Here is a 56,539-nt window from a genome sequence, read left to right as displayed (position 1 = left end):
GGTGTCGATGATAATTTCTTCCAAATGTTTCGACCGACTCCCGAAAGCCGGGATGCTCCAGAAAAAACGCCTTCAAAAGCGAATAAAAATTTTCATACTCAGTGCTGCCTTGAATGTCGGAACAGGTCAAATAGTGGAAGTCTGTACAGTGACGATAAGCATCGAGAATGATCTGGCTTTCCTCCATAAACTCACTACCTAACTTCAAGGCCTCGGAGCGAGCCGTCTCTGCGGACATGTTTCGGGTGGACTGAAGAGTGAGACGGTGGATATGATCTCCTATTAAGATTCCGCATTTTTCAAATCGTCGTGCCGCCCACTCCACCATGGATTGAAAACGGGTCGGCGTGAAGTTTCTATTTTCCAGACTTACCCCGATAAAACACTGCGATTCTTGCTCGAAACTATTGCGCCTGGCGTGTGGTGAAACAAAAGCAATCTTGGCCTTGTAACGTTCGCCCGATAGAAATTTTAGTGAGCCGATATCTTCCGATAATAAATCCACTTGCAAGTTCATACGCCAATCCCGGAAATTGAAATTTTCACATGAAAATTATTTTCTTCGATAAATTCGTAATGACCGCCGAGTCCGACCAAGGCATCACCCGAACCGTAAGAGACTTAGATATCACAATGAAATCATTCTTTCCTTCATTAATAGCTGGGACTTACGAGCTTAGCGCCGCTCCTTTACGTGTCAAATTTTTAATAAAAGAAATCGTCATTCCAACTCGGACTCTTATATTACACACCAATAGATTCAGCCATTTACGCGAAGGGGAATTAATACTAATTATATAGCATTCATAAACTTCCCCCTTCAGGAGTCTTTCGTGTCCCTGCAACAGACTGTCGCACCGACCGAATGAACGAAAAACCGCTGCCCTGCTGCATACAGACGGTGTAGCACGCCAGATTTCAGGCAAAGAAAAGCCCGCGATGGGGGGGAGCGGGCTTAAAGGTTCTTTCAGGAGCAGTTATGACATTACCTGCACCGATGTAAAAAAACTGTGAAGGCGCCTGATGGATATCAGGCGCCGACCTGCGCCATCAGAACGTGACGCTGGCAGTCACCCGCGCTGTACGTAGCGCCCCCTCCTCCACCTGCAGCGCGCTGCTGCCGGTTGTGGACGGGTAGTATTCCTTGTTGAACAGGTTGTCGATGTTCAACTGCAAGCTGGTTTTATAGTCATGGGTCGGCAGATCCCAACGCACAAATGCATCGGCCACGGTGTAGCTGTCCATCCAGAAGCTATTGGCATCATCACCCGGACGCTCCCCTACATATCGGGCACCTGCACCGACATGCCATTTGCCGGTTTCAGCCGGTAGCGCGAGATGATGGGTGAGGTACAGGCTGGCGGTGTGCATAGGCGCATTCGGCAGGCGATTACCCTCTTGCTCTGGCGACTCCTCGTTCTTCAGCACCTCGGTACGGTTGTAGGCATAAGTACCGATCATGCTCCAGTTCTCGGACAACTCACCGGTAATATCCAGCTCGACGCCGCGCGAGCGCGCTTTGCCCACGGCCTCGTCGAGGCTGTCGCCATTGCTCTGCAAGACGCTGTTGACCAGGTTCTTCTTGACGATGTCGTACACCGCCAGATTCACGTTGAGTGCCTGGACAGGGGTGTATTTGATCCCCACTTCGTAGCTGCGACCTTCAGTGGGCTTGAAGCTGTTCCCGGCATCGTCAGCATCGTTGGGCACAAACGAGCGGCTGTAGTTGGCGTAGAGTGCGACCGTCTCGGTCGGCTGATAGACGATCCCGCCAAAAGGAATGAATTTATCGCCATTTGAATCGGCTCCAGGCGCATAGGAACTGCCCAGGCCCTGGTCACTGTATTGATCCCAGTGTTCCTGACGACCACCGAGGACCAGAATCCAGCGGTCATTGAGGTGCCAGTTATCCTTGAAATACACCGAGGTAGTGACGAGGTTGTTTTCTGCGTTGCTCTGCGTCGAACTGATGGTCGCAGGCTCCGCCAGGTTGCCATACACCGGGTTCTGTATGTTGAGGTTGCCGGCGGCAGTGTTGGCATTGCGGTAGGTTTTGCCACGGTATTTATCCAGCGATTCGTTGTCCACGCCGACCGTGATCTCGTGTCGCTGACCGAACAGCTGCTGGTCACCCATCAGATCCAGAGCAGTGTAACGGCTCTCGTAATCATAGTGCCCGCCATTGGCGATCCGGCGCAGGTTATTGCCGGTCAGAGCATTTGGCTGGGCTATCGCCAGACTGTAGCGATCCTCGGTCCAGCCATAAGTCAGGCGGCTACGCCATGCATCATTGAGCTGGTACTCGAATTTCGCGGTAGTGCTCTCGCTGATGCCAACTGTCTTCGCCCAGCGCTCATCCAGACGATCGCGATAACTGATGTCGGCGGGGCGACCATTGACGAATACCGTGCCGCGATCGAACGGGCTGGAATAATCATTGTAGGTATACGCCAGCGAGAAACTCGCCCGCTCGCCGACCCAGGCAATCGACGGCGCGATGAGCGTGTGCTCGTCAACGCCATAGTTACGCCAGTAATCCTCGTGGCTGCGCTCAGCGATCAAGCGGTAAGCCAGACCGGTATCTCCCAGCGGGCCGGTGGTGTCGATGCCGAACGAACCACCGCCCTCGCTGAAACCGGAGCCAGTCAGAGTAGTGCTGCGGCTGAACTGCGGCTGCTTGCTGATGACATTGATAAGCCCACCGGGCTCCAGTGCGCCGTACATCAACGACGCCGGCCCTTTGAGTACTTCCACATGATCGGTAGTTGCGCCCAGGTTACGGCCAATTGCCGAGCGAATCCCGTCTCGCAAAATCGAGTTGTCATCGTTGCTGCCAAACCCGCGCTTGATCAACGCATCCTTGGTGCCCCCCAAGGTGTTGGTCTGGGTGACGCCACTGACAAAACGCATCGCATCGTTCAGGTCCTTGACCTGATAGTCATCAAGGGTCTGCGCGGCAACCGTATTGACTGTTTGCGCCTCGTCCCGAATCTGCGTGGACCCCTTGCTCGCCGTGGATGTTTCAGTACGGGTGTAACTGTCAGCGTCGGAGGTAGACTGAATGACACTGGCAGGCAGCTCAGTGGCAGGCTCGGCAGCCACCGCAAGACAAGGCAGCGCACAACAGAGAAGAACAGAAGCGTTCAGGCGAGAAAGCGTATTGGCCACGTAAATGACTCCGGCATAGTAAAAGGAATAATTCCCATTTACTTACACGGATGGCAGACGTGGTTACCTCACATTTTTCTGAAAATATTTTTCAGGGCCGTGCTGCATGAGTGACGGGCTGGACTTTTTCCCTCGCGAATTTTACGTCCGCTAACCAAAAAACCGCCTCCTACAACCCATTCCGACACCCTTTTCCCTTTCATCTGCATGAAGTTTCCGAGAAAATCCCGAGCCCTTGCGCGGGGTGATTTCGGGCTCTAGGCTGCGGTCGTCGCTGAATATCAGTGATCGGGTTTAGCAGCCTGTGGGTGACATACAACGCGCAAGTACCGCTTATGGCGGCTTTGCGTGGGGCACTTTCGAGTGCGCCGGATTTGTAGGTTGCCCCGGTCTGCTAACCCGCGTCAAAGTCGCCACCCATTGTTTGTTTAGCAGCGAATGGCAGGTGGCCTTACCTCACAGGCAACCTTCATGATCAAAGTAACCCCCGATCCACCGCATAAAAACCTCGAAGAATCCCTTCTGCACGTTAGCGCCCTGCTGCGTTGCGCAGCAGCCACCGCCTACGAAACCGGCGACAGCCTCAACGGCCCGAAACGCGACCTGGCGTTTTCGGTGGTGCATTTGATTGGCATGGCCAAGGCTGAGCTGGAGCGGTCGTTGGCCCAGGTGGAGGTGCGTTAGGGGCTTTTTCGCGAATAAGCGGAGCGCCGCCCGATTCGCTCCCACGCAGCCCGCGTAGGAGCGAATTTATTCGCGAAGAGCAACTTGCCTGTTCAATTAAACTGAACATGTCTCGCGATTATTGTTGGATAGACACCACCAGCGCGGTGCTCAAACAATGACTCCCCCTATTACCGTAGTGATGGAGTACCTACAACAATGAGCACACCTATGCCGAGCAACCGCCACTCCATAGAACAGTACATCCTGGCCAAGGATGGCAATCGACCTGATCTTCTGCGCCAGGCATTCAGCCCCGAAGCCACGGTTGAAATGCTCGTGCATACCGACGCCATTTCATTTCCGTCCACGCTGGAAGGGTTGAGTGCCATTGCGCAAACATTGGTGCGCGGCTTTGGCCAGACCTATGAAAACGTTTACACCTTCTGCCTCGGTGAACCACCGGTGAGCGATGCCTCGGCGTACACCTGCAAATGGCTGGTAGGGATGACCGTCAAGGAAACAGGAGCAGTACGTGTCGGCTGCGGTCAGTATGACTGGCGCTTTGACTCTCAGTCCGGGCTCGTCGTGCATCTGACCATTACCATTGATCACATGCAGGTCAGCCCGGCCGCAGACCTGATACCGGTGATGAACTGGCTGCAAGGCCTCGGTTACCCCTGGTGCCAGGCAGACGACGTTATTGCCAAGGCCCCGCCATTGAGCAGCATTGCGCCGGTTATTGGTTATCTGCAGGACTAGGGGTTGTTGAGACTCGTCGTGAGTTAATGGCCGTTGCGGCAAGATTGATCACGGCGCTGGCCCGGCAATAAGACAAAACGTACCAGGTTACCCAAGATATCTGTCAGCACCAGAGTTTTACTCGTCATACCGCACCTGGACTTGCCTATGACCTGACTTGGAATCCCCCTTTTGCGTCTTCCATAACGATAAACTTTCACGACCGTAGTGTCGGCCATTGCATATCCCATGTCTGGATCATTGCTCACGGCGTCGAACAAACGCTGGAAAACATCGGCTTTTACCCAATCCCGGACAGTAAATACACAAGCATCAACCACCATTACCAGAACCTCCACCAAGGCCGATTTTTCCTCACATCAGCCGTGCCATCTACTGGCTTATAGAGTGCAGTCGCGACCTTATGGGTTTGCTCGGCCAACTCATCCAGCCACTCTTGCGGGCCGATCCAGTGGTCGTGGACCGACTCCAGGAACTCCCGAGCCATCGGTAACCCTGAGGCATCCCCCAGCAAGGTGCCGAATGCCTCACATTTGGGGCACCATGCCGTTGAGCCCGTCCAGCGAGTTACCTCATGCGCAGGAAAAGCTGCGTAACAGCCAAAGCATGCACACTCGCTACTGAGCAGAATTTCTGCCTGATTATTATTGGCATGATCGTGGGCGCTGTAGGTGTCAGTCATCTAGCACTCCGTCGCATCGGACAAAGGTTGAGTGTGCAGCCATGGCCTGCAAAACCGGAGACAGCCTCAACGACCCAAAACGCGACCTGGCATTTTCAGTGGCGCATTTGATTGGCATGGCCAAGGCTGAGCTGGAGCGCTCGTTGGCCTAGGTGGAGGTGCGTTAAGGCCTTTTCGCGAATGAGCAGAGCGCCGCCCGATTTGCTCCCACACAGTACGCGCAGGAGCGAATTCATTCGCGAAGCCCTCTGAAGGCCAGAAACGAAAAAGCCCTGAATAATCAGGGCTTTGACGTCTCGAATATGGCGGAAGCATAGAGATTCGAACTCTAGGACCTGTTACAGTCGGCAGTTTTCAAGACTGCTGCCTTAAACCACTCGGCCATACTTCCACTTGCGTTGCGGGCGCCATAATACCGGAATGAAACAAGCTGTCAAACTCTCTGGGTGGCCAGTTGCAGCGCCTCTGTTATGATCTTTGCAACTCAACATTTCAACAGGAAGGAGTTTCGCAATGCGCGAACAGGATTACGCCCTTAAAACCGGCATGCAGGCCGACCAGCTAGAGGTTAGTCGTGTCCTGCGCAACACTTACGGTCTTCTCGCCCTGACCCTGGCTTTCAGCGGCGTCATGGCCTTTGTAGCCCAGCAGATGCGCGTCGGCTACCCGAACATTTTCGTGGTGCTGATCGGCTTCTATGGTCTGTTCTTCCTCACCAACAAGCTGCGTGATTCGGTGTGGGGTCTGGTTTCGACGTTCGCCCTGACCGGCTTCATGGGTTTCCTGCTGGGCCCGATCCTCAACCGTTACCTGGGCATGTCGGGCGGCGCTGAAGTTGTCAGCTCGGCGTTCGCAATGACGGCTCTGGTGTTCGGCGGTCTGTCGGCCTATGTGCTGATGACCCGCAAGGACATGAGCTTCCTGGGTGGCTTCATCACTGCTGGCTTCTTCGTTCTGATGGGTGCCGTACTGGCCAGCCTGTTCTTCGAGATCAGCGGGCTGCAACTGACGATCAGCGCAGGTTTCGTGCTGTTCTCCTCGGTCTGCATCCTGTTCCAGACCAGTGCCATCATCCATGGCGGCGAGCGTAACTACATCATGGCGACTGTCAGCCTGTATGTATCGATCTACAACCTGTTCGTCAGCCTGTTGCAGATCTTCGGCATCATGAGCCGCGACGACTGATAGCTGTCCGGTTTCAACAAAAAGCCCGCCTTCGCGGGCTTTTTGCTGTCCAGCCTCCGTGAATTCTTTATCATTGCGCATGTTCCGCTGACAGAGCCGACAATGAAATTCGCCATATCCCTTTTTTCCGCGGCCCATGCGCCCTCTTCCCGACGCGCCCTGCTGTTTGCAGAGGCAGTGTTGGCAGGCGGCCATGAGATTGTGCGTTTGTTTTTTTATCAGGATGGCGTTCACAGCGCTTCGGCCAATGTCGTGTCGCCACAGGATGAGCAGGACCTGTCACAGCAATGGCGCGACTTCATCGTGAAGCACCAGCTTGATGGCGTGGTCTGCATCGCAGCCGCCTTGCGTCGTGGCGTGCTGAATGCAGAAGAAGCCGAGCGCTATCAGCGCCCGTCCGCCAATCTCCTTGAACCCTGGGAATTGTCCGGGCTGGGCCAGTTGCACGACGCCGTGCAATCGGCGGATCGACTGATCTGTTTCGGAGGGCCTTGAAATGGCCAAGTCACTGTTGATCATCAGCCGCCAGGCACCCTGGGCAGGCACGAGTGCCCGTGAAGCGCTGGATATCGTGCTGGCGGGCGGCGCCTATGACCTGCCGGTGGGGATGCTGTTCATGGATGATGGAGTGTTTCAGTTGCTGCCACAGCAGAATGCCTCGGCGCTGCAACAAAAAGACCTCACCGCCAATCTGAAAGCGCTGGCGATGTTTGGCGTGGAAGAGGTCTATGCCTGCGGCCAAAGCCTGGCAGCACGTGGCATGCCCCATGCCGAGCTGGATGCCGAAATCCATCATCTGTCCGCAAGAGCCGAGTTATCGGCCCTTATTGACCGCTACGACCAAGTGATAACGATCTGATGGCTACCTTGCATGTTCTTTCTCACTCGCCCTTCGCCGACACGCGGCTGGATAGCTGCCTGAGCCTGCTGGGGCCAAATGACGGCCTGCTGCTGTGCGGCGATGCGACTTACGCCTTGATGCCCTCCAGCGCTCCCTTGCAAGCACTGGAAAAACAGTTGCCCGCGCTCAAGCTGTTCGCGCTGGATGAAGATATGAAAGCCCGCAACCTGCAGTTGCCTGAAGGTGCAACTGGCGTCGATTATCCGGGCTTCGTCGAGCTGTCGATCCGTTTCGACAAGGTCAATACCTGGTTATGAAACAGTTGATCGTTGCCGAACGCAGCATTGCCCTGGATAAAGATGGTTTCCTTCGGGACCTGCACGACTGGTCGCTGGAAGTGGCCCATGCGCTGGCTGCAGAGGAAGGTATTGCCCTGAGCGCCGAGCATGTGGAAATCCTGGAGCTGCTACGCGATTTCCATGCAGAATTTCAGCTCTCGCCCGCCACTCGCCCATTGATCAAGTACACCGCACTCAAACTGGGGCCGGAAAAAGGCAACAGCATGCATCTCAACCGCCTGTTCAATGGCACTCCCGCCAAACTGGCCGCCAAGCTGGCGGGCCTGCCGAAGCCGACCAATTGCATATGAACGATTACGCTCCCCTCGTCACAGAAACACCTGCCGAGCATCCCTTTGCCCAGTTCGTCCGTGTTCTGGGCAAAGGCAAACGCGGTGCCCGCAACCTGACCCGCGAAGAAGCCCGGGAAGCCATGGGCATGCTGCTCGATGAGAAGGTCGAAGACACGCAACTCGGCGCCTTCCTGATGCTATTGCGCCACAAGGAAGAAAGCCCGGAAGAACTGGCCGGGTTCACCGAAGCGGTTCGCGAGCGCCTCACGGCCCCGCCCATACAGGTCGATATCGACTGGCCAACCTACGCCGGCAAGAAGCGCCACCTGCCCTGGTATCTGCTGGCCGCCAAGTGCCTGGCGCAGAACGGTATCAAGGTGCTGCTGCATGGCGGCGGCGCGCATACCGCCGGGCGGCTCTATACGGAACAATTGCTCGGCCTGCTGAATATCCCGCTATGCCGTAACTGGCAAACGGTGGAAAGCGCACTGGAGCAACACAATCTGGCATTTATCCCGCTGGGTGACTGGGCTCCGCAGTTGCAGCGCATGATCGATCTGCGCAACACACTGGGCCTGCGCTCACCGATTCACTCGCTGGCCAGGGTTCTCAATCCGCTGAATGCCCGTTGCGGCCTGCAGAGCATCTTTCACCCTGGCTACCAAAGCGTGCATCGCGAGGCCAGCACCCTGCTGGGCGACAATGCCATTGTGGTCAAGGGCGATGGCGGCGAAATCGAGATCAACCCCGACACCATCAGCCACTTGTATGGCACCAGCAACGGGCAAGCCTGGGATGAGGAATGGCCTGCGCTCTCGCCAAGACGCCACGTCAAACCCGCAACGCTGGAACCACAGCAACTGGTGGCCTTGTGGCGCGGTGAAATAGAAGACAGCTATCCGCAACTCGCCCTGATTTCCACCATTGCCCTGGCCTTGCGCGGGCTCGGTATCCAGCGCGAGGAAGCCTTCGAGCAAGCCCAAAGCTTCTGGGATCGCCGAGACAAGGCCCTTTAATCTATCGATTTATTCGATCATGAGAGGCGATTCTTTGCGCTTTTATGTCGAACCAACTCGATTAGACTGACTCACAACCTATATTCATTTACAGATTGGAGTCAGACATGGGCCTTCTCATCGAAGGACGCTGGCATGACCAGTGGTACGAAAGCAGCAAGGATGGGGCATTCCAACGGGAAAACGCCCAGCGTCGTAACTGGGTCACGGCCAGCGGCAAACCCGGTCCTACCGGTGAAGGCGGCTTTGCAGCCCAGGCGGGTCGCTACCATCTGTACGTATCGCTGGCCTGCCCGTGGGCTCACCGCACCCTCATCCTGCGCAAACTCAAAGGCCTGGAAGATCTGATCGATGTTTCGGTGGTCAGCTGGCTGATGCTGGAAAACGGCTGGACCTTCAACCCGCAGACAGGCTCGACGGGCGATAAGCTCGACAACCTGCAGTTTCTCCATCAACGCTACACCGCAGATGATGCGCGCTATACCGGCCGCGTCACCGTGCCGGTGCTGTGGGACAAACAGCAGCAGCGCATCGTCAGCAACGAATCGGCGGAAATCATCCGCATGTTCAACTCGGCATTCAATGGCCTGACAGACAATCATCTGGACCTGTATCCGAGCGCCCTGCAATCAAGAATCGACCTGCTAAACGAGCAGATTTACCCCACCGTCAATAACGGTGTGTACCGGGCAGGTTTTGCCACCTCGCAAGGCGCGTACGAAGAAGCATTCGATGCCTTGTTCACCGAGCTGGATGTGCTGGAAAAGCTGCTGGGGGAAAATCGCTATCTGGCGGGTGAATACCTGACCGAAGCCGATGTTCGGCTCTTCACCACCATCGTGCGTTTCGATGCGGTCTATTACAGCCACTTCAAGTGCAACCTGCGACGCATCGCCGACTATCCCAACCTGAGCAACTGGCTGCGAGAGCTGTATCAATGGCCGGGGATTGCCGAAACCGTAGACCTTGAACACATCAAAGGCCATTACTACGCTAGCCATCGCACCATCAATCCGACCGGGATAGTCCCCAAAGGCCCGGCATTGAGCCTGGAAGCCATCCATGACCGCGAGCGTTTGCCGGGCAAGGGAATCTACGAAGCAATGCCGATCAGTTAAGGCGCAAAGAAACTTGCAGGAGGCAGCTTGCTGGCGAAAAAGGCCTCAAAACCGGCAGATATTCTGCGTCCTTACGCTGAAGTCGCCAGCAAGCTGCCTCCCACATGGGCTATCACAAGAATCAGACGCTGGATTGTGCGCCTTCGAACCAGGCCAGTTTTTCGCGTAACACGACTACTTCCCCCACGATCACCAGTGTCGGAGCATGAACTTCATGCTCTGCCACCAACTGAGGCAGGTTGGCCAGGGTGCCAGTGAAAACACGCTGGCTGGAAGTCGTGCCCTGCTGAATCAATGCAGCAGGCGTGTCCGCCGATCGACCATGCTTGATCAATTGCTCACAGATGATCGGCAGCCCGATCAAGCCCATGTAGAACACCAGAGTCTGCGCGGGCGAAACCAGATCATCCCAGGGCAGATTGCTGGTGCCGTCTTTCAGATGCCCGGTGATGAATCGCACCGACTGGGCATAGTCCCGATGGGTCAGCGGAATCCCGGCATAAGCCGCGCAGCCACTGGCTGCCGTGATGCCCGGCACGACCTGAAACGGGATGCCATGGGAAGCCAGCTCTTCAATCTCTTCGCCACCACGGCCGAAGATGAATGGATCACCGCCCTTCAGACGTACAACGCGCTTGCCCTCTTTGGCCAGGGCAACCAGTTGCTGGTTGATCTGATCCTGAGGCAACGCATGATCGGCCCGACGCTTGCCCACATAGACACGCTCGGCATCACGACGGCAAAGATCGAGAATCGCTGGAGCCACAAGGCGGTCATACAACACGACATCGGCTTGCTGCATCAGACGCAAGGCGCGGAAGGTCAACAGGTCCGGGTCACCGGGACCAGCGCCCACCAGATAAACCTCACCCTGAGCCTTGGGCGCATCGCCTGCGATCTTGGCAATCAGCAGCTTCTCGGCTTCACCACCCTGCCCGGCCAGTTGCCTGTCGGCGATAGGCCCCTGGAAAACATCTTCCCAGAACGCCCGCCGTTGCTGAACATCCGGAAACAGCCCTTTGACCTGATTGCGAAAACGCGCCGCAAGCCCGGCCAACTGGCCGTAGGTAGAAGGTATCCAGGTTTCCAGCTTGGCGCGGATCAAACGCGCCAGTACCGGAGCATCGCCGCCACTGGAAACCGCAATCACCAAGGGTGAACGGTCGACAATGGCCGGGAAGATGACCGTACACAGGGCCGGCGCATCCACCACATTGACGGGAACACAACGCTGCCTGGCATCCTGGGACACCTGGGCATTGAGCGGCTCATCGTCGGTGGCGGCAATGACCAATACACAGCCGTCCAGATCGCCTTCGCTGTAACCGCGAAGGATCAATTCGCCACCGCTGCGCTCTACCAGCTCGCGCAGTTGCTCTTCGATGTCGGGAGCGACCACCCGCAACAGCGCACCGGCTTCGGCCAGCAGGCGAGACTTGCGCAAGGCAATCTCGCCACCACCGACGACCAGCACCCAACTGCCACGCAGATTGTGGAACAGCGGCAGGAATTCCATTTAGCCGATGACCTCAAGGCCGCCCATATAGGGCTTGAGCACTTCAGGCACACGGATCGAGCCGTCAGCCTGCTGGTAGTTTTCCAGCACCGCGACCAGGGTACGGCCAACCGCCAGGCCCGAACCGTTCAGGGTATGAACCAGTTCCGGCTTGCCGGTTTCCGGGTTGCGCCAGCGGGCCTGCATGCGACGCGCCTGGAAATCTCCGCAGTTGGAGCACGAAGAAATCTCGCGGAACTTGTCCTGGCTCGGAATCCAGACTTCAAGGTCGTAGGTCTTGACGGCGCTGAAGCCCATATCGCCGGTGCAAAGCGCCAGAACGCGGTAAGGCAGCTCCAGCAATTGCAGGACGCGCTCGGCGTTGGCGGTCAGGCCTTCCAGTGCTTCCATGGACTGATCCGGCGCAACGATCTGTACCATCTCGACCTTGTCGAACTGGTGCTGACGGATCATGCCGCGGGTATCGCGCCCCGAAGCACCGGCTTCACTACGGAAGCATGGTGTGTGCGCAACGAACTTCAGCGGCAGTTGCTTGGGATCGAGAATCTCGCCGGAGACGATGTTGGTCAGCGACACTTCGGCGGTCGGGATCAGATACAGATCGGCTTCGCCATCACGGGAGATCTTGAACAGGTCTTCCTCGAACTTCGGCAACTGACCGGTGCCTTGCAAGGCAGGCGCCTGTACCAGATAAGGCGTGTAGGCCTCTTCATAGCCGTGTTCGTTGATGTGCAGGTTGATCATGAACTGCGCCAGAGCGCGATGCAGACGGGCGATTGGCCCGCGCAGCAGGGCAAAGCGTGCGCCGGAGAGCTTGGCTGCAGTCTCGAAGTCCAGCCAGCCGTATTTCTCGCCCAGGGCAACGTGGTCCTGAACGGCGAAATCGAAGGCAGCAGGCGTGCCCCAGGTACGCACTTCGACGTTTCCATCCTCGTCAGCACCTACCGGCACGGACTCGTGAGGCAGGTTCGGCATACTCAGCAGCATGGCGTCCAGCTCGGACTGAATGCCGTCCAGCTCTTTCTTGCCGTTGCTGAGTTCTTCAGCCATACGGTCGATATCCGCCATCAACGGCGCGATGTCTTCGCCGCGCTGCTTGGCCTGACCGATGGATTTTGAACGGGCATTACGCTCGGCCTGCAACTGTTCGGTGCGGGTCTGTACCGTCTTGCGCTGGTTTTCCAGCGATTCGATGCGCGCTACGTCCAGTGTGAAACCACGGGAAGCCAGGCGATCCGCTACGTCCTGAAGTTGGGTACGTAACAGTTTGGAATCGAGCATATCGTTCTCTCGTCTATCAAAGTCTGGTCAGGGACAGGCCAACCCAGGTTGCGAGCAGCCCGCCGAACACGCTGATACCCGCATAGCCCAGAGCCATCGGTACTTGCCCGCTTTCCAGCAGGCGCAGCGTATCCAGTGAAAAGGATGAAAAGGTCGTCAGACCGCCTACAAAGCCGACAATCAAGCCGGCACGAACCTCGATGGGCACTTCCGGGCGAATCAGAAACAGGCCGTAAAGCACGCCGATTATCAGGCACCCGACGATATTCACCGCCAGAGTTGCCGTATAGAAATGCCGCGGCCAGTTAGCGCTTACCCAGGTTCCTGCAGCAAAGCGCAATAATGTACCAGCGATACCGGCTACGGACACCGCAAGAATCGTCTGAATCACTACTTTCTCCGCTGACGAGGGCTGGCGGCGTCCAATGAAGCCAGATGTTTGAGCTTTTCGCCGATTTTAAGCTCCAGGCCACGGGGCACCGGCTTGTAATACTCGCGTGGTTCCAGCTCTTCGGGGAAGTAGTCTTCACCAGCCGCGTAGGCATCGGGCTCATCGTGGGCATAACGGTATTCTTCGCCATAACCCAGTTGCTTCATGAGTTTGGTCGGCGCATTGCGCAAATGCAGCGGGACTTCAAGCGAACCGTGCTCGGTCGCCTCTCGCATCGCCGCCTTGAAGCCCATGTAAACCGCATTGCTTTTGGGCGCGCAGGCCAGATAAACGATGGCCTGGGCCACTGCAAGCTCACCTTCCGGGCTGCCGAGACGCTCCTGCACATCCCAGGCGGACATGCACAGCGGCAAGGCACGCGGATCGGCATTGCCGATATCTTCGCTGGCCATGCGAACCACACGACGCGCCAGATACAGCGGATCGCAGCCACCATCGATCATCCGTGCAAACCAGTACAAGGCCGCATCGGGATTGGAGCCACGAATGGACTTGTGCAGCGCGGATATCTGGTCGTAGAACGCTTCACCACCCTTGTCGAAACGGCGGCGACTGTCGCCAAGCAGGCTTTGCAGCAGATCGACACTGATCTGCGAGCCATCTTCGGCCAGGTCGGAGGCGTTTTCCAGCAGGTTGAGCATGCGCCGACCGTCACCATCAGCCGCCGACATCAGCATCTCGAAGCCTTCATCGCTCAGGCTCAGGTGATGCTTGCCCAGGCCACGTTCTTCGTTCAGCGCCCGATGCACCAGCTTGCGCAAGGCAGCTTCGTCGAGGCTCTTGAGCACATAGACCCGCGCTCGCGAAAGCAAGGCGTTGTTCAGCTCGAATGAAGGGTTTTCAGTGGTGGCGCCGATAAAGATCAGGGTGCCGTCTTCGACGTACGGCAGAAAGGCGTCCTGCTGCGACTTGTTGAAGCGGTGGACCTCATCGACAAACAGGATGGTGCGGCGCCCGTATTGCCCGGCCTGCTGCCTGGCAACCTCGACGGCCTGACGGATTTCCTTGACCCCGGCAAGCACTGCCGAAACGGTTTCAAAATGCGCATCGGAAACCTTGGCCAGCAGCTTGGCCAGTGTGGTTTTACCCACACCCGGCGGCCCCCAGAAAATCATGGAGTGTAAAGCACCCTGCTCCAGCGCCTCACGCAGAGGCTTGCCGTGAGCCAGCAGGTGCTCCTGACCGACATACTCGTCCAGATTGGTCGCACGCAAACGTGCAGCCAGTGGCTGAGCTATCGGTTCGCTACGAAACAGGTCCATGGTCTGAGGTTAAGCCTCTTTATTCCTGGATGACATCGGCACCCTTGGGAATGTCGAACTTGAACTTGCTGGCCGCAATCGGCTCGTTCGCCTTGACGCCCGTGAACAGGATATTGGTGCGCTGGCCGACGCTGTCGATCAACTGCATGTCGTTGATGATGCCATTGCGAAAGGACAGACGCAGGTTGTCGAACAGGGTGTCCTTGGTCTTGGGCTTGAGCACGAAGTCGATCACGCCACCCGCTTCCTTGGCAGTGATATCGAAGCTTTCGCTGATCTTCGACACATCACCGGACAGCAGCAGGGCCGGCGTCTGGGTCAGGCGCTGATCCAGAGTCTTGATGGTGACTTGTTGCAGATCCGGGTCCCAGAGCGAAACCTTCTTGCCGTCGGACACCATCAACTGCTCTTGCGGCGCATCGGTGTGCCAGTTGAACAGGCCTGGACGCTGCAAAGCCATTTCACCCGAAGTTTCCTGCAATTGCGTGCCGCTGCCATCGAGCGTCAGCTGGGAAAAGCGGGCAGTCAGGGTCTGGGATTTTTCCAGCAACTGGGTCAGGCGCGCCACGTCCTTGCTGTCGGCATGAGCCGGGATCGCGGAGAACGTCAGTGCAGTTGCCAACAACATGCGGATAAGACGCATGGGATTCCTCATTGGATTCATGAAACGCCGACAGCGTGCCCGGCACGCTGTCGGCGCTATGGGATTAAATCAGTCGCGCATCGGGCCTGGTGCAATGACTTCACGTGAGCCATTGGTGTTCATGGACGTCACGACACCTGCCATTTCCATCGCCTCGATCATCCGCGCAGCACGGTTGTAGCCAATCTTGAGTTTACGCTGCACGGCTGAAATCGATGCACGACGGCTTTCAAGAACGAACTTCACCGCCTCGTCATACAAGGCATCGCTCTCGCTGTCTTCACCGCCTTCGCCGCTGCCGCCATCGAAGCCGCTACCGGCCTCTTCGACGCCAGCCAGAATATCGTCGTTGTAGTTTGGCGTGCCACGCATTTTCCAGGCTTCCACGACACGGTGGACTTCCTCGTCGGAAACGAAGGCGCCATGCACGCGAATCGGCAGGCTTGTACCGGGCGGCATGTACAGCATGTCACCATGACCCAGCAGTTGCTCGGCGCCACCCTGATCGATAATGGTCCGCGAGTCGATCTTGCTCGACACCTGGAAGGCCATGCGCGTCGGGATGTTGGCCTTGATAAGACCGGTGATGACGTCCACCGACGGGCGCTGGGTTGCCAGGATCAGGTGAATACCGGCTGCCCGCGCCTTTTGCGCAATACGGGCAATGAGCTCTTCGACCTTCTTGCCGACAATCATCATCATGTCGGCGAACTCATCGACCACCACCACGATGGTCGGCAAGGTGGTGAGCAACGGTGCTTCGTCATGGATGCTTTCACGACGATACATCGGGTCGGAAATCGGGTTGCCCTCTTCCTCGGCGTCCTTGATCTTGCGGTTGAAGCCGGCAAGGTTACGCACGCCCATGGCCGCCATCAGCTTGTAACGACGCTCCATCTCGGCAACGCTCCAACGCAAGGCGTTGGCCGCATCCTTCATGTCGGTCACGACCGGGCACAGCAGGTGTGGAATGCCTTCGTAGATCGACAATTCAAGCATTTTCGGGTCGATCATGATCAGCTTGGCGTCTTCCGGGCCAGACTTGAACAGGATCGACAGGATCATGGCGTTCACACCCACGGACTTACCGGAACCGGTCGTACCGGCCACCAGCAGGTGAGGCATCTTCGCCAGATCGGTAATGACCGGACGACCACCGATGTCATGCCCGAGCGCCAGGGTAACCGGCGACTTGGCATTGTCGTACTCGGGCGAGGACAACACTTCGGAGAACCGCACGATCTGCCGGTCTTCGTTGGGGATTTCGATACCGACCGTCGTCTTGCCCGGAATCACCTCGACCACCCGCACGCTGGTCACGGCCAGGGAGCGGGCAAGGTCCTTGGCAAGGTTGGCGATACGGCTGACCTTGACCCCGGCGGCAGGCTGGATTTCGTAGCGTGTAATGACCGGCCCGGGATGGATGGAGTCCACCGAAACCTCGACGCCGAACTCCTTGAGCTTGATTTCCAGCAGGTGCCCCACCGCCGCCAGCGATTCGGGCGAATAGTTGAGCTGCTTCTTTTCGGCCGGATCGAGAATCGAGATAGGCGGCAAGGTGCCTTCGATGGCACTGTCGACAAACAACGGCACCTGTTTCTCTTTCTGGACACGCTTGCTCGGCTCGGGCGCCTTCGCAGGCGCAGGAGCAATGACCGCTGGCACGTGTTTTTCGCGCTCGGTCATGTGCTTGCTCAGGGATTCCTCGCGCTCGATCAGACGCTCCCGGGCCTTGACCTGCTCACGACGGTCGCTGACGACAGGCGCTACGACCTCGTCGACCCGCATATCGACTTCACGCAACTGCGCAACCATCTGCTTGCGCTCGGTACGGGCGATCCACCAGCGGTTGGCGGCACTCTGGATAAGCTCGAAAAGATCGAGGGTGATCTTGCCGGTCACATCCATGACCTTGAACCAGGACAGGTCGGTAAACACCGTCAGACCGAACAGGAACAAGGCAATGAACAGCAATGTGCTGCCCTGGATATTGAGGGCTTTCTTGGCCAGATCGCCAAGCACTTCCCCCAGCACTCCGCCCGCAGAGCCAGGAAAGCCCGCCGCGAAATGGAAATGGATATGCGCCAGCGCCGCACCCGCCAGCACCAGGAATACCAGGCCGATCAGGCGCCAGGAGAACAGCCAGCCGCTCCACTGCCACGGTTCATGGCGCTGACTGAAGACCTGCCAGGCCTTGATGGCCAGCAACAACGGAAAGATGTAGGCGAAATAGCCCAGAACCATGAACAGGATATCGGCACAAAAGGCACCCGCACGGCCTGCGGCGTTCTGGACCTGCGCGGAGCTGCTGGTATGGCTCCAGCCCGGATCGTTCTGATCGTAGGTCAACAGAGCCATCATCAGGTACAGGCACAAGGCACCAAAGGCGATCAGTGCACCTTCCTTGAGCCGATAATGCAGTTGCTGCCGCCAGAGCGGCACAGAGCTGGGTGCTGTGGTGGATTTTTTCAAAACGCTTTATTTCCTGCGCTCAAGCGCGAACATCTCGTTGATTGACTATGCACGGCTGTTGAATAGTATCGACTGACTCCAGCCGAAAACGGGATCGCGAACCTCTGAAACACCCGCAGAACAGATGACCTGAATGATAACGCGCAAAGCTGGCATTGTACGGCTTTGTAAGTCCCGAGGTCTGTAGGAAAACTCGCCACATCGGCTTTTAACGCCCCATGATCGACGTTTTCAGCCAAAGATCGGAGCCTACAGGCCAAAGCCTTTTTCATGATGCTCAATTTGAGCATGCATTCTCTTTTGTGACAAAGGCTTATGACGTGATTCTATCAGCGAGACAGAGCATGAGAGGCTATCCGCCTGCCATCTTTTACCCGCACTACCGAAACATTGTGACACGCACCATAATGGCGATCGTTTGTGACCGCATTTATCGTACAGAGTTGCACGTCACACACCTGCGTGCCCTCCCCTACCGCGAAGTTCTGATGCCATGCTGACCTGGTTGCAACGCAACAGCCTTGTTTTCCCACCACTGGAAAAAGCCCTGCGCGAACCCAACGGCCTGCTGGCCGCGGGCGGCGACTTGTCCGCCGACAGGCTGATACAGGCTTACCGGCATGGCTGCTTTCCGTGGTTTCAGGACGGGCAACCCATTCTCTGGTGGTCACCCGACCCACGTACCGTATTGCCGCCGAGCGAGATACATGTGTCGCGCAGCCTGGGCAAACTCATGCGCCAGGGGCGTTACAAGGTGACGTTCGACCAGGACTTCGCAGCGGTCATCCAGGCCTGCGCCGAACCTCGCAGCTACGCCAACGAAACCTGGATCACCCGCTCGATGCAGGAGGCCTACATGGAACTGCATCAGCGTGGACACGCACACAGCGTCGAGGTCTGGGAGCAGGACAAGCTGGTTGGCGGGCTTTACGGCCTGGCCATGGGGCAGCTGTTTTTTGGCGAATCCATGTTCAGCCGTGCCGATAACGCATCGAAGGTCGGCTTCGCCACGCTGGTGGAACGCCTGCATGCCTGGGGGTTTGTGTTGATCGACTGCCAGATGCCCACACAGCACCTGCACAGCTTCGGTGCCCGCTCGATCCCGCGCCAGACATTTGCCGACTACCTGCAACAACACCTGGATCAACCCAATAACGCCGACTGGTTGCCTAGTCGAGTTTGAAAGGCTGGCATACACTCTTATTCATGGATTCTGATAACGGGGGCGATCATGACAGAGCTGGCGCGGCTTAAGTTTTATGCCACTCAACCCCATACCTGCAGTTACCTGCCTGAAGAGCAGGCGACCACGCTGTTCCTCGACCCCAGCCAGCCAATGGACGTTCAGGTCTATGCCGACCTGTCTGACATGGGCTTTCGCCGCAGCGGCGACCACCTCTATCGTCCACACTGCCAGAACTGCAGTGCCTGCGTACCGGCACGCATCCCGGTGAGCATTTTCGTTCCGGACAGACAGCAGAAGCGCATCCTGAAACGCAACGCCGACATTGAGGTACGCCGGGCAAAGCCGGTTTTCACCGAGGAGTACTTCGACCTCTACCAGCGTTATATCGAACAGCGGCATGCCGATGGAGACATGTTCCCGCCCAGTCGCGACCAGTTCTCCACTTTTCTGGTCCGTGACCTGCCCTTCTCGCGATTTTATGAGTTCCGGGCAGACCAGCGCCTGCTGGCGGTCGCCGTGACCGACCTGCTGCCCAATGGTCTTTCTGCGGTCTACACCTTCTACGAACCGGATGAAGAGCGGCGCAGCCTGGGACGTTATGCCATTTTGTGGCAGATCGCCGAAGCAGCCAGACTCCAGTTGCATGCCGTGTATCTGGGATACTGGATCAAGAACTGCAAAAAGATGAATTACAAGACTCAATATCGCCCTATCGAGCTGCTAACCAATCAAAGATGGGTCACTCTGTATTGAAGCCCTTGGCTTAAAGTGGTTTTTTCGGGCACAATGCACGCCGCTTTTGCCTGGCGCCACTTGCACCGGGCCACTCATTTGTATACCGAGGGCTTTACTGCATGTCGAAAGAAGACAGCTTCGAAATGGAAGGCACTGTCGTCGACACCCTGCCCAACACCATGTTTCGTGTGGAGTTGGAAAACGGGCACGTCGTAACCGCGCATATCTCCGGCAAGATGCGCAAGAACTACATCCGTATTCTTACCGGTGACAAGGTCCGCGTCGAACTGACGCCTTATGACCTGAGCAAAGGGCGTATCACCTACCGCGCCCGCTAAGCTAGTACTGACAAAAACGCCCGGCATATGCCGGGCGTTTTTGTTTGTTCGTTTGCCTGACACCCATTGCTGAGTGTCAGGGCAAGACTACCGTCAAGCCATCTCGGCAGTTGTCTCGAAATCAAAGGTGATCTCACCATCCTTGATATCGACATGCACAACGCCACCGTGCTCCGACAACTCACCGAACAGGATCTCCTCAGCCAGGGGACGCTTGATCTTGTCCTGGATAAGGCGAGCCATTGGTCGAGCGCCCATCGCGGCATCGTAGCCACCTTGCGCCAGCCAGCTTCTGGCAGCGTCGGAGACTTCGAGCAGCACACGCTTGTCTTCCAGTTGCGCCTGAAGCTCGGTAAGGAACTTGTCGACCACGCTCTTGATGACTTCGTGGCTGAGACGGCCAAACTGGATGATGGTGTCCAGACGGTTGCGGAACTCCGGCGTGAAACTCTTCTTGATCACTTCCATTGCATCGGACGAGTGGTCCTGATGCGTGAAACCGATCGAAGCCCGCGCTGCCGACTCGGCACCTGCGTTGGTGGTCATGATGACGATCACATTGCGGAAATCCGCCTTGCGCCCGTTGTTATCGGTGAGCGTACCGTGGTCCATGACCTGCAAGAGCAGGTTGAAGACTTCAGGATGCGCCTTTTCGATTTCATCGAGCAGCAATACGCAATGCGGCTGACGAGTGATGGCCTCGGTAAGAAGACCGCCCTGATCGAAACCGACATAGCCCGGAGGCGCACCGATCAGACGCGAAACGGTATGACGCTCCATGTATTCGGACATGTCGAAGCGAATCAGCTCGACGCCCAGAGCCTTGGCCAACTGACGCGCCGCTTCCGTCTTGCCGACGCCGGTAGGCCCGGCAAACAGGAAGGAACCCACGGGTTTGTCAGGTGACTTCAGCCCGGCACGAGACAGCTTGATTGCCGTGGACAGCGAGTCGATAGCTGCATCCTGGCCAAAGACGGTGAGCTTGAGATCGCGCTCCAGATTACGCAGCAGCTCCTTGTCGGAACTGTTGACGTGTTTCGGGGGAATACGCGCGATTTTCGCGACGATATCTTCGACCTGCGGCACATCGATGCACTTGACCCGACGCTCGGCCGGTTGCAGGCGCTGGAAGGCACCGGCTTCGTCGATGACGTCAATCGCCTTGTCCGGCATATGCCGATCATTGATGTAGCGAGAGGCCAGCTCGGCAGCGGCGCGCAACGCTTCGTCGCTGTACTCGATGCTGTGATGCTGCTCGAAGCGCCCCTTGAGCCCTCTGAGGATACCAATGGTGTCCTCGACCGACGGCTCGGAGACATCGACTTTCTGGAAGCGACGCGCCAGGGCGCGATCCTTCTCGAAAATCCCGCGGAACTCCTGGAAGGTGGTAGAGCCGATGCAACGAATATCGCCGGAAGACAGCAGCGGCTTGAGCAGGTTGGAAGCATCCATCACCCCGCCAGAAGCTGCACCCGCACCGATGATGGTATGAATCTCATCGATGAACAGGATGGCATGAGGCCGCTTGCGCAGTTCATTGAGCAGCGCCTTGAAACGCTTCTCGAAATCACCGCGATATTTGGTACCCGCCAGCAATGCTCCCAGATCAAGGGAGTAGACGACGCTGCTGGCCAACAGATCCGGCACCTGATTGTCGACGATACGCTTGGCCAGCCCTTCGGCGATGGCCGTCTTGCCAACACCCGCCTCACCCACCAGCAGAGGGTTGTTCTTGCGACGACGGGCGAGAATCTGAGCAACGCGCTCGACCTCACTCTCACGCCCGACCAGAGGGTCGATTCGCCCCTGGCGCGCCAGTTCGTTCAGGTTGCTTGCATAGGCATCCAGAGGATTGCCTGAGGAAGAAGCCTCGCCACCCTCGTCGTCCTGCATATCCTGCTCACCTTCAGAAGAGTGTTCGCCATGCCCTGGAACCTTGGAGATACCATGGGCGATGTAATTGACGACATCAATCCGGGCCACGCTCTGCTGCTTGAGCAAGAAGACGGCCTGGCTTTCCTGCTCACTGAAAATCGCAACCAGCACATTGGCACCGGTAACTTCACGCTTGCCGGAACTCTGTACATGGAAGACTGCACGTTGCAACACGCGCTGGAACCCTAGCGTCGGCTGGGTTTCACGATCCTCATCATGGACGGGGATCAGTGGAGTTGTGGAGTCGATGAACTCCTGCAGATCATGCTTGAGCTTATCGAGGTTTGCGCCGCAGGCACGCAAGACAGTGGCTGCAGCCTCATTATCCAATAGAGCCAGCAGGAGGTGCTCGACCGTCATGAATTCATGACGTTTTGAGCGAGCTTCCTTGAAGGCAAGATTGAGGGTGACTTCGAGCTCACGGTTTAACATAGCTTCACCTCATACCCAAGTGGCCGGCGTTTAACCGTCCTTCTCGATCTCACAGAGTAGTGGATGCTGGCTTTCCCGGGCGTATTGATTGACCTGCATTGCCTTGGTTTCGGCTATGTCGCGGGTAAACAATCCGCATACTGCCCGCCCCTCTGTATGGACGGCCAGCATGACCTTGGTGGCCAGCTCACGATTCAGGTTGAAAAACACCTCAAGAACTTCGACGACGAAATCCATAGGGGTGTAATCATCGTTAAACAAAACCACCTTGTACATTGGTGGCGCCTGCAGGGTGGGCTTGGCGTCCTGCAACGCAATGCCAGCTGAGTCGTCCTCGTGTGACTGTGGACCGTCCTGATTGAATGTTAGTCGAATCTTGCTGATTGCATGCATGGTAAAGAAAGGTTCGTATAAAGAGCGGGTTGAATAATTTAGTCGCAGCATGACCGGTTTTCACATCGACCGCCGCATGACCTTGACTATCAGCTAATCGGTGTTACAAACAATAGAGCCCACATTGGGTAAAAAGGGTCCGCGCAGTCAACCAAAATTTTTTTTAGGCCAGGCGGATTGAGGTGGATGATACTCCAGACGGAGTCCTTTGCAGAGGGATATGGCTATGCTCAGTGGTAAAGTCAAGTGGTTCAATAATGCAAAAGGCTATGGATTTATTCTTGCCGATGGCAGAGATGAAGATCTGTTTGCTCATTATTCAGCCATACAAATGGATGGCTACAAAACGCTCAAGGCAGGCCAACCGGTCCAATTTGAGATCATTCAAGGGCCAAAGGGATTACATGCCGTGAATATCTCGTCTGCGTCCACAGCTACTGTTCCAACATCCGCAGATGCTTCAAGCGCAGCACAAAAGCCAGCTAATGTGTCGGCCTGAAGCAGACCACCACAGACGCCAGCCATGAAAGAAACAGCCAGTTCAGGATGACTGAACTGGCTGCTGCACGGCAGCGGTTGCTCACATGTGCGCAATCAGGGCATCGCCGAACGCCGATGACGAGAGCAGCGTCGCGCCCTCCATCAAACGCTCGAAATCATAAGTAACAGTTTTAGCGGCAATCGCGCCATTGGTGCCCTTTATAACCAGATCGGCAGCCTCGACCCACCCCATGTGCCGCAGCATCATTTCGGCAGACAGAATCAAGGATCCCGGATTGACCTGATCCTTACCGGCATATTTTGGCGCCGTACCATGCGTCGCCTCGAACATCGCCACGGTATCCGAGAGATTGGCACCTGGCGCAATCCCGATGCCTCCAACCTCGGCAGCCAGCGCGTCGGAAAGGTAATCCCCATTGAGATTAAGCGTTGCAATGACATCGTATTCGACCGGACGCAGCAGGATCTGCTGAAGCATCGCATCGGCGATGGCATCCTTGACGATCACATCCTTGCCGGTACGAGTATTGGTGAACTGCATCCAGGGGCCACCATCGAGCAGGGTCGCACCAAATTCCTCGGCGGCAACCTCATAAGCCCACTCCTTGAAGGCGCCTTCGGTAAATTTCATGATGTTGCCTTTATGCACGATGGTCAGCGAGTCGCGATCATTGTCGACCACATACTGCAACGCCTTGCGCGCCAGACGCCGGGTACCCTCTCGGGAAACAGGCTTGACCCCGATACCGCAATCCTGATCAAAGCGGATTTTCGTGACCCCCATCTCCTCCTTCAGAAAACGGATGACTTTGGTCGCTTCGGGAGATCCTGCCTTCCATTCAATCCCGGCATAAATATCTTCGGAGTTTTCACGAAAGATCGTCATGTTCACATCGCCGGGCTTCTTGACCGGGCTGGGCACGCCCTCGAACCATCGCACCGGCCGCAGGCAGACATACAGGTCCAGTTGCTGGCGCAAGGCAACGTTCAGCGAACGAATGCCGCCACCGACCGGTGTGGTCAGAGGCCCCTTGATGGAAACCACGTACTCCCTCACAGCATCCAGCGTTTCCTGGGGCAGCCAGGTGTCCGGGTCGTAAATCCGGGTCGCCTTCTCTCCGGCATAGACCTCCATCCATGAAATCCTGCGTGTATCGCCATATGCCTTGCTGACTGCCGCATCCACCACCTTGATCATGACGGGCGTGATATCGATGCCAATGCCATCCCCCTCGATGAAGGGAATGATCGGATTATCGGGAACGTTCAGGGAGTGGTCTGCGTTGACAGTGATCTTCTCACCGACGGCGGGAATTATTGTTTTTTGATATGCCATGCGGGACTCCGGTGCGGGCTGAGTGGACATCCTGACAGCCATTGAGCCTAGTCAACCCCACAGGCACAGGCAAAGCCCGCCAGTCCGAAGACCCCGAAAAGCCCCGAAAGCCTTGGTTTTGAGCCTGTTCGTTCGACCAACGGCGAATAGTCGCCATTCGATAGCACGCATAGCATTAATGCTTGGCGCCAAGGGTTTGATATACTCGCGACGTGACCGCAGAGTCATAAAGGCCGAAGCCTCTGGAATGAGACTTTCAGCTTTATATATGCGTCGGGCTGCTACCCCGCCCGACAGCTTGACGCTCGACTGATGCACCTAACATCACCGCGAATAAACCTCGACTTGTGCCCATGACAGAACTTTGGGCAAGAGTGCATACCCTGCGCGTATCGAGATTTTGTGCATGCTCAGCAAAACAGAGAGTTAATACCAATGTCCAACCGCTCGAAGATCATCTACACCTTCACTGACGAAGCTCCAGCCCTCGCCACCTACTCGCTTCTGCCAATCATCGAAGCATTTACAGCCTCTTCCGATATCGACGTCGAAACACGTGATATCTCCCTGGCGGGCCGTGTTCTTTCCAGCTTCCCCGAATCGCTTGGCGCCGATCAGCAAGTGCCGGATCATCTCGCCGAGTTGGGCAAACTGGCTACAACGCCAGAAGCCAACATCATCAAGCTGCCGAACATCAGCGCCTCGGTCCCTCAATTGAAGGCGACCATCAAAGAGCTGCAGGAACAGGGCTTCAAGATCCCGGACTACCCGGAAGCGCCGTCCACCGACGCGGAAAAAGAAACCCGCGCACGTTACGACAAGGTCAAGGGCAGCGCCGTGAACCCGGTTCTGCGTGAAGGCAACTCCGACCGCCGCGCACCGCTTTCGGTCAAGAACTACGCTCGCAAGCACCCGCACAAGATGGGCGCATGGGCTGCCGACTCCAAGGCGCACGTTGCCCACATGAGCAGCGGCGACTTCTACGGCAGCGAAAAAGCCGCTCTGATCGAAGCAGACAACAGCGTCAAGATCGAACTGATCGCCAAGGACGGTACCGCTACCGTTCTCAAAGAGAAAACCAGCGTCAAGGCTGGCGAAGTGATCGATTGCTCGGTCATGAGCAAGAAAGCCCTGCGCAGCTTCATTGCCGCTGAAATCGAAGACGCCCGGAAACAAGGCGTTCTGTTCTCGGTGCATTTGAAAGCCACCATGATGAAGATCTCCGATCCGATCATGTTCGGCCAGATCGTCGACGAGTTCTACAAGGATGCGCTGACCAAGCACGCAGACACCCTGAAAGAAATCGGCTTCAGCCTGAACAACGGCATCGGCGATCTGTATGACCGCATCGGCGCCCTGCCAGCTGAAAAACAAGCTGAAATCAAGGCTGATATCCAGGCGGTCTACGCCACTCGCCCACAACTGGCGATGGTCAACTCCGACAAAGGCATCACCAACCTGCACGTACCGAGCGACGTCATCGTCGACGCTTCGATGCCTGCAATGATCCGTGACTCCGGCAAGATGTGGGGCACCGACGGTCAACTGCACGATGCCAAGGCCGTTATCCCGGATCGTTGCTATGCGACCATCTACCAGGCCGTCATCGAAGACTGCAAGAAAAACGGCGCCTTCGATCCGACCACCATGGGCAGCGTACCTAACGTTGGCCTGATGGCTCAGAAAGCCGAAGAGTACGGCTCTCACGACAAGACCTTCCACATCAAGACCGATGGCGTGGTCCGCGTGACCGACAGCCAGGGCAACCTGCTGATGGAACAGAACGTCGAAACCGGCGATATCTGGCGCATGTGCCAGGCCAAGGACGCGCCGATCCAGGACTGGGTCAAACTGGCCGTCAACCGTTCGCGCGCCAGCAACACTCCAGCCGTTTTCTGGCTCGACCCGGCACGCGCCCACGACAGCGTCATGATCGAGAAAGTCCAGAAGTACCTGCGCGACCACGACACTTCGGGCCTGGACATCCAGATCCTGTCGCCGGTCGAAGCCATGAAGCTGACCCTGGAGCGCACCCGCGCCGGTAAAGACACCATCTCGGTGACCGGTAACGTACTGCGCGACTACCTGACCGACCTGTTCCCGATCATGGAACTGGGCACAAGCGCCAAGATGCTGTCGATCGTGCCGCTGATGAATGGTGGTGGCCTGTTCGAAACCGGCGCTGGCGGTTCGGCTCCGAAGCACGTTCAGCAATTCGTCGAAGAGAACTTCCTGCGCTGGGATTCCCTGGGCGAGTTCCTGGCTCTGGCCGCTTCGCTTGAGCACCTGGGCAATGCCTACAACAACCCGAAAGCCCTGGTTCTGTCCAAGACTCTGGATCAGGCTACCGGTGAGTTCCTGGACCGTAACAAGTCGCCTTCGCGTAAAGTCGGCAGCATCGACAACCGCGGCAGCCACTTCTACCTGACCCTGTTCTGGGCACAGGCTCTGGCTGCTCAAAACGACGATGCCGCCCTCAAGGCGCAGTTCAGCCCGCTGGCCAAGACACTGACCGACAGCGAAGAGAAAATCGTTGCCGAGCTCAACGCTGTCCAGGGCAAACCAGTGGAAATCGGTGGTTACTACTTCACCAACCCTGAGCTGACCAGCAAAGCCATGCGTCCTAGCGCAACCTTGAACGCCGCAATCGCTGCGTTGTAAGTGGCAAACCGGTCAGACACATGACCTGCAAAAGCCCCGGCCACGCACCGGGGCTTTTGTATTTCAGGGCCGAGAAATTCAAAGGTCATCAATCACTTTGTGGGAGGCAGCTTGCTGGCGACTTCAGCGTACAGGCGCAGAATATCTGCCGGTTTCACAGGCCTTTTCGCCAGCAAGCTGCCTCCTACCCCCATACACGAGTAGCAACATTATGGAATGGCAAGCCCACGTTACCGTCGCCACCATCGTCGAAGATCAGGGCCGCTTCCTGCTCGTCGAAGAGATCAAGGGCGGACAAGCAGTACTCAACCAACCCGCCGGCCATCTGGACCCGAACGAAAGCCTGCAACACGCGGCCGTGCGCGAAACCCTGGAAGAAACCGGCTGGGACGTCGAACTGACCAGCGTGATCGGCATTTATCTATACACCGCGCCCAGCAATGGCGTGACTTACCAACGCATCTGCTTTGCCGCCAAGGCCCTGCGCCATCATCCCGAATACACGCTGGACGAAGGCATTGTCGGCCCGCTCTGGCTGACACGCGACGAACTCCTGACCCAGCAGCATCGCTGGCGCAGCGAGCTGGTCCTGCGCTGTGTCGATGATTATCTGAATGGCGAACACTTCAGTCTTGCCTTGCTGCGCGACAAGGCGTGAGACTCGACGCCCACAGCCTGATAGAATCGCGTCCTTTTCAAGGCCACCCATTGAACTCCCATGCGTGATCCAGCCCACTGCAACCCAGAAAACAAGCGCGTCATAGTCGGCATGTCCGGCGGCGTGGACTCATCCGTTTCCGCTGTCCTGCTCATGGAGCAGGGTTATCAGGTGGAAGGCTTGTTCATGAAGAACTGGGAAGAAGACGACGGAACGGAATACTGCACTGCCCGCGAAGACCTGGCAGACGCTCAGGCCGTGTGCGACAAGATTGGCATAAAGCTGCACACCGCCAACTTCGCCGCCGAGTACTGGGATAACGTGTTCGAGCACTTCCTGGAAGAGTACAAGGCAGGCCGCACGCCCAACCCGGACATCCTGTGCAACCGGGAAATCAAGTTCAAGGCCTTCCTTGACTACGCCCTGATGCTCGGCGCCGACCTGATTGCAACCGGACATTATGTACGTCGCCGCGATATCGACGGCCGTACCGAACTGCTCAAAGGCCTGGACCCGAACAAGGACCAGAGCTATTTCCTGCATGCCGTAGGCGGCGAACAGATTGCCAGGACGCTGTTCCCGGTCGGCGAACTGGAAAAGCCCGAGGTGCGTGCCATCGCCGAGAAACACGGTCTGGCGACAGCCAAGAAGAAGGACTCCACCGGCATCTGCTTTATCGGCGAGCGCCGTTTCACGGATTTCCTGCGCCAGTACCTTCCCGCCCAGCCCGGCGAGATCAAGACCACCGAAGGCGAAGTCATCGGCCGCCACAACGGCCTGATGTATCACACCATCGGTCAGCGTCAGGGCCTGGGCATCGGCGGCCTGAAGGATGCGAGCGATGATCCGTGGTATGTACTGGTCAAGGACCTGGAACACAACGAGTTGATCGTCGGCCAGGGCAACGACCATCCATGGTTGTTTTCCCAGGCACTGGTCACCTCGCAGATCTATTGGGTCAACCCGATAGACCTGAGCAGCCCGAAGAAACTGACCGCCAAGGTTCGTTATCGCCAGGGCGACCAGCACTGTACGCTGGAAAAGACCGCTGATGGCTACCGCGCCCTATTCGATGAACCGCAGCGCGCCGTGACACCCGGTCAGTCCGTGGTGTTCTATGACGGTGAAATCTGCCTGGGGGGCGGCGTCATTGAAATAGCCGAACCCTGGAAGAGCAAGGACAAGCGTTGATGACCCCAATTCAGGAGCAACTGATCGCTCTGGGCGGCGTATTCCAGGCCGCCATGCTGGTCGACAGGATTGCCAAGACCGGACAGGTCAGCGAAGCCGGGCTGAGCTGCATGCTCGGCAGCCTGCTGGTGCTGGACCCCAAGGACACGCTGGAGGTTTATGGTGGCGACGACCTGAACCTGCGCGAAGGCTACCGCGCCATGGCCAGCGCTCTGGAGCGTGACCCCGCGACCCTGCAGCGCGAGCCTTTGCGCTACGCCCTGTCGATGCTGGGCCTTGAGCGGCAGCTGGCCAAACGGGATGACATGCTGGAAGTGATCGGCAAACGCCTGCCGCAAATCCAGTCCCAGGCGGAGCATTTCGGCATTGCCCATGAAAACGTGATCGCCGCCACCGGCGCGCTTTATCAGGACACCCTGAGCACTCTGCGCCAGCGCATCCAGGTTCATGGCGACATGCGTAACCTGCAGCAACCCAACAACGCCTCGAAGATCCGCGCCCTGTTGCTGGCCGGCATTCGCTCGGCCCGTCTGTGGCGACAAGTTGGCGGTCATCGCTGGCAACTGGTCTTCAACCGACGCAAGTTATTGAAAGAACTCTATCCGCTGATGCACGGCTGACCCGCCACGCAACTGCGACCCTTACCACCCAGGCACGACGCTATCTACGCTGGTCAGTCCGACCCAGTCGGACTGAAATTTCATGTATGATATGCGCCCCTTTTCGTTGCCCGACTGTTCGAGACCACCCCATGCAGCTTTCTTCGCTCACTGCGGTTTCCCCTGTTGATGGCCGCTACGCCGGCAAAACCCAGGCCCTGCGCCCTATTTTCAGCGAATACGGCCTGATCCGCTTTCGCGTGATGGTTGAAGTTCGCTGGCTCCAGCGCCTGGCAGCTCACCCGCAAATCAGCGAAGTACCGCCGTTTTCCGCGCAAGCCAACGCCATCCTCGATGCCCTGGCTGAAGACTTTTCCGTGGAACACGCCGAGCGCGTGAAAGAAATCGAACGCACCACCAACCACGACGTTAAAGCCGTGGAATACCTGCTCAAGGAACAGGCTGCCAAACTGCCTGAGCTGGACAAGGTCAGTGAATTCATCCACTTCGCCTGCACCAGCGAAGACATCAACAACCTGTCCCACGCCCTAATGCTGCGCGAAGGTCGCGACAACGTGATGCTGCCGCTGATGCGCCAGATCGCCGACTCCATCCGCGAACTGGCCCAGCGCTTCGCCGACGTGCCGATGCTGTCGCGCACCCACGGTCAGCCAGCCTCCCCGACCACTCTGGGCAAGGAACTGGCAAACGTCGTCTATCGTCTGGAGCGCCAGATCGCCCAGATCGCCGCAGTTCCCCTGCTCGGCAAGATCAACGGCGCGGTAGGCAACTACAACGCTCACCTGTCGGCCTATGCGGACATCGACTGGGAAGCCAACGCTCGCGCCTTCATCGAAGACGAACTGGGCCTGGGCTTCAACCCGTACACCACCCAGATCGAACCACACGACTACATCGCCGAGCTGTTCGACGCCATTGCCCGCTTCAACACCATCCTGATCGACTTCGATCGCGATATCTGGGGCTACATCTCCCTGGGCTACTTCAAGCAGCGCACCATTGCAGGCGAAATCGGTTCGTCGACCATGCCGCACAAGGTCAACCCGATCGACTTCGAGAACTCCGAAGGCAACCTGGGTATCGCCAACGCACTGTTCCAGCATCTGGCGAGCAAACTGCCGATTTCCCGCTGGCAGCGCGACCTGACCGACTCCACCGTACTGCGCAACCTGGGCGTGGGCTTTGCACACAGCGTTATCGCCTACGAAGCCAGCCTCAAGGGCATCGGCAAGCTGGAACTGAACGAACAGCGCATCGCTGCCGACCTGGACGCATGCTGGGAAGTTCTGGCAGAGCCTATCCAGACCGTAATGCGTCGCTACAACATCGAAAACCCGTACGAAAAACTGAAAGAACTGACACGCGGCAAGGGCATCAGCCCTGAAGCGTTGCAAACTTTCATCGACGGCCTGGACATGCCAGCCGAGGCCAAGGCCGAGCTGAAGAAGCTGACTCCAGCCAATTACATCGGTAATGCCGTGGCGCAAGCCAAGCGTATCTGACAAGTAACACTTTCTGCACACGCCCGGCTGTGCCGGGCGTTTTCATTTCAAGGGCTTACAAATGAATCCTGATATTCCTCTTCAACTTCTGGGCGGCATGAGCGCGCGTGTTTTCCTGCGTGACTACTGGCAGAAAAAGCCCCTCCTGATCCGTCAGGCGCTGCCGGACTTTCAAAGCCCGATCGATCCTGACGAGCTGGCTGGCCTGGCCCTGGAAGAAGAAGTCGAATCCCGACTGGTCATCGAAAACGGCGAACGCCCATGGGAATTGCGTCGCGGCCCGTTCACCGAAGACGATTTCAGCAAGATGCCTGAGCGCGAATGGACCCTGCTGGTCCAGGCCGTGGATCAATTCGTTCCCGAAGTCAGCGAACTGCTGGAGAATTTCCGCTTCCTGCCAAGCTGGCGTATCGATGACGTCATGATCAGCTACGCCGCACCGGGCGGTAGCGTCGGGCCACATTACGACAATTACGACGTATTCCTGCTGCAAGGTCATGGCAAACGTCACTGGCAGATCGGCCAGATGTGCGACTCCGAAAGCCCGCTGCTCCCTCACGCAGACCTGCGCATCCTTTCGGATTTCCAGATGACTGAAGAGTGGACTCTGGAGCCGGGCGACATGTTGTATCTGCCGCCACGCCTTGCACACAGCGGCGTTGCAGTGGATGACTGCCTGACCTACTCGGTAGGTTTCCGGGCACCGAGCGCTGCGGAAGTACTGACCCACTTCACCGACTTCCTCAGCCAGTTCATCCCGGATGAAGAGCGTTACACCGACGCCGACGCACAACCGGCCAGCGACCCGCATCAGATCCAGAAAGACGCCCTTGACCGTCTCAAGACACTGCTGGCCGAGCACATGAGCGACGAACGCCTGCTGCTGACCTGGTTTGGCCAGTTCATGACCGAGCCTCGCTACCCGGAGCTGGTCGTCGGCCCGGAACTCGAAGAAGAGGACCTGCTCGACAGCCTGGAACAGGGCGCAGTTCTCATTCGCAACCCAAGCGCACGCCTGGCATGGTCTGAAGTTGATGACGATCTGCTACTGTTCGCCAGTGGCCAAAGTCGTCTTTTGCCGGGCAGCCTGCGCGAACTGCTTAAATTGATTTGTGCGGCCGATTCGCTGCACAGCGAAAACCTCGGCCAATGGTTGGCCGATGAAGAGGGACGCAATCTGATTTGCGAACTCGTAAAACAAGGAAGCCTGGGATTTGCCGATGAATAAAATCACTGTATCCGTCGCGGACTGGCAGAAGAATAACGCCGATATCCGGCGTATTCGTGAAGCCGTGTTCATTGCCGAGCAATCGGTACCACCGGAACTGGAATGGGACTCGGAGGATAGCGACGCCATACATTTTCTGGCCCGTGAAGGCGATTATGCCGTCGGCACTGCCCGACTGCTGCCGGACGGCGAGATCGGCCGCCTGTCGGTCCTCAAGGACTGGCGCGGCCTGAAAGCCGGTGAAATGCTGCTGACCGCCATCCTCGAAGAAGCACAGACCCGTGGCCTGAAGCAGCAGAAGCTCAGTGCGCAGGTTCAGGCCGTTGCGTTCTATCAGCGCTTTGGTTTCACCGTGGTCGGCGACGAGTTTCTCGAAGCCGGGCTGCCGCATATCGATATGGTGCGTCAGGCCTGATCCAGACCGATATGTAGGCGATTTTCAAGGCACTACATAACGTAACGCCCCGCCATTTTCTTGCAGCATGACTATGCTGGAACAGGAAATGCCGGGGCGTTTTGCCATCTGCCAATTCAACTTGCCCCCACCCCTGGCCGACAAAGTGGCACACTCGGTTTTTACGCGCCCCTCGCGGAGATTGGACATGTTGTTACGTACCCTGCTCACTTCATTACTTGTCGCGTTCAGCACCTGTACGCTGGCCGCTACCGAAATCGTACCGCTCAATTACCGCACCAGCGCGGATCTGCTGCCAGTCGCCAAATCCTTTCTGGGAGCGGACGGCTCGGTCAGCGCCTACGGCAACCAACTGATCGTCAATGCCGAATCACGCAAGATCGAAGAACTTCGCGCCCTGATCTCGCAACTGGACACCGCCCCCAAACGCCTGCTCATCAGCGTCGACACCAGTGACAGTGCCGCACGAACCACCAACGGCGGCAATGCAACTCGCATCATCAGCTACGGCACCTCCAGCCGCGATGGCGGCGTACAGCAGGTGCAAGCCACCGAAGGCACGCCTGCACTGATTCAGACAGGCCAGAGCGTACCTCTGACCACCACTCGCACGGACGCTTATGGCTATCCCCAGAGCAATACCGAATATCGCAACGTCACTCAGGGCTTCTATGTCACGGCCAGCGTTACCGGCGATATCGTCCACCTGAACATCAGCACCAATCGAGATCGCCTGAGCCAGGAGCGACCGGACGCCATCAAGGTCCAGAGCACCGACAGCCAGGTCAGCGGACGCCTGGGCGAATGGATCACTCTGGCGGGTTCCAGCGATCAATCGGTGGCTGATCAGCGTGGCATAGCGCAACGCTACTCCACCCAGGGTCGCGACGACATGGTTCTGCGGGTCAAGGTCGAAAGCCTTGAATAATCGGCAATGGCGTGAAACCCGGCACACACGGGCCTTTTAGTGACCAGACAGTCGCATTAGACCAAAGATGTAGTGCCAATAAAAAAGCACTACAAAACGTTTGACGAGTAAAAAAGAGCGAGGCATGATTGCCTCGCTCCCGCTAATCAGAGGCCTTCAAAAAGCCTCAGGATCGAAGCTCTAAGCCTGAGCCGATTCCCGTCGATATTGCCCACAAGGCTGTTTGACGAGGTTACGACTGGAACGAAGTTGTCCCTGGGGACGGAAGCGTTAGCGGTTGATCGGCAAAGCTGTTCGAGCAAAGCAAGAAGGCATCCACGAGCCGGATTGCTCACTCGCGCCGCCACACCTGCGCCTTCCTCTCCCGAGCACTTCGCTCCCCCGTCGCACCGCGCTTATTGCTGACCTCTGACAAGCGAGCAGCCATCTACCGTGCCTTCGATAAACGAGGCGTTTTGGCGGAGCAGGATCTTCCAACCAAAACCTGACAATGAGGTTTATCTCCATGGCACTGACACGCGAACAACAAATAGCGGCTCTCGAGAAAGACTGGGCTGAAAATCCGCGCTGGAAAAACGTGACCCGTACCTATTCTGCTGCTGATGTCGTCCGCCTGCGTGGCTCGGTTCAACCTGAACACACCTTCGCAAAAATGGGCGCCGACAAGCTCTGGAATCTGGTCACGCAAGGTGCCAAGCCGTCTTTCCGCCCAGACAAGGACTTCGTCAACTGCATGGGCGCCCTCACTGGCGGCCAGGCGGTGCAACAGGTCAAGGCAGGCATACAGGCGATCTATCTCTCGGGCTGGCAGGTTGCTGCCGACAACAACTCCGCCGAGTCCATGTACCCCGATCAGTCGCTGTACCCGGTGGACTCGGTTCCGACCGTGGTCAAGCGGATCAACAACTCGTTCCGCCGCGCCGACCAGATCCAGTGGAAAGCGGGCAAGAATCCGGGCGATGAAGGCTATATCGACTATTTTGCGCCCATCGTGGCCGATGCCGAAGCTGGCTTCGGTGGCGTGCTCAACGCCTATGAGCTGATGAAAAGCATGATCGAAGCCGGTGCCGCCGGCGTGCATTTCGAGGACCAACTGGCGTCCGTCAAGAAATGCGGTCATATGGGCGGCAAAGTTCTGGTCCCGACCCAGGAAGCCGTGCAGAAACTGGTTGCCGCTCGCCTGGCTGCTGACGTTGCAGGCGTACCGACCATTATCCTGGCCCGCACCGACGCCAATGCCGCCGACCTGCTGACCTCCGATTGCGACCCTTATGACAAGCCTTTCGTCACCGGAGCCCGTACCCCTGAAGGGTTCTACAAAGTGCGCGCAGGCCTGGACCAGGCCATCTCCCGCGGCCTGGCTTACGCCCCTTATGCGGACCTGATCTGGTGTGAGACTGCCAAGCCGGATCTGGACGAAGCCCGCCGTTTCGCCGAAGCCATCAAGAAGGAGTACCCGGACCAGTTGCTCTCCTACAACTGCTCGCCCTCCTTCAACTGGAAGAAGAACCTGGACGACGCGACCATCGCCAAGTTCCAGCGCGAGCTTTCGGCCATGGGCTACAAACACCAGTTCATCACCCTGGCCGGCATTCACAACATGTGGCACAGCATGTTCAACCTGGCGCACGACTACGCCCGCAACGACATGACTGCCTACGTGAAGCTGCAAGAGCAGGAGTTCGCAGATGCTGCCAAGGGCTATACCTTCGTGGCTCACCAGCAGGAAGTGGGCACCGGGTATTTCGACGACATGACCACCGTGATTCAGGGCGGCACTTCATCGGTCACCGCACTGAAAGGCTCCACCGAGGAAGAGCAGTTCCACTGATCCTTCGTGCAAGGAAACGGACAGGCAGGCCGCCCGATCGGGCGGCCTGTTTTTTCATGTTTCAACGCCGCGCATTGACCCCGGACAACCTTTGATGCGGTTCGCAGTGATACAACTGTAATGTCTTAATAAACAGAACAGGAGCACTGAATCCCCTGGCGAACTATAAAACGCTCATTCAAATGATATTAATTATCATTCAAATTTCCTTTTATTGCTTTTCCCTATTAAGAAAAGCAATTAGTGAAAACCTTGGTAAGGCCCGGCCCACAAGCCTTGCAGCCATTACTAGATGCCAGATTCGATTAATTCATTAAATAATTTTGATGTAGAAAATTTACTTGCCAAGTATTTGCACATAAAATCACCCCGATGCTCCCGCTGCGACATATCGTCACGGACTCACTCTTTATCAAGCACAGAGACCTTTGCTCTCTATTAAGGACTGCCAGCATGCCCGAATCGACAGGTTTGATTGCCCACAACTGGGGCTTCGCCATTTTCCTTTTGGGTGTTGTCGGTCTTTGCGCCTTCATGCTCGGTGTCTCAAGCCTGCTGGGAAGCAAGGCCTGGGGCCGCAGCAAGAACGAACCTTTCGAGTCCGGCATGCTGCCCACCGGCAGTGCGCGCCTGCGACTCTCCGCAAAATTCTATCTGGTCGCGATGCTCTTCGTGATCTTTGACATTGAAGCCCTTTTTCTCTTTGCCTGGTCTGTGTCCGTCCGCGAAAGCGGCTGGACCGGATTCGTCGAAGCACTCGTTTTCATAGCAATTCTGTTGGCAGGTCTTGTCTACCTATGGCGGGTTGGAGCGCTGGATTGGGCTCCTGAAGGTCGCCGTAACCGGCAAGCGAAGCTAAAACAATGAGGCTTTGGCGATGCAATACAATCTCACCAGGATCGACCCGGATGCTCCTAATGAGCAGTATCCAATCGGCAAACGGGAAACCGTTTCCGATCCGTTAGAAGATCAAGTCCACAAAAACATCTACATGGGCAAACTCGAAGACGTGCTGAATGGCGCGGTCAACTGGGGGCGTAAAAACTCTCTGTGGCCGTACAACTTCGGCTTGTCGTGCTGCTATGTGGAAATGACCACCGCCTTCACGGCGCCCCACGACATCGCACGCTTTGGCGCCGAAGTCATCCGGGCATCGCCGCGTCAGGCGGATTTCATGGTTATTGCCGGGACTTGCTTCATCAAGATGGCACCAATCATCCAGCGTCTCTACGAGCAAATGCTTGAGCCCAAGTGGGTCATCTCCATGGGTTCGTGCGCCAACTCCGGTGGCATGTACGACATCTACTCTGTGGTTCAGGGCGTGGACAAGTTCCTTCCTGTCGATGTGTACGTGCCCGGCTGCCCGCCCCGCCCAGAGGCATTTCTGCAAGGCTTGATGCTGTTGCAGGAATCCATTGGCCAGGAGCGTCGCCCTCTTTCCTGGGTCGTCGGCGATCAAGGCGTGTACCGCGCCGAAATGCCGTCGCAAAAGGAACAGCGCCGCGAACAGCGTATCCAGGTCACCAACCTGCGCAGCCCCGACGAAGTCTGATCCAACCCGCTCTTCTTATAAAAAAGACAAGAACCGGGTTGATTCTGTACGTTGACCGAAGTGATTGAGACCTATGACTGCAGACACCGCTCTGTACATCCCGCCTTACAAGGCTGACGACCAAGACGTCGTCGTAGAATTGAACAACCGCTTTGGCGCCGAAGCCTTCACGGCTCAGCCGACCCGTACCGGCATGCCGGTACTGTGGGTCGCCCGTGCCCATCTGGTCGAGGTACTGAAGTTCCTGCGACAGGTGTCCAGACCCTACTCCATGCTCTACGACCTGCATGGTGTCGATGAGCGCCTGCGCACTCACCGTCGCGGCCTGCCTGATGCCGACTTCACTGTGTTCTACCACCTGCTTTCGGTAGAACGTAACAGCGACGTGATGATCAAGGTTGCCCTGTCCGAAAGCGACCTGAGCCTGCCAAGCGTCACCGGTATCTGGCCTAACGCCAACTGGTACGAGCGCGAAGTGTGGGACATGTTCGGGATCGACTTCCCCGGCCACCCGCACCTGAGCCGCATCATGATGCCGCCGACCTGGGAAGGTCACCCGCTGCGCAAGGACTTCCCGGCCCGCGCCACCGAGTTCGACCCGTACAGCCTGAACCTGGCCAAGCAGCAACTGGAAGAGGAAGCCGCACGCTTCCGTCCGGAAGACTGGGGCATGAAGCGTTCCGGCGAGAACGAGGACTACATGTTCCTCAACCTCGGCCCGAACCACCCTTCTGCGCACGGTGCATTCCGCATCATCCTGCAACTGGACGGCGAAGAGATCGTCGACTGCGTTCCGGATATCGGCTACCACCACCGTGGTGCCGAGAAGATGGCCGAGCGTCAGTCCTGGCACAGCTTCATTCCGTACACCGACCGTATCGATTACCTGGGCGGTGTGATGAACAACCTGCCTTACGTGCTTTCGGTCGAGAAGCTGGCCGGCATCAAGGTGCCAGAGAAAGTCGACACCATCCGCATCATGATGGCCGAGTTCTTCCGGATCACCAGCCACCTGCTGTTCCTGGGTACCTACATCCAGGACGTGGGCGCCATGACCCCGGTATTCTTCACCTTTACCGACCGCCAGAAAGCCTACAAGGTCATCGAAGCCATCACCGGCTTCCGTCTGCACCCGGCCTGGTACCGCATTGGTGGTGTTGCTCACGACCTGCCACGCGGCTGGGAAAAACTGGTCAAGGAATTCGTCGACTGGCTGCCAAAACGCCTGGACGAATACACCAAGGCAGCACTGCAGAACAGTATTCTCAAAGGCCGTACCATCGGCGTCGCAGCCTACAACACCAAAGAGGCCCTGGAGTGGGGTGTCACCGGTGCAGGCCTGCGTTCCACCGGCTGTGATTTCGACCTGCGCAAGGCCCGTCCTTACTCCGGCTACGAGAACTTCGAGTTCGAAGTCCCGCTTGCGGCCAATGGCGATGCCTACGACCGCTGCATGGTCCGCGTCGAAGAGATGCGTCAAAGCATCAAGATCATCGACCAGTGCATGCGCAACATGCCGGAAGGCCCGTACAAGGCGGATCACCCGCTGACCACGCCGCCGCCCAAAGAGCGCACCTTGCAGCACATCGAAACCTTGATCACGCACTTCCTGCAGGTTTCGTGGGGCCCGGTCATGCCGGCCAACGAATCCTTCCAGATGATCGAAGCGACCAAGGGCATCAACAGTTATTACCTGACGAGCGACGGCGGCACCATGAGCTACCGTACCCGGATTCGCACCCCAAGTTACCCGCACCTGCAGCAGATCCCTTCGGTGATCAAAGGCAGCATGGTCGCGGACTTGATCGCGTACCTAGGTAGCATCGATTTCGTTATGGCCGACGTGGACCGCTAAGCATGAACAGCACGCTTATCCAGACAGACCGTTTCGCCCTGAGCGAAACCGAACGCTCGGCCATCGAGCACGAGCTGCATCACTACGAAGACTCCCGCGCGGCGTCCATCGAAGCCCTCAAGATCGTCCAGAAGGAACGTGGCTGGGTGCCGGATGGCGCCATCTACGCGATCGGCGAGATCCTTGGCATTCCCGCCAGCGACGTCGAAGGTGTGGCAACGTTCTACAGCCAGATCTTCCGTCAGCCGGTCGGCCGTCACATCATCCGCGTCTGCGACAGCATGGTCTGCTACATCGGCGGCCATGAATCGGTAGTCGACGAAATCCAGAGCAAGCTGGGCATCGGCCTTGGCCAGACCACTCCTGACGGCCGCTTCACGCTGCTGCCGGTCTGCTGCCTGGGCAACTGCGACAAAGCCCCGGCGCTGATGATCGACGACGACACTTTCGGTGACGTACAGCCCGCTGGCGTTGCCAAACTGCTGGAGGGCTACGTATGACCCTGACTTCCTTCGGCCCTGCCAACCGCATCGCGCGCAGTGCAGAAACCCATCCGCTGACCTGGCGTCTGCGTGACGACGCCGAGCCGGTCTGGCTCGACGAGTACCAGGCCAAGAACGGTTACGCGGCGGCACGCAAGGCATTCGCCGACCTGTCTCAGGACGATATCGTCCAGACCGTCAAGGATGCCGGCCTCAAAGGTCGCGGCGGTGCAGGCTTCCCCACGGGTGTGAAGTGGGGCCTGATGCCCAAAGACGAATCCATGAACATCCGCTACCTGCTGTGCAACGCGGATGAAATGGAGCCCAACACCTGGAAAGACCGCATGCTGATGGAGCAACAGCCCCATCTGCTGATCGAAGGCATGCTGATCAGTGCCCGCGCACTGAAAACCTACCGTGGCTACATCTTCCTACGCGGCGAGTACACCACCGCCGCCAAGCACTTGAATCGTGCCGTGGAAGAAGCCAAGGCAGCCGGTCTGCTGGGCAAGAACATCCTGGGCAGCGGCTTCGATTTCGAGCTGTTCGTCCACACCGGCGCCGGGCGTTACATCTGCGGTGAAGAAACCGCACTGATCAACTCCCTGGAAGGCCGTCGCGCCAACCCGCGCTCCAAGCCGCCCTTCCCCGCCGCTGTCGGCGTATGGGGCAAGCCGACTTGCGTCAACAACGTCGAAACCCTGTGCAACGTGCCGGCCATCATCGGCAACGGCATCGACTGGTACAAATCCCTCGCCCGCGAAGGCAGTGAAGACCACGGCACCAAGCTGATGGGCTTCTCCGGCAAAGTGAAGAACCCTGGCCTGTGGGAGCTGCCATTCGGCGTGACCGCCCGCGAGCTCTTCGAGGACTATGCCGGCGGCATGCGCGATGGCTACAAGCTCAAGTGCTGGCAGCCAGGCGGCGCCGGTACCGGTTTCCTGCTGCCTGAACACCTGGATGCGCAAATGTACGCTGGCGGCATCGCCAAGGTCGGCACCCGTATGGGCACCGGTCTGGCCATGGCGGTAGACGACAGCATCAACATGGTGTCGCTGCTGCGCAACATGGAAGAGTTCTTCGCCCGCGAATCCTGCGGCTTCTGCACCCCTTGCCGTGATGGCCTGCCATGGAGCGTCAAGCTCCTGCGTGCGCTTGAGAACGGTCAGGGGCAAGCCGGTGATATCGAGACGCTGCTCGGTCTGGTCGGTTTCCTCGGCCCAGGCAAGACCTTCTGTGCTCACGCACCGGGAGCCGTTGAGCCACTGGGCAGTGCGATCAAGTATTTCCGCCCGGAGTTCGAGGCAGGCATCGCGCCCACCAGCGCCGCTGTCCCGCCCCTGGCGAAACCGATCATCGTCGGCGCATAACGCTTTGCAAGGTGAAGGGCCTTGCCCTTCACCCATCGTGCGATGACGCCTCAGAGGCTGTTTCGAGTCGCACGAATAACAAGATTCCATTAGCCACGCCCGCTGACACCGGGCCAACGAAGAACTTTGAACCATGGCCACTATCCACGTAGACGGCAAAGCGCTCGAAGTCGACGGGGCAGACAACCTGTTACAGGCATGTCTGTCGCTGGGCCTCGACATTCCTTATTTCTGCTGGCATCCCGCCCTTGGCAGCGTTGGTGCGTGCCGCCAATGTGCGGTCAAGCAGTACAACGACGAGAACGACACCCGTGGTCGCATCGTCATGTCCTGCATGACTCCTGCCACCGACAACACCTGGATTTCCATCGACGATGACGAATCCAAGGCCTTCCGGGCCAGCGTTGTCGAATGGCTGATGACCAACCACCCGCATGACTGCCCGGTCTGCGAGGAAGGCGGTCACTGCCACCTGCAAGACATGACCGTGATGACCGGCCACAACGAGCGCCGTTATCGCTTTACCAAACGTACCCACCAGAACCAGGAGCTCGGCCCGTTCATCTCTCACGAGATGAACCGCTGCATCGCCTGCTACCGTTGCGTACGCTTCTATAAAGACTACGCAGGCGGCACCGACCTGGGCGTTTTCGGCGCTCACGACAACGTGTACTTCGGCCGTGTCGAAGATGGCGTGCTGGAAAGCGAGTTCTCCGGCAACCTCACCGAGGTCTGCCCGACCGGTGTGTTCACCGACAAGACTCACTCCGAGCGCTACAACCGTAAATGGGACATGCAGTTCTCGCCGAGCATCTGCCATGGCTGCTCAAGCGGTTGCAACATCAGCCCCGGTGAGCGTTACGGCGAACTGCGCCGCATCGAAAACCGTTTCAACGGTTCGGTGAACCAGTACTTCCTGTGTGACCGTGGCCGTTTCGGCTATGGCTACGTCAACCGCGAAGACCGTCCACGTCAGCCACTGCTGGCCGACGGCAGCAAGTTGAGCCTCGATGCAGCGCTGGACACGGCTGCCGACCTGCTGCGCGGTCGTAACATCGTCGGTATCGGCTCGCCACGCGCCAGCCTGGAAAGCAACTACGCACTGCGCGAACTGGTCGGTGCCGAGCACTTCTACTCGGGTATCGAAGCCAGCGAGCTGGAGCGTATCCGTCTGGTGGCACAGGTGCTCAAGGACAGTCCTCTACCGATCCCGACCCTGCGCGACATCGAAGATCACGACGCCGTCTTCGTCCTCGGTGAAGATCTGACCCAGACCGCAGCTCGCGTGGCCCTGGCCCTGCGTCAATCGGTCAAGGGCAAGGCCGAAGACATGGCCGACGCCATGCGCGTACAGCCATGGCTCAATGCCGCAGTGAAAAACATCGGCCAGCACGCGCTGAACCCGCTGTTCATTGCAAGCCTTGCTGAAACAAAACTCGACGACGTCGCTGAAGAGTGTGTACACGCCGCTCCAGACGATCTGGCCCGTATCGGCTTTGCCGTAGCCCACGCTCTGGACGCCAGCGCCCCTGCCGTCGAAGGCCTGGACGCTGAAGCTCTTGAACTGGCCAAGCGCATCGCCGACTCTCTGCTGGCCGCCAAGCGTCCGCTGATCATCGCCGGTACTTCGCTGGGCTCCAAAGCCCTGATCGAAGCCGCAGCGAACATCGCCAAAGCCTTGAAGCTGCGCGAAAAAGAAGGCTCCATCAGCCTGATCGTGCCGGAAGCCAACAGCCTCGGCCTGGCCCTGCTGGGCGGCGAGTCGGTGGATGCCGCCTTGCAGGCCGTCATCGACGGCAAGGCTGACGCCATCGTCGTGCTGGAAAACGATCTGTACACCCGCACCGATGCCGCCAAGGTCGATGCAGCCCTGAGCGCCGCAAAAGTGGTGATCGTGGCCGACCACCAGAAGACCGCGACGGGCGACCGTGCGCATCTGGTCCTGCCGGCAGCCAGCTTCGCTGAAGGCGACGGTACGCTGGTCAGCCTGGAAGGCCGCGCCCAGCGCTTCTTCCAGGTGTTCGATCCAACCTACATGGACGCCAGCATTCTGGTTCACGAAGGCTGGCGCTGGCTGCATGCCCTGCGCGCTACCCTGCTGAACAAGCCGGTGGACTGGACCCAGCTGGACCACGTCACCGCTGCCTGCGCACAAAGCAGTACGCAACTGGCTGGCATCATCAATGCTGCGCCTTCTGCTGCCTTCCGCATCAAAGGCATGAAGCTGGCTCGCGAACCGCTGCGTTACAGTGGCCGTACGGCCATGCGTGCCAACATCAGCGTGCATGAGCCTCGTACTCCGCAAGACCAGGACACCGCGTTCGCCTTCTCCATGGAAGGTTACTCGGGCTCTGCCGAACCTCGTCAGCAAGTGCCATTCGCCTGGTCTCCGGGCTGGAACTCGCCTCAGGCCTGGAACAAGTTCCAGGACGAAGTCGGCGGTCACTTGCGCGCCGGTGATCCGGGTGTTCGTCTGATCGAAAGCCAGGGCGACAACCTGAATTGGTTCGCCAGCGTTCCACGGGCCTTCTCCCCTGCTCAGGGAACCTGGCAAGTGGTGCCGTTCTATCACCTGTTCGGCAGCGAAGAGAACTCTTCGAAAGCCGCTCCGGTCCAGGAACGCATCCCGGCTGCCTACGTTGCGCTGGCCAAGTCCGAAGCCGATCGCCTGGGTGTCAATGAAGGTGCCCTGCTGTCCTTGAACGTTGCCGGCCAGACCCTGCGTCTGCCGCTGCGCATCAATGAAGAACTGGGCGCAGGCCTGGTGGCATTGCCGGTCGGGCTGGCAGGCATTCCTGCGGCAGTCTTCGGCAAATCGGTTGACGGCCTTCAGGAGGCAGCACAATGAGCTGGTTCACTCCTGATGTGATCGACACCATCTTCGCGGTCGTGAAAGCCATTGTCGTGTTGCTGGCCGTCGTGGTCTGCGGCGCGCTGCTGAGCTTTGTCGAACGTCGCCTGCTGGGCTGGTGGCAGGACCGTTACGGTCCTAACCGCGTTGGCCCGTTCGGCATGTTCCAGATCGCTGCCGACATGCTGAAAATGTTCTTCAAGGAAGACTGGACACCGCCGTTTGCCGACAAGGTGATTTTCACCCTGGCACCGATCGTGGCCATGAGCGCCTTGCTGATTGCCTTCGCAATCATCCCGATCACCCCGACCTGGGGCGTGGCGGATCTGAACATCGGCTTGCTGTTCTTCTTTGCCATGGCCGGTCTTTCGGTCTATGCCGTGCTGTTCGCCGGCTGGTCGAGCAACAACAAGTACGCCCTGCTCGGCAGTCTGCGTGCCTCGGCGCAAACCGTTTCCTATGAAGTGTTCATGGGTCTGGCGCTGATGGGCATCGTGGTTCAGGTCGGTTCGTTCAACATGCGCGACATCGTTGAATATCAGGCACAGAACCTGTGGTTCATCATTCCGCAGTTCTTCGGCTTCTGTACGTTCTTCATCGCAGGCGTTGCAGTGACTCACCGTCACCCCTTCGACCAACCGGAAGCGGAACAGGAACTGGCCGACGGCTACCACATTGAATATGCCGGCATGAAATGGGGCATGTTCTTCGTCGGTGAATACATCGGGATCATCCTGATCTCGGCGTTGCTGGTGACCCTGTTCTTCGGCGGCTGGCACGGCCCGTTCGGCATTCTGCCGCAACTGTCCTTCGTCTGGTTCGCCCTGAAGACCGCGTTCTTCATCATGCTGTTCATCCTGCTGCGCGCCTCTATCCCGCGCCCACGCTATGACCAGGTAATGGACTTCAGCTGGAAATTCTGTCTGCCGCTGACCCTGATCAATTTGCTGGTGACTGCTGCGATTGTGTTGTTGAACACACCGGCAGGCTCGGTTCAGTGAGGATTTGACCCATGTTCAAATATATTGGCGACATCGTTAAGGGTACTGGTACCCAATTGCGCAGCCTGGTGATGGTCTTCGGTCACGGCTTCCGCAAACGCGACACCCTGCAATATCCGGAAGAGCCGGTTTACCTGCCTCCGCGCTATCGTGGCCGTATCGTTCTGACTCGCGACCCGGACGGCGAAGAGCGCTGCGTGGCCTGCAACCTGTGCGCCGTGGCATGCCCGGTCGGTTGCATTTCATTGCAGAAGGCTGAAACCGAAGACGGCCGCTGGTACCCGGACTTTTTCCGCATCAACTTCTCACGTTGCATTTTCTGCGGCTTGTGCGAAGAAGCCTGCCCGACCACCGCAATCCAGCTGACACCGGATTTCGAGATGGCCGAGTTCAAACGTCAGGATCTGGTTTACGAGAAGGAAGATCTGCTGATCTCCGGCCCCGGCAAGAACCCTGACTATAACTTCTATCGCGTCGCCGGTATGGCTATCGCTGGCAAGCCCAAGGGCTCTGCACAGAACGAAGCCGAGCCGATCAACGTCAAGAGCTTGCTGCCTTAAGGAAGTAAAGATGGAATTCGCTTTCTATTTCGCATCCGGCATCGCCGTCGTGTCCACCCTGCGGGTGATCACGAATACGAACCCGGTGCACGCCCTGCTCTACCTGATCATTTCGCTGATTGCAGTGGCAATGACTTTCTTCAGCCTGGGCGCACCGTTCGCCGGGGTTCTGGAAGTCATCGCCTATGCGGGCGCGATCATGGTCCTGTTCGTGTTTGTGGTAATGATGCTGAACCTGGGCCCGGCCTCGGTTCAGCAGGAACGTGCCTGGCTCAAACCCGGCATCTGGGCAGGTCCGGTCATTCTTGGCGCACTGCTGCTGGCTGAACTGCTCTATGTATTGTTCGCCAACCCGAGCGGTGCTGGCATCGGTCACACCACAGTCGACGCCAAGGCGGTCGGTATCAGCCTGTTCGGACCTTATCTGCTGGTGGTGGAACTGGCCTCGATGCTGCTGCTTGCCGCAGCCGTCACGGCATTCCATCTGGGCCGCACAGACGCGAAGGAGCCAAGCCAATGAATGCTATCCCTCTGGAACATGGTCTGGCGGTCGCCGGCGTCCTGTTCTGTCTTGGCCTGGTCGGCCTGATAGTTCGTCGCAACATTCTGTTCGTGTTGATGAGCCTGGAGATCATGATGAACGCATCTGCTCTGGCGTTCATCGTTGCCGGCAGCCGCTGGGGCCAACCGGATGGACAGGTCATGTTCATTCTGGTGATCAGCCTTGCTGCTGCCGAGGCCAGCATTGGCCTGGCGATCCTGATGCAACTGTATCGCCGCTTCCACACCCTCGATATCGACGCTGCCAGTGAGATGCGCGGATGAACCTACTCTTTCTCACTTTCGTATTTCCCCTGATCGGTTTTCTGCTGCTGTCGTTCTCCCGTGGACGCATCTCGGAAAACCTCGCAGCCCTGATCGGCGTCGGTTCCGTAGGCCTGTCGGCCCTGGTCACCGCCTGGGTCATCTGGCAATTCAACGTCGCACCACCAGAGGGTGGCCATTACACCCAGGTGCTGTGGCAATGGATGGACGTTGATGGCTTCAGCCCGAACTTCGCGCTGTATCTGGACGGTCTGTCGGTCACCATGCTCGGCGTGGTGGTCGGCGTAGGCTTCCTGATTCACCTGTTCGCGTCCTGGTACATGCGCGGTGAAGAGGGCTACTCGCGCTTCTTCTCCTACACCAACCTGTTCATTGCCAGCATGTTGTTCCTGATCCTGGGCGACAACCTGCTGTTCATCTACTTCGGTTGGGAAGGCGTGGGCCTGTGCAGCTACCTGTTGATCGGTTTCTACTACAGCAACCGCAACAACGGTAACGCAGCACTCAAAGCCTTCATCGTGACCCGCATCGGCGACGTGTTCATGGCCATCGGCCTGTTCATCCTGTTCCAGCAACTGGGCACATTGAATGTCCAGGAACTGCTGGTCCTTGCGCCTCAGCACTTCAAGGTCGGTGACTTCTGGATCGTGCTGGCAACGCTGATGCTGCTGGGCGGTGCGGTCGGTAAATCCGCGCAACTGCCGCTGCAAACCTGGCTGGCGGATGCGATGGCCGGTCCTACTCCGGTTTCGGCACTGATCCACGCGGCAACCATGGTAACCGCAGGTGTCTACCTGATTGCCCGTACCCACGGCCTGTTTACTCTGGCTCCAGACATCCTGCATCTGGTCGGCATTGTCGGCGGCGTGACACTGGTTCTGGCAGGTTTCGCAGCTCTGGTACAAACCGACATCAAACGTATCCTCGCCTACTCGACCATGAGCCAGATCGGCTACATGTTCCTGGCGCTGGGTGTTGGTGCCTGGGAAGGCGCGATCTTCCACCTGATGACCCACGCCTTCTTCAAGGCGCTGCTGTTCCTTGCTTCGGGTGCGGTGATCGTTGCCTGCCACCACGAGCAGAACATCTTCAAGATGGGTGGCCTGTGGAAGAAACTGCCTCTGGCCTATGCAAGCTTCATCGTCGGTGGTGCCGCTCTGGCAGCCCTGCCGTTGCTGACTGCCGGGTTCTACTCCAAGGACGAAATTCTCTGGGAAGCCTTCGCCAGCGGTAACAACGGTCTGCTGTATGCAGGTCTGGCCGGCGCATTCATGACCTCCATCTACACCTTCCGCCTGATCTTCATCGCGTTCCACGGTGAAGCCAAGACCGAAGCCCATGCCGGTCATGGCATCGCTCACTGGCTGCCGCTGTCGGTGCTGATCGTGCTGTCGACCTTCATCGGCGCCATGATCACGCCTCCGCTGGCCGGTGTGCTGCCACAAAGCGTCGGCCATGCTGGCGGCGAAGCCAAGCACAGTCTGGAAATCGCTTCGGGTGCCATTGCCCTGGCCGGTATCCTGCTGGCGGCCTTGCTGTTCCTGGGCAAGCGTCGGCTGGTGACAGCTATCGCCAACAGCGGCCCTGGCCGTCTCCTGTCAGCCTGGTGGTTCGCTGCATGGGGCTTCGACTGGATCTACGACAAGCTGTTCGTCAAACCTTATCTGGCGATCAGCCATGTGCTGCGTAGCGATCCGTTCGACCGCACCATTGGTTTGATCCCGCGTCTGGTCAAGGGGGGTCATGCAACCATGAGCCGCACCGAGACCGGCCAGTTGCGTTGGTATGCTGCCTCGATAGCCGTAGGTGCCGTTCTGGTACTTGGTGCCGTCGTTCTGGTTGCGGTCTGACATGAAAACCTTGCGAATTTGCGAAAGGAATTGAGCCCGTCATGATTCTGCCTTGGCTAATCCTGATCCCCTTTATCGGCGGCCTGCTGTGCTGGTTGTGTGAGCGCGTAAGCGCCACACTGCCACGCTGGATCGCGCTGCTGACCATGTCTCTGTTGCTCGGTATCGGCCTGTGGCTGTGGAGCGTCGGCGACTACACCCTCTCCCCTGCCCCGGGCGCCGCTCCCACCTGGACCCTGGAATTCCAGGCCCAGTGGATCCAGCGCTTCGGCATCAGCCTGCACCTGGCTCTGGACGGCCTGTCGCTGCTGATGATCCTGCTGACCGGCCTGCTCGGCGTGTTGTCGGTCCTGTGTTCGTGGAAGGAAATCCAGCGCAAGGTCGGTTTCTTCCACCTGAACCTGATGTGGATTCTGGGTGGTGTGGTCGGCGTGTTCCTGGCCATCGACCTGTTCCTGTTCTTCTTCTTCTGGGAAATGATGCTGGTGCCGATGTACTTCCTCATCGCGCTCTGGGGTCATAGCTCGTCGGACGGCAAGAAGACACGTATCTACGCTGCGACCAAGTTCTTCATCTTCACTCAGGCCAGCGGCCTGATCATGCTGGTGGCGATCCTGGGTCTGGTACTGGTCAACTTCAACCAGACCGGCGTGGTCACCTTCGCTTACGCTGAACTGCTGAAGACGAAGCTGGCACCGGGCATCGAGTACATCCTGATGCTGGGCTTCTTCATCGCTTTCGCGGTGAAACTGCCGGTCGTGCCGCTGCACTCCTGGTTGCCGGATGCTCACGCTCAGGCACCGACTGCGGGCTCCGTCGACCTGGCCGGTATTCTGTTGAAAACCGCTGCCTACGGCCTGCTGCGTTTCGCCCTGCCGCTGTTCCCCAATGCGTCGGCAGAGTTCGCACCGATTGCAATGACCCTCGGCCTGATCGGCATTTTCTATGGTGCTTTCCTGGCCTTCGCACAGACCGATATCAAGCGTCTGATCGCGTTCTCCAGCGTCTCGCACATGGGGTTCGTCCTGATCGGTATTTACTCGGGCAGCCAGCAAGCCTTGCAAGGCGTGGTCATTCAGATGATTGCCCACGGTCTGTCGGCAGCAGCGCTGTTTATCCTGAGCGGTCAGTTGTACGAGCGCCTGCACACCCGTGACATGCGTCAAATGGGTGGCCTGTGGTCACGTATCCCGTACCTGCCAGCCATCAGCCTGTTCTTCGCTGCTGCGTCGCTGGGTCTGCCGGGTACCGGCAACTTCGTTGGCGAGTTCCTGATCCTGCTGGGCTCTTTTGTCCACGCGCCTTGGGTTACGGCCATTGCAACTTCAGGTCTGGTGTTCGGTTCTGTCTACTCGCTGATCATGATCCACCGCGCCTACTTTGGCCCTGCCAAGTCCGACGAGCTTCTCAAGGGCATGGATGCACGGGAATTGATCATGGTGCTGGGCCTTGCCGTATTGCTGATCGTGCTGGGGGTTTACCCGCAGCCGTTCCTCGATACTTCGGCAGCGACCATGCACGGCGTGCAGCAATGGCTAGGCACTGCCTTCACTCAACTCGCTTCGGCCCGGTAAGAGCGCTATGGACCTGACGATTCAACACTTTATTGCGCTTGCCCCACTGCTGATTACCAGCATCACTGTCGTGGTGGTGATGCTGGCCATCGCATGGCGCCGCAATCACTCGCAAACATTCCTGCTGTCGGTAGCAGGGCTCAACCTGGCATTGCTGTCGATCTACCCGGCATTGAAGGTCGCTCCACTGGCCGTTACGCCATTGCTGCAGATCGACAGCTTCGCCTGCCTGTACATGGCAATCATCCTCGCCTCGACCCTGGCGTGCGTGACGATGGCGCATGCTTATCTGGGCGACGACAAAAAAGGCTATCCGGGCAATCGTGAAGAGCTTTACCTGCTGATCCTGCTGGCTGCGGCTGGCGGTCTGGTACTCGTGAGTGCCAAGCATCTGGCTGGCCTGTTCATCGGCCTGGAACTGCTGTCGGTACCTGTCTACGGTCTGGTCGCCTACGCCTTCTTCAACAAGCGCTCGCTGGAAGGCGGCATCAAGTACATGGTGCTTTCGGCAGCCGGCTCGGCGTTCCTGCTGTTCGGTATGGCGCTGTTGTACGCAGAAGCAGGCAGCCTGAGCTTCGATGGTATCGGCAAGGCGATTGCCGCTACAGGCATGCCCAGCCCGCTTGCCAGCCTGGGTCTTGGCATGATGGTTGTGGGTCTGGCATTCAAACTGTCGCTGGTCCCGTTCCACCTGTGGACACCGGACGTATACGAAGGCGCCCCTGCACCGGTTGCTGCTTTCCTGGCAACCGCCAGCAAGGTCGCGGTTTTCGCTGTGCTGGTGCGTCTGTTCCAGATTTCCCCGGCAGCCAGCAGCGGCGTATTGCATGACGTCCTGGCCGTAATCGCCGTGGCTTCGATCCTGGTCGGTAACCTGCTGGCGCTGACCCAGAACAACCTCAAGCGTCTGCTGGGTTATTCGTCCATCGCCCACTTCGGTTACCTGATGATCGCGCTGGTTGCCAGTAAAGGCATGGCCGTTGAGGCAATCGGTGTCTATCTGGCGACCTATGTACTGACCTCGCTGGGCAGCTTCGGTGTAATCACCATGATGTCCTCGCCGTACAGCGGCCGCGATGCCGATGCGATGTTCGAGTACCGCGGCCTGTTCTGGCGCCGTCCGTACCTGACTGCGGTCATGACCCTGATGATGCTGTCTCTGGCGGGCATCCCGCTGACGGCTGGCTTCATCGGCAAGTTCTACATCATCGCCACCGGCGTTGAATCGCACCTGTGGTGGCTGATCGGCGCACTGGTCATTGGTAGCGCAATCGGCGTGTTCTACTACCTGCGAGTGATGGTCACGATGTATCTGGTCGATAACAAGCTGCCTCGTCACGATGCGGCCTTCAACTGGGCACAGCGTACAGGCGGCATCATGCTGCTGGCCGTTGCCATCCTGACCTTCGCATTGGGTGTGTACCCACAACCATTGCTGGATCTGGTGTTGAATGCAGCCCTGGCGGGCTGATCGGTACTAAACAAAAAACCCTGCTTCGGCAGGGTTTTTTTTGGCTTGCAGGGGGCGAATTCATTCGCGAAGAGTCAGTGCATCCAATACATGTTCATCGTTTGGAATACCGTTTCGCGAATGAATTCGCTCCTGGGTCTTGGTCAGACGCGGAACTGGGCGACCAGGCCGCCAAGGCGTTTGCCAAGGTCAAACAGGCTGCGAGAGGTCTGAGCGCCCTGTCGGGTTTCATCGGCAACGGTTTCGACTGCTACGGCGATCTGGTGGACGCTGCGGTTGATCTCCTCAGCTACCGCCGTCTGCTCTTCAGCGGCACTGGCGATCTGGGCGTTCATCGAGTTGATGGTCGCAATCAGTTCACCAATCGTCACCAACGACTGTCCTGCATCATTGGCCTGAGTCGAGGTACCGTCACCGGCCTCGCTGGAACGGCGCATGGCTCCTACCGCTTCCTCAGTGCCCTTTTGCAGACGGTCGATCATGCCCTGAATTTCCTGGGTGCTTTGCTGAGTCCTGCTGGCCAGTGCCCGGACTTCATCGGCCACGACCGCAAAACCTCGCCCGGCCTCCCCTGCCCTCGCGGCTTCGATTGCCGCGTTGAGCGCCAGAAGGTTGGTCTGTTCTGCAATGGAACGAATGACGCCCAGCACGCTGACAATCGAGGAAACATCCTGCTGCAAGCTATCCAGCGATGAACCACTTTTGCGGATGTCATCTACCAGAGCGTGGATCTGCTTGATACTGCCATCAACCACTCGCTTGGCAGCCTTTCCTTGCTCATCGGTCTGCTGGGCAGCCACAGAAGCACCCTGAGCGCTTTTTGCGACTTCCTGGGCAGCGGCAGACATTTCGTTGATGGCGGTCGCAACCTGATCGGTTTCATGACGCTGACGATCCATTGCCTGTTCCGAGCGTTGTGCCTGATCGGACACCTCGCTGACCAATCCGGTCAACTGCGTAGTCATCTCGGTGATCTGGCGAACGATGCCATGGATCTTGTCGACAAAGCGGTTGAACGATCCCGCCAGTTCGCCGAGTTCATCCTGGCTGGTAATGGCCAGCCGGCGCGTCAGATCACCTTCACCGGCGACGATATCGTCCAGGTTGTTTTTCATCAAACGCAGAGGACGCAACAGGGTTCCGGTCAGGACAATGCCGATCACGCTAATGATCACCAGTACCAGCACGGTAATGCCGACAATGCTGTACAGCATGTCTTGCAGGCGTGCTTCAACGTTCTGCTTGACCACGGCGACCTGGGCTTCGATACCGTCGAGGTTGACTGCGCTACCCACGACCAGATCCCACTTGGGCAGGTATTCGGTGTAACCGACCTTGGGGACCGGTTCAGTCTTGCCTGGCAATGCCGAGGCGTAATAGGTGTAGTGAGTACCAGCCTTGGCGACGGCCACCAGCTCTCTATTCAGGTAGACGCCATTGGGATCGCGCGCGTCCTTGAAGCTTTTGCCCAGGCCATCGGCACTGGTGCTGCGAAAGATACGTATGATTTCGGAGTCATAACCAAACAGGTAGCCATCCTTGCCATAGCTGACAGATGCGAGCAGCTTGATGGCATTGGCCTTGGGAGCGTCATCACCTGGCGCAGCATTGTCGTAAATGGGCTTGATGCCGCTAAGGGCGATATCCACATAGTTTTTCAGGGTGGCACGAGCCTCTGTCAGCAAGCGTTCCCGTGTTTCGCTGACCTCTCTATCGGCTTGTTGGTGGAGGATAAACACCGTTGTCGCGCTGATCACCACAGCGAACAACAACACTGGTAAGACGGCCAATGACAGAACCTTGGCTTTCAGACTCAGACGCATAGGATTCGCCTATTCAGTTGTTTTTATAGGGGAGTGTTTCAACCTTTATCGGCAAAGGTAGTGGGGAATTAAGATATTCCCCACTTTTTTGTAGGAAGGGACTGACTCAGGGCAAGGTGCGTTCAGGTAGGTCGATCTGCACACGAAGCCCGCCCATGGGGCTGGTGAGCAGTTGCAGGTCGCCGCCCCATGCTTCGACAATATCGCGCACGATCCCCAAGCCGAGCCCATGGCCGGTGATCTGTTCGTCGAGACGGGTGCCACGGCTGAAAACATCGGCACGCTGAGACTCAGGAATCCCCGGTCCATCGTCGTCGACCAGAAGCGAAAAGCCCTGCGCTTTCGGTGTAATGTTCAGGCGAACTTCACTGTCTGCCCACTTGCAGGCGTTATCGAGCAAGTTACCCAGCAGCTCGAGAATATCCTCACGATCCCACGGCAGATGCAGGCCGCTCTGGACATCATTGATCAGATCCAGATGCTCACCATGGATCATGCGCAGTGTAGAAAACAGGCTGGATAATTCTGCATCGCAATCGAAGCGCGCCCCAGGCAACGCATCACCCGACAGGCGAGCACGATTGAGCTCACGCTCCAGACGCAGGCGAATATTCTCCAGTTGCTCATGCAGTGTTTTACGCAAAGCCGGGTTGGCATCCAGTTGTTCGCTCGATGCCAGGCTGAGCAGAACAGCCAGGGGCGTTTTTAGGGCATGCCCAAGGTTACCCAGCGCATTGCGTGAACGCTTGAGGCTGTCTTCGGTATGAGCAAGCAAATGGTTGATCTGAGCCACCAGCGGCTCAAGCTCAAGGGGTACTTGATTGTCCAGCTGCGAGCGCTGGCCTTGCTGCAATTGGGATATCTGTTCGCGAACGGTTTCCAGAGGTCGCAAGGCTCTGCGTACGGTAACGCGCTGCAGCACAAGAACCAGGATGAGTGCAGCAAGGCCAAACCCCAAGCCTATTTGCTGCATGCGCTGAAAGCTGGCCCTGACTGGCGTGTAGTCCTGCGCAACCGTCACAGTGATCTGCTGCCCGAACTTTCGGTAGTCCGCACTCCATACCAGAAGGGATTGTCCGGTGTGCCCCAGCTCCAGGTCAGCATGCAGCCCTGCCCCCTCGGGTTTGGGCAACTCAAAATCCCATAGTGAGCGAGAGCGCCAATAGCCTTGGGGGAAGTCCAGACGGAAGTAATGACCGGAGAGCGGACGCTGGTAGGCCGCAGACAAGCGCTGCTCATCCAGCTGAATCCCGACCGGGCCACGAACCAAGGCAACCAGCAGGCTTTCGCTTTCCTTGCGCAGCCCGGCTTCCAGATAGCGCTGTAGGCCCAGCTCGAACAAGTACAGGCTGGTCTGAGCCATCACCAGACCCACAACGACCAGAACGGCGATAAGACCGAGGCTCAGGCGCCTCTGTATGGACTTCAAGCGTTATTACCACCGAACAGATAACCCTGACCACGACGAGTCGTGACCACTGAACGCCCGAGCTTGCGCCTCAGGTGATTGACATGAACTTCTATCACATTGGAGTCGCGTTCGTTTTCGCCATCGTACAAATGCTCGGAAAGATGGCTTTTGGAAAGGATCTGCTCAGGGTGATGCATGAAGTAACGAAGCAGACGGAATTCGGCAGACGTCAGTTGAATATCCACACCGTCGCGAACAACACACTGTCTGCTTTCATCCAGATTGAGCCCTGCTGATTCGAGGGTCGGCTGGTTGGCCAGCCCATGCGAGCGGCGCAGCAAAGCCTGGATGCGCAACTGCAATTCTTCGGGATGAAAGGGTTTGGTCAGGTAATCGTCGGCACCTGCCTTCAAACCTTCTATGCGCTCTGACCATGAGCCCCGCGCCGTAAGAATGAGCACAGGCGCAGCCAGGCCTTTGGCGCGCCATTGTTGAAGCACCTCAAGACCGGGAAGACCTGGCAGCCCCAGATCCAGAACGATCAGGTCATAGGGCTCGCTCACGCCTTGATAGACCGCATCACGGCCATCAGCCAGCCAATCAACGGCATAACCTTGTCGCCCAAGGGCAGAGATCAGTTCATCCGCCAAAGGCACATGATCCTCAACCAGTAGTAGCCGCATCAATCATCTTCCTCGTCTTGCAGGAGTCGCCCGTCACGTGCGTTGAACTTGAGCTCGCGGACAACGCCTTGCGTGGTCAGCAACTCGAATTCATAGACGTACAGGTCATTTTTTTCTTCCAGCTCAGCCTCAAGCAGCTTGGCACCAGGATGATGACTCAAAGCTTGCTCGATGAATTGCTCAAGAGGCAGGATCACCCCACGCTGTCGCAAACTGAGTGCCTCGTCCTGATTCAGGTCCTTGGCCTGAGCCGCAGTGCAGAGCAGCCCCAAGCCAAGGAGTGTGCAGAGACGCTTTTCGACCTTCATTACTTATCCTGATAGTTCTTGTATATCTGCCCGGTGACAGCGTCTATTTTCAGGTCCCACTGAATGCCTGCGGTATCACGTAATTCGATTTGATAAACGTATTTACCGTATTCGTTTTCGAGCTCCGTCTCGGTGATCGTTGCACCAGGGTGCTTGGACAATGCGTATTCATTGAGCTTTTCAAAAGACTGGATGGTTCCTGCATCCCTGAGGCGCAGGGCTTCATCTGGCCCGATATCACGTGCCAGGGCAAACCCGGCAGAAGCAGTGAGCATTACGGCAGTCAGCAAAGTGGTCAGTCTTTTCATTATGGGCTCCGTCGAGTGGTGCTTTCTACGGATACCAAGATAAGGGTATCAACTTAACTCAAGCTGAATCCCTCTGGCTACATGCCATCACTACTTGTCCGAGCACCTTACCCGAGCATGGTGTTTGAAAGCATTGCTGTTAAACTCGTCCCCTGCATTTATCGCTTACGCGATCGCCATCTATCCAGGGCTTATACACAGTGGAAATTTTCAAAGAGTTTACTTTCGAGTCTGCACACCGGCTCCCCCATGTGCCTGAAGGCCATAAATGTGGACGCCTGCACGGGCATTCGTTCCGGGTAGGGATTCATCTGTCCGGCAAGGTCGATCCTCATATTGGCTGGATACGCGACTTCTCCGAGATCAAGGCTATCTTCAAGCCACTGTATGAGCGCCTGGATCATAACTACCTCAATGACATCCCGGGCCTGGAAAACCCGACCAGCGAAAATCTGGCGAAATGGATCTGGGATGAACTGAAGCCCCTGCTGCCTGAACTCTCGGCGGTTCGTATTCACGAAACCTGTACCAGCGGATGTGAATATCGCGGCGAGTGATGCCAGCTCATATATAAAACCACCTTTACGGTGGTTTTTTATTGCCCTGAATCAAGAGACGGACAGCGCTCCACCAATGAGCAGGAGCGAATTCATTCGCGAGGCAGGTGGCCTCTTCCCGGATAAATCCGGTCCTACGGATGTGTGGTTTTTTCATCACCTGAAAGACAAAACCCCCACCTGCTTTCGCAGATGGGGGTTCTGAATTTGAATCTTGACGATGACCTACTCTCACATGGGGAAACCCCACACTACCATCGGCGATGCATCGTTTCACTACTGAGTTCGGGATGGGATCAGGTGGTTCCAATGCTCTATGGTCGTCAAGAAATTCGGTAGCCGGTGCGTACTGAGTACGTGCCAGCGAATGGGTGTGTAATAGATCTTTCGGTAATTTGTGTGTGTGGCGCAAACTTTCGGTTCGTCATCTTCACTACACCACAACCTGCTCTTCGCAGATTGCTTGGGTGTTATATG

54 protein-coding genes, 1 tRNA gene, 1 rRNA gene and 1 pseudogene (1 of these 57 cut by a window edge) are annotated in these 56,539 nt (G+C 57.7%); 36 read left to right on the top strand and 21 right to left on the bottom strand.

What is annotated here, in order from left to right; genetic code table 11:
• A protein-coding gene (locus tag Q6A51_RS00285) for a tRNA-dependent cyclodipeptide synthase (RefSeq protein ID WP_304573833.1) crosses the window boundary here: on the bottom strand, positions 1–517 show its 5' portion. It extends 230 nt beyond the left edge of the window; 517 of the gene's 747 nt are visible here — the first part of the coding sequence; the start codon lies at positions 515–517; the stop codon falls past the left edge of the window.
• A 533-nt stretch (positions 518–1,050) separates the two neighbouring features.
• Positions 1,051–3,168, bottom strand: a complete 2,118-nt coding sequence (locus Q6A51_RS00280) for a TonB-dependent siderophore receptor (RefSeq protein WP_405046108.1) — start codon at positions 3,166–3,168, stop codon at positions 1,051–1,053.
• 471 nt (positions 3,169–3,639) lie between these two features.
• Here Q6A51_RS00280 and Q6A51_RS00275 point away from each other — a divergent pair, with 471 nt between their 5' ends.
• Both Q6A51_RS00275 and Q6A51_RS00270 read left to right on the top strand, forming a co-directional pair.
• On the top strand, positions 3,640–3,852 hold the full coding sequence (locus tag Q6A51_RS00275; protein ID WP_201003267.1) for a DUF6124 family protein: 213 nt from the start codon (positions 3,640–3,642) through the stop codon (positions 3,850–3,852).
• 198 nt (positions 3,853–4,050) lie between these two features.
• Positions 4,051–4,593, top strand: coding sequence for a hypothetical protein (locus tag Q6A51_RS00270; RefSeq protein WP_322791237.1), 543 nt, complete (start codon positions 4,051–4,053; stop codon positions 4,591–4,593).
• Between the two features lie 23 nt (positions 4,594–4,616).
• Here the strand turns inward: Q6A51_RS00270 and Q6A51_RS00265 are convergent, their stop codons facing one another.
• From Q6A51_RS00265 to Q6A51_RS00250, 3 genes are all read right to left on the bottom strand, one after another.
• Positions 4,617–4,916 (bottom strand): hypothetical protein, encoded by a 300-nt coding sequence (locus Q6A51_RS00265; protein ID WP_304573832.1) that lies wholly within the window; start codon positions 4,914–4,916, stop codon positions 4,617–4,619.
• The gene (locus Q6A51_RS00260) at positions 4,916–5,275 is read right to left on the bottom strand and encodes a hypothetical protein (protein ID WP_304573831.1); all 360 of its coding nucleotides are present in this window, start codon (positions 5,273–5,275) and stop codon (positions 4,916–4,918) included. Before Q6A51_RS00260 ends, Q6A51_RS00265 begins: the two co-directional genes overlap by 1 nt.
• A gap of 303 nt (positions 5,276–5,578) precedes the next feature.
• Positions 5,579–5,666: transfer RNA gene (locus Q6A51_RS00250), tRNA-Ser, on the bottom strand.
• A gap of 122 nt (positions 5,667–5,788) precedes the next feature.
• Between Q6A51_RS00250 and Q6A51_RS00245 the strand changes: the two genes are divergently transcribed.
• From Q6A51_RS00245 to Q6A51_RS00215, 7 genes are all read left to right on the top strand, one after another.
• Complete coding sequence (locus Q6A51_RS00245) at positions 5,789–6,460, top strand: Bax inhibitor-1/YccA family protein (RefSeq protein ID WP_304573830.1); 672 nt, start codon at positions 5,789–5,791, stop codon at positions 6,458–6,460.
• A gap of 102 nt (positions 6,461–6,562) precedes the next feature.
• Entirely contained in the window at positions 6,563–6,955 is a 393-nt protein-coding gene (gene tusD, locus Q6A51_RS00240; protein ID WP_025259508.1) for a sulfurtransferase complex subunit TusD, read from the top strand.
• A 1-nt stretch (position 6,956) separates the two neighbouring features.
• Positions 6,957–7,319: a sulfurtransferase complex subunit TusC gene (tusC, locus tag Q6A51_RS00235; protein WP_304573829.1), complete on the top strand. Its 363-nt coding sequence runs from the start codon at positions 6,957–6,959 to the stop codon at positions 7,317–7,319.
• On the top strand, positions 7,319–7,618 hold the full coding sequence (gene tusB, locus Q6A51_RS00230; RefSeq protein ID WP_304573828.1) for a sulfurtransferase complex subunit TusB: 300 nt from the start codon (positions 7,319–7,321) through the stop codon (positions 7,616–7,618). Before tusC ends, tusB begins: the two co-directional genes overlap by 1 nt.
• Complete coding sequence (locus Q6A51_RS00225; protein WP_201017790.1) at positions 7,615–7,950, top strand: TusE/DsrC/DsvC family sulfur relay protein; 336 nt, start codon at positions 7,615–7,617, stop codon at positions 7,948–7,950. Before tusB ends, Q6A51_RS00225 begins: the two co-directional genes overlap by 4 nt.
• On the top strand, positions 7,947–8,948 hold the full coding sequence (locus Q6A51_RS00220; protein ID WP_304573827.1) for a glycosyl transferase family protein: 1,002 nt from the start codon (positions 7,947–7,949) through the stop codon (positions 8,946–8,948). Before Q6A51_RS00225 ends, Q6A51_RS00220 begins: the two co-directional genes overlap by 4 nt.
• A gap of 107 nt (positions 8,949–9,055) precedes the next feature.
• On the top strand, positions 9,056–10,066 hold the full coding sequence (locus tag Q6A51_RS00215; RefSeq protein ID WP_304573826.1) for a glutathione S-transferase family protein: 1,011 nt from the start codon (positions 9,056–9,058) through the stop codon (positions 10,064–10,066).
• A gap of 121 nt (positions 10,067–10,187) precedes the next feature.
• Here the strand turns inward: Q6A51_RS00215 and cysG are convergent, their stop codons facing one another.
• The 6 genes from cysG to ftsK form a co-directional block, all read right to left on the bottom strand.
• The gene (cysG, locus tag Q6A51_RS00210) at positions 10,188–11,582 is read right to left on the bottom strand and encodes a siroheme synthase CysG (protein ID WP_304573825.1); all 1,395 of its coding nucleotides are present in this window, start codon (positions 11,580–11,582) and stop codon (positions 10,188–10,190) included.
• Positions 11,583–12,863, bottom strand: a complete 1,281-nt coding sequence (gene serS / locus Q6A51_RS00205; RefSeq protein ID WP_304573824.1) for a serine--tRNA ligase — start codon at positions 12,861–12,863, stop codon at positions 11,583–11,585. It abuts the gene before it with no gap.
• A 16-nt stretch (positions 12,864–12,879) separates the two neighbouring features.
• A complete protein-coding gene (crcB, locus tag Q6A51_RS00200) occupies positions 12,880–13,254 on the bottom strand; it encodes a fluoride efflux transporter CrcB (protein ID WP_025259500.1) in 375 nt (124 codons plus the stop codon).
• On the bottom strand, positions 13,254–14,576 hold the full coding sequence (locus Q6A51_RS00195; protein ID WP_201003296.1) for a replication-associated recombination protein A: 1,323 nt from the start codon (positions 14,574–14,576) through the stop codon (positions 13,254–13,256). Before Q6A51_RS00195 ends, crcB begins: the two co-directional genes overlap by 1 nt.
• Before the next feature lie 19 nt (positions 14,577–14,595).
• Positions 14,596–15,219: an outer membrane lipoprotein chaperone LolA gene (gene lolA / locus Q6A51_RS00190; RefSeq protein WP_025259498.1), complete on the bottom strand. Its 624-nt coding sequence runs from the start codon at positions 15,217–15,219 to the stop codon at positions 14,596–14,598.
• Between the two features lie 69 nt (positions 15,220–15,288).
• Positions 15,289–17,691, bottom strand: a complete 2,403-nt coding sequence (gene ftsK / locus Q6A51_RS00185) for a DNA translocase FtsK (RefSeq protein ID WP_304573823.1) — start codon at positions 17,689–17,691, stop codon at positions 15,289–15,291.
• Positions 17,692–18,184: 493 nt separating this feature from the next.
• Between ftsK and aat the strand changes: the two genes are divergently transcribed.
• The 3 genes from aat (at position 18,185) to infA (ending at position 19,950) form a co-directional block, all read left to right on the top strand.
• Positions 18,185–18,874 (top strand): leucyl/phenylalanyl-tRNA--protein transferase, encoded by a 690-nt coding sequence (aat, locus tag Q6A51_RS00180; protein WP_201003300.1) that lies wholly within the window; start codon positions 18,185–18,187, stop codon positions 18,872–18,874.
• Between the two features lie 48 nt (positions 18,875–18,922).
• Entirely contained in the window at positions 18,923–19,630 is a 708-nt protein-coding gene (locus Q6A51_RS00175; protein ID WP_201003302.1) for an arginyltransferase, read from the top strand.
• Positions 19,631–19,731: 101 nt separating this feature from the next.
• Entirely contained in the window at positions 19,732–19,950 is a 219-nt protein-coding gene (infA, locus tag Q6A51_RS00170) for a translation initiation factor IF-1 (RefSeq protein WP_002553999.1), read from the top strand.
• Between the two features lie 93 nt (positions 19,951–20,043).
• On the opposite strand, the gene clpA is transcribed toward infA, so the two are convergent.
• Together clpA and clpS are read right to left on the bottom strand one after the other, a co-directional pair.
• A complete protein-coding gene (gene clpA / locus Q6A51_RS00165) occupies positions 20,044–22,317 on the bottom strand; it encodes an ATP-dependent Clp protease ATP-binding subunit ClpA (protein WP_201003304.1) in 2,274 nt (757 codons plus the stop codon).
• Between the two features lie 30 nt (positions 22,318–22,347).
• Complete coding sequence (gene clpS / locus Q6A51_RS00160) at positions 22,348–22,710, bottom strand: ATP-dependent Clp protease adapter ClpS (protein ID WP_025259492.1); 363 nt, start codon at positions 22,708–22,710, stop codon at positions 22,348–22,350.
• A gap of 226 nt (positions 22,711–22,936) precedes the next feature.
• Between clpS and cspD the strand changes: the two genes are divergently transcribed.
• The gene (gene cspD, locus Q6A51_RS00155) at positions 22,937–23,209 is read left to right on the top strand and encodes a cold shock domain-containing protein CspD (protein ID WP_201003306.1); all 273 of its coding nucleotides are present in this window, start codon (positions 22,937–22,939) and stop codon (positions 23,207–23,209) included.
• A gap of 81 nt (positions 23,210–23,290) precedes the next feature.
• Here cspD and icd read toward each other — a convergent pair whose 3' ends face one another.
• Positions 23,291–24,547 carry an NADP-dependent isocitrate dehydrogenase gene (gene icd / locus Q6A51_RS00150; protein ID WP_304573822.1) on the bottom strand — a complete coding sequence of 419 codons (1,257 nt, stop codon included), beginning with the start codon at positions 24,545–24,547 and terminating at the stop codon, positions 23,291–23,293.
• A 435-nt stretch (positions 24,548–24,982) separates the two neighbouring features.
• Here icd and Q6A51_RS00145 point away from each other — a divergent pair, with 435 nt between their 5' ends.
• The 22 genes from Q6A51_RS00145 (at position 24,983) to nuoN (ending at position 50,972) form a co-directional block, all read left to right on the top strand.
• Positions 24,983–27,208: an NADP-dependent isocitrate dehydrogenase gene (locus Q6A51_RS00145; protein ID WP_304573821.1), complete on the top strand. Its 2,226-nt coding sequence runs from the start codon at positions 24,983–24,985 to the stop codon at positions 27,206–27,208.
• Positions 27,209–27,419: 211 nt separating this feature from the next.
• Positions 27,420–27,866 carry an NUDIX hydrolase gene (locus Q6A51_RS00140; protein ID WP_304573820.1) on the top strand — a complete coding sequence of 149 codons (447 nt, stop codon included), beginning with the start codon at positions 27,420–27,422 and terminating at the stop codon, positions 27,864–27,866.
• A 60-nt stretch (positions 27,867–27,926) separates the two neighbouring features.
• The gene (mnmA, locus tag Q6A51_RS00135; RefSeq protein WP_025259487.1) at positions 27,927–29,057 is read left to right on the top strand and encodes a tRNA 2-thiouridine(34) synthase MnmA; all 1,131 of its coding nucleotides are present in this window, start codon (positions 27,927–27,929) and stop codon (positions 29,055–29,057) included.
• Positions 29,057–29,677: a high frequency lysogenization protein HflD gene (gene hflD / locus Q6A51_RS00130; RefSeq protein WP_201003314.1), complete on the top strand. Its 621-nt coding sequence runs from the start codon at positions 29,057–29,059 to the stop codon at positions 29,675–29,677. Before mnmA ends, hflD begins: the two co-directional genes overlap by 1 nt.
• A 131-nt stretch (positions 29,678–29,808) precedes the next feature.
• The gene (gene purB, locus Q6A51_RS00125; RefSeq protein WP_201017800.1) at positions 29,809–31,179 is read left to right on the top strand and encodes an adenylosuccinate lyase; all 1,371 of its coding nucleotides are present in this window, start codon (positions 29,809–29,811) and stop codon (positions 31,177–31,179) included.
• A 61-nt stretch (positions 31,180–31,240) separates the two neighbouring features.
• A complete protein-coding gene (locus Q6A51_RS00120; protein ID WP_201003317.1) occupies positions 31,241–32,407 on the top strand; it encodes a ribosomal protein uL16 3-hydroxylase in 1,167 nt (388 codons plus the stop codon).
• Positions 32,400–32,822 (top strand): GNAT family N-acetyltransferase, encoded by a 423-nt coding sequence (locus Q6A51_RS00115; RefSeq protein ID WP_201017801.1) that lies wholly within the window; start codon positions 32,400–32,402, stop codon positions 32,820–32,822. The genes Q6A51_RS00120 and Q6A51_RS00115 overlap by 8 nt, the downstream gene beginning before the upstream one ends.
• A 187-nt stretch (positions 32,823–33,009) precedes the next feature.
• Positions 33,010–33,750 (top strand): secretin N-terminal domain-containing protein, encoded by a 741-nt coding sequence (locus Q6A51_RS00110; RefSeq protein WP_201003321.1) that lies wholly within the window; start codon positions 33,010–33,012, stop codon positions 33,748–33,750.
• Positions 33,751–34,255: 505 nt separating this feature from the next.
• Positions 34,256–35,581 carry an isocitrate lyase gene (gene aceA, locus Q6A51_RS00105; protein ID WP_201017802.1) on the top strand — a complete coding sequence of 442 codons (1,326 nt, stop codon included), beginning with the start codon at positions 34,256–34,258 and terminating at the stop codon, positions 35,579–35,581.
• 453 nt (positions 35,582–36,034) lie between these two features.
• Complete coding sequence (locus tag Q6A51_RS00100; protein ID WP_032627857.1) at positions 36,035–36,448, top strand: NADH-quinone oxidoreductase subunit A; 414 nt, start codon at positions 36,035–36,037, stop codon at positions 36,446–36,448.
• Between the two features lie 10 nt (positions 36,449–36,458).
• Positions 36,459–37,133: a NuoB/complex I 20 kDa subunit family protein gene (locus tag Q6A51_RS00095; RefSeq protein ID WP_025259479.1), complete on the top strand. Its 675-nt coding sequence runs from the start codon at positions 36,459–36,461 to the stop codon at positions 37,131–37,133.
• 73 nt (positions 37,134–37,206) lie between these two features.
• Entirely contained in the window at positions 37,207–38,988 is a 1,782-nt protein-coding gene (gene nuoC / locus Q6A51_RS00090) for an NADH-quinone oxidoreductase subunit C/D (protein WP_201017803.1), read from the top strand.
• 2 nt (positions 38,989–38,990) lie between these two features.
• Entirely contained in the window at positions 38,991–39,488 is a 498-nt protein-coding gene (nuoE, locus tag Q6A51_RS00085) for an NADH-quinone oxidoreductase subunit NuoE (protein ID WP_201003327.1), read from the top strand.
• The gene (gene nuoF / locus Q6A51_RS00080) at positions 39,485–40,840 is read left to right on the top strand and encodes an NADH-quinone oxidoreductase subunit NuoF (protein WP_201003329.1); all 1,356 of its coding nucleotides are present in this window, start codon (positions 39,485–39,487) and stop codon (positions 40,838–40,840) included. Before nuoE ends, nuoF begins: the two co-directional genes overlap by 4 nt.
• A gap of 133 nt (positions 40,841–40,973) precedes the next feature.
• Positions 40,974–43,688 carry an NADH-quinone oxidoreductase subunit NuoG gene (nuoG, locus tag Q6A51_RS00075; RefSeq protein WP_201017804.1) on the top strand — a complete coding sequence of 905 codons (2,715 nt, stop codon included), beginning with the start codon at positions 40,974–40,976 and terminating at the stop codon, positions 43,686–43,688.
• The gene (gene nuoH / locus Q6A51_RS00070; RefSeq protein WP_201003333.1) at positions 43,685–44,692 is read left to right on the top strand and encodes an NADH-quinone oxidoreductase subunit NuoH; all 1,008 of its coding nucleotides are present in this window, start codon (positions 43,685–43,687) and stop codon (positions 44,690–44,692) included. The genes nuoG and nuoH overlap by 4 nt, the downstream gene beginning before the upstream one ends.
• Positions 44,693–44,703: 11 nt before the next feature.
• Positions 44,704–45,252, top strand: coding sequence for an NADH-quinone oxidoreductase subunit NuoI (gene nuoI / locus Q6A51_RS00065; RefSeq protein ID WP_003223795.1), 549 nt, complete (start codon positions 44,704–44,706; stop codon positions 45,250–45,252).
• Between the two features lie 10 nt (positions 45,253–45,262).
• Positions 45,263–45,772, top strand: coding sequence for an NADH-quinone oxidoreductase subunit J (gene nuoJ, locus Q6A51_RS00060; protein ID WP_201003335.1), 510 nt, complete (start codon positions 45,263–45,265; stop codon positions 45,770–45,772).
• The gene (gene nuoK / locus Q6A51_RS00055) at positions 45,769–46,077 is read left to right on the top strand and encodes an NADH-quinone oxidoreductase subunit NuoK (protein WP_122316072.1); all 309 of its coding nucleotides are present in this window, start codon (positions 45,769–45,771) and stop codon (positions 46,075–46,077) included. The genes nuoJ and nuoK overlap by 4 nt, the downstream gene beginning before the upstream one ends.
• Positions 46,074–47,927, top strand: a complete 1,854-nt coding sequence (nuoL, locus tag Q6A51_RS00050; protein ID WP_201017805.1) for an NADH-quinone oxidoreductase subunit L — start codon at positions 46,074–46,076, stop codon at positions 47,925–47,927. The genes nuoK and nuoL overlap by 4 nt, the downstream gene beginning before the upstream one ends.
• 41 nt (positions 47,928–47,968) lie before the next feature.
• A complete protein-coding gene (gene nuoM, locus Q6A51_RS00045; RefSeq protein WP_201003339.1) occupies positions 47,969–49,501 on the top strand; it encodes an NADH-quinone oxidoreductase subunit M in 1,533 nt (510 codons plus the stop codon).
• 7 nt (positions 49,502–49,508) lie between these two features.
• Complete coding sequence (nuoN, locus tag Q6A51_RS00040; protein ID WP_201017806.1) at positions 49,509–50,972, top strand: NADH-quinone oxidoreductase subunit NuoN; 1,464 nt, start codon at positions 49,509–49,511, stop codon at positions 50,970–50,972.
• A gap of 143 nt (positions 50,973–51,115) precedes the next feature.
• Here nuoN and Q6A51_RS27365 read toward each other — a convergent pair whose 3' ends face one another.
• The 6 genes and pseudogenes from Q6A51_RS27365 to Q6A51_RS00015 all read right to left on the bottom strand — a co-directional run bounded on the left by Q6A51_RS27365 (position 51,116) and on the right by Q6A51_RS00015 (position 55,505).
• Positions 51,116–51,871: a methyl-accepting chemotaxis protein gene (locus Q6A51_RS27365; RefSeq protein ID WP_405046111.1), complete on the bottom strand. Its 756-nt coding sequence runs from the start codon at positions 51,869–51,871 to the stop codon at positions 51,116–51,118.
• 102 nt (positions 51,872–51,973) lie between these two features.
• Positions 51,974–52,795: pseudogene (locus Q6A51_RS27360) on the bottom strand (cache domain-containing protein); the annotation flags it as partial.
• 106 nt (positions 52,796–52,901) lie between these two features.
• Positions 52,902–54,224: an ATP-binding protein gene (locus Q6A51_RS00030; RefSeq protein WP_201003345.1), complete on the bottom strand. Its 1,323-nt coding sequence runs from the start codon at positions 54,222–54,224 to the stop codon at positions 52,902–52,904.
• Positions 54,221–54,889, bottom strand: coding sequence for a response regulator transcription factor (locus Q6A51_RS00025; protein ID WP_025259465.1), 669 nt, complete (start codon positions 54,887–54,889; stop codon positions 54,221–54,223). Before Q6A51_RS00025 ends, Q6A51_RS00030 begins: the two co-directional genes overlap by 4 nt.
• Positions 54,889–55,197, bottom strand: a complete 309-nt coding sequence (locus tag Q6A51_RS00020; RefSeq protein ID WP_095068634.1) for a PepSY domain-containing protein — start codon at positions 55,195–55,197, stop codon at positions 54,889–54,891. The genes Q6A51_RS00025 and Q6A51_RS00020 overlap by 1 nt, the downstream gene beginning before the upstream one ends.
• A complete protein-coding gene (locus tag Q6A51_RS00015) occupies positions 55,197–55,505 on the bottom strand; it encodes a PepSY domain-containing protein (RefSeq protein WP_025259463.1) in 309 nt (102 codons plus the stop codon). Before Q6A51_RS00015 ends, Q6A51_RS00020 begins: the two co-directional genes overlap by 1 nt.
• Before the next feature lie 200 nt (positions 55,506–55,705).
• Between Q6A51_RS00015 and queD the strand changes: the two genes are divergently transcribed.
• On the top strand, positions 55,706–56,062 hold the full coding sequence (gene queD / locus Q6A51_RS00010) for a 6-carboxytetrahydropterin synthase QueD (protein ID WP_025259462.1): 357 nt from the start codon (positions 55,706–55,708) through the stop codon (positions 56,060–56,062).
• Between the two features lie 212 nt (positions 56,063–56,274).
• Here queD and rrf read toward each other — a convergent pair.
• Positions 56,275–56,390, bottom strand: a 5S ribosomal RNA gene (rrf, locus tag Q6A51_RS00005).
• Positions 56,391–56,539 lie beyond the last annotated feature (149 nt).

The sequence above is a fragment of the Pseudomonas serbiensis genome (assembly GCF_030580745.1).
Classification (GTDB): Bacteria; Pseudomonadota; Gammaproteobacteria; order Pseudomonadales; family Pseudomonadaceae; genus Aquipseudomonas; species Aquipseudomonas serbiensis.
The sequence above is the reverse complement of the archived record's forward strand: the minus strand, read 5'-3'. Positions and strand labels throughout refer to the sequence as shown.

Excerpts from the sequence above, each read along its gene's own strand:
- Q6A51_RS00275 (WP_201003267.1), top strand. The coding sequence starts at position 3,640 with ATGATCAAAGTAACCCCCGATCCACCGCATAAAAACCTCGAAGAATCC.
- Q6A51_RS00270 (WP_322791237.1), top strand. The coding sequence starts at position 4,051 with ATGAGCACACCTATGCCGAGCAACCGCCACTCCATAGAACAGTACATC.
- Q6A51_RS00265 (WP_304573832.1), bottom strand. The coding sequence starts at position 4,916 with ATGGTGGTTGATGCTTGTGTATTTACTGTCCGGGATTGGGTAAAAGCC.
- Q6A51_RS00260 (WP_304573831.1), bottom strand. The coding sequence starts at position 5,275 with ATGACTGACACCTACAGCGCCCACGATCATGCCAATAATAATCAGGCA.
- Q6A51_RS00245 (WP_304573830.1), top strand. The coding sequence starts at position 5,789 with ATGCGCGAACAGGATTACGCCCTTAAAACCGGCATGCAGGCCGACCAG.
- tusD (WP_025259508.1), top strand. The coding sequence starts at position 6,563 with ATGAAATTCGCCATATCCCTTTTTTCCGCGGCCCATGCGCCCTCTTCC.
- tusC (WP_304573829.1), top strand. The coding sequence starts at position 6,957 with ATGGCCAAGTCACTGTTGATCATCAGCCGCCAGGCACCCTGGGCAGGC.
- tusB (WP_304573828.1), top strand. The coding sequence starts at position 7,319 with ATGGCTACCTTGCATGTTCTTTCTCACTCGCCCTTCGCCGACACGCGG.
- Q6A51_RS00225 (WP_201017790.1), top strand. The coding sequence starts at position 7,615 with ATGAAACAGTTGATCGTTGCCGAACGCAGCATTGCCCTGGATAAAGAT.
- Q6A51_RS00220 (WP_304573827.1), top strand. The coding sequence starts at position 7,947 with ATGAACGATTACGCTCCCCTCGTCACAGAAACACCTGCCGAGCATCCC.
- Q6A51_RS00215 (WP_304573826.1), top strand. The coding sequence starts at position 9,056 with ATGGGCCTTCTCATCGAAGGACGCTGGCATGACCAGTGGTACGAAAGC.
- cysG (WP_304573825.1), bottom strand. The coding sequence starts at position 11,582 with ATGGAATTCCTGCCGCTGTTCCACAATCTGCGTGGCAGTTGGGTGCTG.
- serS (WP_304573824.1), bottom strand. The coding sequence starts at position 12,863 with ATGCTCGATTCCAAACTGTTACGTACCCAACTTCAGGACGTAGCGGAT.
- Q6A51_RS00195 (WP_201003296.1), bottom strand. The coding sequence starts at position 14,576 with ATGGACCTGTTTCGTAGCGAACCGATAGCTCAGCCACTGGCTGCACGT.
- lolA (WP_025259498.1), bottom strand. The coding sequence starts at position 15,219 with ATGCGTCTTATCCGCATGTTGTTGGCAACTGCACTGACGTTCTCCGCG.
- aat (WP_201003300.1), top strand. The coding sequence starts at position 18,185 with ATGCTGACCTGGTTGCAACGCAACAGCCTTGTTTTCCCACCACTGGAA.
- Q6A51_RS00175 (WP_201003302.1), top strand. The coding sequence starts at position 18,923 with ATGACAGAGCTGGCGCGGCTTAAGTTTTATGCCACTCAACCCCATACC.
- infA (WP_002553999.1), top strand. The coding sequence starts at position 19,732 with ATGTCGAAAGAAGACAGCTTCGAAATGGAAGGCACTGTCGTCGACACC.
- clpA (WP_201003304.1), bottom strand. The coding sequence starts at position 22,317 with ATGTTAAACCGTGAGCTCGAAGTCACCCTCAATCTTGCCTTCAAGGAA.
- clpS (WP_025259492.1), bottom strand. The coding sequence starts at position 22,710 with ATGCATGCAATCAGCAAGATTCGACTAACATTCAATCAGGACGGTCCA.
- cspD (WP_201003306.1), top strand. The coding sequence starts at position 22,937 with ATGCTCAGTGGTAAAGTCAAGTGGTTCAATAATGCAAAAGGCTATGGA.
- icd (WP_304573822.1), bottom strand. The coding sequence starts at position 24,547 with ATGGCATATCAAAAAACAATAATTCCCGCCGTCGGTGAGAAGATCACT.
- Q6A51_RS00145 (WP_304573821.1), top strand. The coding sequence starts at position 24,983 with ATGTCCAACCGCTCGAAGATCATCTACACCTTCACTGACGAAGCTCCA.
- Q6A51_RS00140 (WP_304573820.1), top strand. The coding sequence starts at position 27,420 with ATGGAATGGCAAGCCCACGTTACCGTCGCCACCATCGTCGAAGATCAG.
- mnmA (WP_025259487.1), top strand. The coding sequence starts at position 27,927 with ATGCGTGATCCAGCCCACTGCAACCCAGAAAACAAGCGCGTCATAGTC.
- hflD (WP_201003314.1), top strand. The coding sequence starts at position 29,057 with ATGACCCCAATTCAGGAGCAACTGATCGCTCTGGGCGGCGTATTCCAG.
- purB (WP_201017800.1), top strand. The coding sequence starts at position 29,809 with ATGCAGCTTTCTTCGCTCACTGCGGTTTCCCCTGTTGATGGCCGCTAC.
- Q6A51_RS00120 (WP_201003317.1), top strand. The coding sequence starts at position 31,241 with ATGAATCCTGATATTCCTCTTCAACTTCTGGGCGGCATGAGCGCGCGT.
- Q6A51_RS00115 (WP_201017801.1), top strand. The coding sequence starts at position 32,400 with ATGAATAAAATCACTGTATCCGTCGCGGACTGGCAGAAGAATAACGCC.
- Q6A51_RS00110 (WP_201003321.1), top strand. The coding sequence starts at position 33,010 with ATGTTGTTACGTACCCTGCTCACTTCATTACTTGTCGCGTTCAGCACC.
- aceA (WP_201017802.1), top strand. The coding sequence starts at position 34,256 with ATGGCACTGACACGCGAACAACAAATAGCGGCTCTCGAGAAAGACTGG.
- Q6A51_RS00100 (WP_032627857.1), top strand. The coding sequence starts at position 36,035 with ATGCCCGAATCGACAGGTTTGATTGCCCACAACTGGGGCTTCGCCATT.
- Q6A51_RS00095 (WP_025259479.1), top strand. The coding sequence starts at position 36,459 with ATGCAATACAATCTCACCAGGATCGACCCGGATGCTCCTAATGAGCAG.
- nuoC (WP_201017803.1), top strand. The coding sequence starts at position 37,207 with ATGACTGCAGACACCGCTCTGTACATCCCGCCTTACAAGGCTGACGAC.
- nuoE (WP_201003327.1), top strand. The coding sequence starts at position 38,991 with ATGAACAGCACGCTTATCCAGACAGACCGTTTCGCCCTGAGCGAAACC.
- nuoF (WP_201003329.1), top strand. The coding sequence starts at position 39,485 with ATGACCCTGACTTCCTTCGGCCCTGCCAACCGCATCGCGCGCAGTGCA.
- nuoG (WP_201017804.1), top strand. The coding sequence starts at position 40,974 with ATGGCCACTATCCACGTAGACGGCAAAGCGCTCGAAGTCGACGGGGCA.
- nuoH (WP_201003333.1), top strand. The coding sequence starts at position 43,685 with ATGAGCTGGTTCACTCCTGATGTGATCGACACCATCTTCGCGGTCGTG.
- nuoI (WP_003223795.1), top strand. The coding sequence starts at position 44,704 with ATGTTCAAATATATTGGCGACATCGTTAAGGGTACTGGTACCCAATTG.
- nuoJ (WP_201003335.1), top strand. The coding sequence starts at position 45,263 with ATGGAATTCGCTTTCTATTTCGCATCCGGCATCGCCGTCGTGTCCACC.
- nuoK (WP_122316072.1), top strand. The coding sequence starts at position 45,769 with ATGAATGCTATCCCTCTGGAACATGGTCTGGCGGTCGCCGGCGTCCTG.
- nuoL (WP_201017805.1), top strand. The coding sequence starts at position 46,074 with ATGAACCTACTCTTTCTCACTTTCGTATTTCCCCTGATCGGTTTTCTG.
- nuoM (WP_201003339.1), top strand. The coding sequence starts at position 47,969 with ATGATTCTGCCTTGGCTAATCCTGATCCCCTTTATCGGCGGCCTGCTG.
- nuoN (WP_201017806.1), top strand. The coding sequence starts at position 49,509 with ATGGACCTGACGATTCAACACTTTATTGCGCTTGCCCCACTGCTGATT.
- Q6A51_RS27365 (WP_405046111.1), bottom strand. The coding sequence starts at position 51,871 with ATGGATCGTCAGCGTCATGAAACCGATCAGGTTGCGACCGCCATCAAC.
- Q6A51_RS00025 (WP_025259465.1), bottom strand. The coding sequence starts at position 54,889 with ATGCGGCTACTACTGGTTGAGGATCATGTGCCTTTGGCGGATGAACTG.
- Q6A51_RS00020 (WP_095068634.1), bottom strand. The coding sequence starts at position 55,197 with ATGAAGGTCGAAAAGCGTCTCTGCACACTCCTTGGCTTGGGGCTGCTC.
- Q6A51_RS00015 (WP_025259463.1), bottom strand. The coding sequence starts at position 55,505 with ATGAAAAGACTGACCACTTTGCTGACTGCCGTAATGCTCACTGCTTCT.